Consider the following 56,975-nt stretch of genomic DNA (forward strand, 5'->3'; position numbering starts at 1 on the left):
CGGCAGCGCAGGCGGCCATCTCAATCCTGACGGACTTGGGGCCGCCTGTCTCTTGTATTAGCAAAACCAATGAGTGAAATAATCAGCACTATGGCGTGGTATTATCCAGCACTTGCTTTCGCAGTAATATTCATTCTTGTTTTCAGGAAACCTATAGCCGAGCTTATTTCTGGTATTAAGTCTATTGGTAAATCTGGAATAAAAATAACACCTAATCCGGACGCACAACGCGAAGAAAAAGAACGGCGCCAAGAAGCCGTACGAGAATTGGTGGCCGTTATTGGGGAATCCCCAGTTTTATCTGACATTGAGAACGCAATAAAATCTGATTTGGAGGGCAAAGGGCTTGCCATCAAAGGGGACTTAGAGGACACAGTCGAAGTTTTAATCAAATATCTCGCAGCATCAAAAGCTCTGACAGAGTTTGAGCGGATACATGCTGTTATTTTGGGTAGTCAGATACGCCTCCTTAAAGATTTAAACGAAATTAGGGGGCAAGGCAGAACAGAGGAGTACCTCCAAAAGTACTGGGAAGGTGTAAAGGCGGCATTTCCAGAGGTACTCGGCGCGTGGGATTTGAAAAAGTACCTGGGGCTTTTAGTGGATTCGGGTTTAATTATTATGCAGGACAAAATTTATCACATCACCCCTCTTGGAATTGAATTTCTTACATGGATGTCTAGATATGGAAGATCTGAAAATAAAGCATTATAAAATCTCTGGCAAAGCGGCGAGGCTACCTATGCTTGCGTTTTCCTTGCCTTGTTTAATTCTGAAAAATGCTTCACTAGACCTTCCTCGAAAAGTGTTTGCAAGTCAGCAATATCCAATCTACTTCCACCAACTGTCTTGTCATCTATCTCAACAACCACAAGACTAGGGCCACCCAAATTAAATAAACTCACTTGATGTACAAACTCGCTACGCAGTTTGTAAAGAAACTGTGCCATCTCTTTAATTGACCCCATAGGTCTACTTTTTTTATGTCCCTCTCTGCGCTTCTTAATTTTTATTGTGCCGAGTAATTTCTTTTGGCTGCCTTCCGGCAGACGCTCAAAGAAAGCAACACAGCGGCGAATTGATCCATAAACCCTCTTGTACTCATTGTAGAGTTCTAACAGTGTTTTTTTATCGCAAATCGGGAATAATTTTGACTCTTGATTCTTTTCACACAACCACTGGTAGAAGTCTTGGTTTTTCTCATCTGACAAAGATTCGATAAGCGCAAACAATGATACAAGCTTGAGAGAGTTGTTTATGGAAACTTCAATCCGATTGTAATTTTTGACTTTCACATGCCAATCTCCTTGCTTGACAAGGAACAGGTAAAAAGCCGCTGCATCCAAGAAATCATCCTGGATAGAGGAATCGAGAGAGTCATAGAATTTTTCAAACTCATCTCGATCGTTACAAAAACGGTCCTCTAATGCAGTGAACGCATAACGCTTAAATAGTTTTTCTTTTTCAGGGTGCATAGGTAAATGGGGAGTGCTTTGGAAGGTTGCTACTTGTCATTTCTATCTATCGTTGTCTGATTAATGAGTTGACTAGTCCCTGTTAAGTTTGATGGTTTCTATACTCGGCATTGCCCCATCTGGAGATGAAACATAGCCGGTTTGGCCTGCTTCAAATATTGCTCTCGTTGTCTGGACTAAAATAGTTTCTCGAACTTGGTAATCTTTTGACGATTCAACAAATGCCTGAAACGTAGCGAGACTGTTTTCTCTGTGCTTGTTCAGCGTGTAAAGATGCATATTTGCATTGTAGTTTTTCACCACTTGATAAAAAACCACAGAGGCGAAAGACAGAAACAATATTTTTGAAAGAAAAATTTGCCATGAGATTTCAGAGGCAATCTCACTTTGTCTCTCATCAACTAATCCATCAAAAATCCACCATATAATAAAGCCAATTATGCCCACCGAAACAATTGAAACAATTAACCATGTGCGGGCAGTTCGCCTGTTTTTTTGTGCTTGATCGCCAAAAACTCCTGCAAATCTGCTTACTCCAGCAACTGCGGCGGCTTCCTGTACTATGTTTAGAGTTTCATTAACTTCCTCTTTTTGCCTTCGGACTTCATCAATTACCTTTTGGCCTTGTTGCTCCAATTCTTTCATTTTTTCAGGCGACACTTCCCGTTCCAATGCTGCAAACTTCAAGCAAGGAAACAAAAGAGAATAAAATTCCGCATAACTACTGCGAATATTCCCCGCAAATATATCCCGCGTTCTACCTGGATTGCCGACTTTTGCCGGATTAAACTTTTGTATATTGCGAACATTATTTTGAAAAGCATCAAAAAAATTCTCAATATGATTATCCGGATAGAAGGGCAGTTGTTCAAAAATTTCAGGATTGTCTTTCAGTATTTTTATACTTTCTAAAATAGTGACAATGTGTTTCTGAACATCAGAAAAAGGGAAATCCGTACCCTTTCTCTCCAAACTATCAACTTCAATCTCTCCCAGTTGATTCAGGATTTCTTTAATTTTTTCTACATTCATTGTTCATTTTCCCTCATGTAGAGATTCCCGGCCACACTGACTCCGTTTCACTGTAACCGGTAAATTGCGCCTGTGAACGATAGCCATTTTACCACTAACCGCCATAAAACAACTTCCAGACACACCGCCCATGACAGACAAGCAATGAATTAGTAAAATAACCCATCCATGGATTCCAACGCCAACCAATTTATCCAGTTCGCGCTTGAGCGCGAGGCGCTGAAGTTCGGCTCGTTTGAGTTGAAATCGGGCAGAGTCAGCCCCTACTTTTTCAATGCCGGTGTCTTCAATGACAGCGAGGCGCTGTGGCAACTGGGGCGCTTCTACGCACAGGCGATTGTGCAGGCAGACATCAAGTTTGATGTTCTGTTTGGCCCTGCCTACAAAGGCATTCCGCTGGTGTGCACGACCGCGATTTGCCTGTTGCGCGAATTCAATATCAACAAGCCTTTTTCTTTCAACCGAAAGGAAGTGAAAAGTCACGGCGAGGGCGGCTGGTTTGTCGGCGCGCCATTGGAAGGCCGGGTTTTGATTGTGGATGATGTCATCAGTTCAGGCGCCACCGCGCGCGAAGTCATTCCGCTTATCAGGGAGATTAGCGCGCAGCCGGTTGGCCTTGTTATCTCTTTTGACCGACAGGAAAAGGGCGAAGGGGAAGCTTCGTCGGTGGACGAGATGGGGAAGGAGTTCGGGGTGCCGGTGATTAGTGTTGCCAATGTTACGCAACTGGCTGAGACGGTGGCAGGGGATGCAAGGTATTCGGGGTTTATTGAAGGGTTGCGGGAGTATCAGGGGCAGTATGGAGCTGTTGCTGGTACAAAATAACATCAATGCAATCAAAGCAACACCATAATTGAGGAACTTAACCATGACTGCGGAAGAACCCAAAAAGTTTGACCTTTCTTCAATGGACATAGCCGATGCAAAACGCAAGCGGCTTAAACAATTTGTGCCGGAAGCCTTTACTGAGATAAAAGATGATGAAGGAAAAATCATTGAGGCTTTGGATTTCGAGCGGCTGAAAAGTGTGCTCGGGGAATTTTCCGATGTTTCCGAGCAGCCAAAGGAACGCTTTGGTATGACATGGCCTGACAAAAATAAGTGCCAGAATATTATTTCGTCCCCATCTATAGCAACGCTCAAACCAGACCGGAGTGAATCTGTGAACTTTGATGAAACTGACAATCTTTTCATTGAAGGAGACAATCTTGAAGTCTTGAAACTGTTGCAAAAAAGTTACAACGGACAGGTCAAGATGATTTATATCGACCCCCCATATAATACTGGGAACGATTTCATTTACCCTGATGATTACTCTGAGAGTTTGGAAACGTATCTTCGATACACTGGCCAAATTGATGAAGAGGGGCGTAAATTCTCCACTAACAAGACTGACTCAGGTCGCTCTCATACCAAATGGTTAAACATGATGTACCCAAGGCTTTATACGGCCCAGAATCTTCTTTGTGAAGATGGCATCATTTTTGTTTCCATTGACGACAACGAGGTACACAACCTGCGGATGCTGATGAATGAGATTTTTGGGGAGGAGAATTTTGTTGGCCAGTTTGTTTGGCAAACGAAACGGCCTGCAAGAGGGGTGCCACCTACGACAATGCTAATGTCAAACCATGAATATATGATTTGTTACTCTAGAAATATAGAAAGGGTCAAATTCAGGGGAGAAGACAGAAAAGAGGAAGATTTTGCCAACCCTGACAATGATCCTCGTGGCTTGTGGCGTTCAGAAAGCATGAGATCAACTGGTGCAAAAAGAAATCAATTTACAATCACCGATCCAAAGACCAAAAGGCAGTTTTCTGGTTATTGGGCGTTTTCCCAAAAGCGAGTGGAACAGATGATTGAGGATAATCTGGTCATTTTCCCCACGAAAAATGATGGTGTCCCTCGGCAAAAGAAATTCATTGACTCTTATAAAAATCCCAGGAAAGCCATTGTTACATCGCTTGGTTGGTTTTCTACGGAAAAGGCAACAAGGCAATTCATGGCCATGTTTGATAATGATAAAGTCTTTGACTTTCCTAAGCCGTTGGACGTTATAAAATTTATCGTCAGACAAACTGTAATGGAAGACGACATTGTCCTCGACTACTTCGCCGGCTCCTGCACTACAGCTCACGCTGTGCTTGACCTGAATAAAGACGGGATTAACCGTAAATTCATTTGCGTGCAGATGCCGGAACAGTGCGATGAGAAAAGCGAGGCGCGCAAAGCCGGCTACCAAACCATCGCCGACATTGGCAAGGAGCGTCTTCGCCGTGTTATCAGTAAAATAATAGAATCTAACGAGAGAAAGAACCAGAACACGATTGGCTTCAAGGTATTCAAATTAGACCAATCAAACTTCAAAGTGTGGGATAACACACCAGAGGACAGCGAGGAAGCAGTTAAAGAGCAGCTCAGGCTCCATGTTGACCATATCAATCCAGATGCCACTCAAGAGGATATCCTCTACGAGTTGCTTCTTAAGGCCGGGTTTCCACTGACAACAAATATTGAAAAGAAAGAAATGGCCGGGAAAACAGTTTTTTCAATAGAAGATGGCGTTTTGCTAATCTGTCTCGAAGAGGCGCTCACATCCGAAGTTATTCGGGCAATGGCCGAGGCTAATCCAATGCAGGTAATCTGCCTAGACACGAGCTTTGCGGGTAATGACCAACTCAAAACCAATGCTGTGCAAACATTCAAGTCCCGCACTACCGGTGATGAAACTCACCAACAAATCGTCTTTCGTACAGTTTAATCAAGGAGTCTGGACAGAATGAAACTTCGATTCGACGCCGACCTGGAACACCAGCGCGAGGCTATCGCGGCGATAGCAGGAGTCTTTGAGGGACAAGAAACCCCACAAAGCACCTACTCACAGGTCAGCCAAAGCCTGGGCAATGCGCTGTTTGCCGGCGTCGAGCACAGCGAATTGGGAGTCGCCAATGCTTTGAACATTGACGATAGCCGGATTCTGCAGAATGTACAGAGGATTCAAGAACAAAACGACATTGCAAGATCCTCTGCCTTGGTTGACGGCCACGACAGTGATTACAAGTTTCCGAATTTCACTGTGGAAATGGAAACCGGAACCGGGAAAACCTATGTTTATCTGCGGTCAATATTCGATCTTAACCGGCGATATGGATTCAAAAAGTTTATCGTGGTTGTGCCCAGCGTGGCAATTCGGGAAGGCGTGCTCAAAAGTCTTGAGATTACAAGGGAGCATTTCTCCGCGATATATAACAAAGTGCCCTATGACTACTTCGTTTATGATTCAAAAAAATTGGGCAAGGTTCGTCAATTTGCCACAGACAACATCATTAAGATTATGGTTATCAACATTGATGCAATTCGCGGGGACAAAAACACCCGCATCTTTGGCCAGGAACGTGAAGAGCTGGCAGGCCACAAGCCATCAGAGTATGTTTCGGCAACGCGCCCAATCCTGATAATTGATGAGCCACAAAGCGTTGACAACACTCCAATATCGCAAAAGGCAATCGAGACATTGAATCCGCTTTTTGCTTTTCGTTACTCTGCGACGCACAAGAATTTTTACAATCTGCTCTATAAACTCGACCCGGTGAGAGCCTACGATATGCGCTTGGTCAAACGAATAGAAATCAACTCTGTGCAAAGCGAAGAAAACTTTAACATGCCATATATCAGGCTTGACGCAGTTGATTATGATGAGGGGACAAAAACGCCTCATGCCAAGGTGACAATCCATGTAGATGGCCCCAACGGCTCCAAGAGCAAAAAGACCAAGATTAAGTACCGCGAGAATCTTTCGTCAAAATCAAATCGCTCTGATTACGCCGAAGGATTTATCGTCAAAAGTATTTCGGCAAAGCCGGGGCTTGAGCATATTGAATTTTCCAACAGCACAATAATCAAACTTGGTGAAGAACTTGGCGGCATGAGCGAAGAAGTTATCAAGGCGCAAATCCGGGATACTATTGAGCTTCATCTGGAGCGGGAGGAACTCTTCAAGAAAGAAGGTATCAAGGTGCTAAGCTTGTTCTTTATCGACAAAGTCTCCAATTACCGCACTTACGATAGCGGCATCCCTCAGAAAGGACGTTTCGCCGAATGGTTTGAGGAAATCTACACAGAATTGTCCAATGACCAATCTGCCGAAAAAGTGCATAACGGCTACTTTTCCCAAGACTCTAAAGGCCGTTCAAGAGACACCAGCGGGACCACGAAAACTGACGAGGACACCTATAACCTGATTATGAGAGATAAAGAACGCTTATTGGATGTGAGAGAACCATTGCGCTTCATATTCAGTCACTCGGCACTCAAGGAAGGCTGGGACAATCCGAATGTCTTTCAGATTTGCACACTCCGGAACATCGGAAAAGACACAGAACGCCGCCAAACGATTGGCCGCGGGCTTCGCCTGCCTGTAAATCAGGAAGGTGAACGCATCTTTGATGACAACATCAATCGCCTGACAGTTATTGCAAATGAAAGTTTTGAGGATTATGCCAAGGCTCTGCAAGCAGACATTGAGCATGATACAGGCATCCAGTTTGGCTACATAAAACCGGAAGCCTTCTCCAAGCTGATTTCTCCCGTCACTAATGAAGCCATTGGGCAGGAAAGGTCCAAGGACATTTGGGAAGAACTGGAAAAGCAGGGTTACATCAATGCAGAGGGAAAAATCCAGGACAAATTTGCGCCGGATTCACCGGAGTTTGTCCTGGATGTCGCAGATGAGTTCAAGACGATACGGCCAGCTGTCATTGACGAGATGAAGCACTATGTTTTCGAGAGCCGCATTGAAAACGCTCGCAAAAAAAAGCGAGTGAAGTATCGCAAGGAGGTCAAGACAAACCCCGACTTCATAGAGCTTTGGAAGCGCATCAGCAAAAAGACTTATTACTCGGTCAAATACAAGACGGATGAACTGATTAATGAGGCGGTCGAGGAAATCCGGGGCATGGCCGAGATTGAGGCAGTGCAAATCACACGGAAGATAACCGAAGCAAATATCACACGAGCAGGAGTCAAAGAAGAAAAAGTGCTGGATGAAACCACACGGGATGCCGACGCAAAAAAACAAATCCCCGATATTATGGCTTTCCTTCAGCGTGAGACTGAATTGACGCGGGGCACACTTCATAAAATCCTGCTGCACTCCGACCGGCTGAAAGACTTCTTGCGCAACCCGCAAGCTTTCATGACAGAAGTAGCCAAACGACTGAACGGGGTTCTTCACGGTATCGTCATTGATGGCATCAAGTACGAAAAAATCGGCGACCAGGCTTTTGAAATGCGACTCTTCGAGGAAGAAGATGAAAAGCATTTGGGAACTTACCTGGACCGGCTTTACAAGGTGCAAAATCAAGATCGGACAACGCATGACTACATTGTTTATGAGTCCAAAGTGGAAAAGGAATTCGCCGAGAAACTTGACAGCATGGATAGCATTCGCTTTTTCGTGAAGTTGCCGTCATGGTTCGTAGTGCCCACGCCTGTCGGAAACTACAATCCCGACTGGGCTATCGTTGCCAAAAAAGATGCCAAGGTGTATCTAGTTCGGGAGACCAAGGGCACTTTAGAGGAAGAGAAGCGCCGGCTGATAGAGAATCAGAAAATTAAATGCGGTGCACGCCACTTTGAAGCCATAGATGTTGACTTCGCGGTCTGCACAAACGTACGGGAAGCCTTTAAGAATGTGTTATAATGCATAATGCAACCTCAACCAGAAACACCGCACTGCCACCCCGAGATACCAAACTGGAGGAAAAAATGAAATTGGTTAATGTCCAAGTTGAGCACTTCCGGAACATTCTGGACTCAACCGAGGTTAAAATCCAGGATGATGTCACATGCTTAGTTGGCAAAAACGAGTCTGGCAAAACTGCGTTTTTAGAGGCGCTTCGACGCCTAAATGCTGGCCAACACACTTTGGGCTTCAACGCAAGCCAGCACTACCCCGCTTGGCTTGAAAAGAGGCACCGGAAGGAAGGGCGGAATATAGAGAATGCCAAGGCTGTCACAGCATCGTTTTCTCTCCAAGAAACTGACCAAAAAGCACTTGCTTCGCGGTTAGGTGAGGGCGTTTTCAAGTCAGCCGAAGTTCAAGTTAGCCGCACCTACGCGGGAACGTGGCTTTATGCGTATAAGGCAGATGAAAATCTGGCAGTTTCAAATCTGATTAGAGAAGTTGATTTGCCACAGGGCATTGCAGACAACATGAACAACTGTGAATCATTTGATCTGTTGAAAGAAGAAATTGAGAAACTAAAGGGTAACGGCGATGAACAGACGAATGTCGCTTGCGAAAAACTCAATCAAGAAATTGGCAATTATTTTGGGAGCGTTGACAACTTTGGGAAATTAGTTAGAGGAGAGATATACAAACTCCTCCCAAAATTCTTTTACTTCGCTGAGTACAGTAAGTTACCGGGTATTGTGAAAATCCGAGAGCTGCTTGAAACCGATGACTCAGAAATTAATGACGGTCAACGGACAGCAAAAGCACTGCTAATGCAGGCTGGTGCCGAAGATGATTACCTCTTGGCCTCTGACTATGAAACGCGTAAGCGAGAACTGGAGAATGTGGCTAACGCCATTACCCATGAGGTTATGGAATACTGGACCACGAACTCAAATCTTCAGGTTGAAATCGACATTTCAGCAACCACTGTGGATAGCGGGGAAGGCCGGAAGGCCGTATTAGACAAGTTGCATATTCGGATGCGAGACAACCAGCACATGCTGTCTCTCCCCTTTCAAGAACGTTCATCGGGCTTCCAATGGTTCTTTTCCTTTTTGGCGGCATTCTCGGAATACGAATATAGCAAAAAACCAGTCATCATTTTGCTGGATGAACCAGGTGTCGGGTTACATGCTCGCGCACAAGCTGATTTTCTGCGATTTATTGATGAACGTTTGGCTAAAAATTGTCAAGTCATCTATACGACACACTCTCCATTTATGATTCAACCAGGCAAGTTAGAGCGAGCGCGTGTAGTCGAAGACCGGGGGCCTGACACAGGCTCCGTAATTTCTGATAACGTTTTCACCACCGATTCAGACTCACTTTTCCCTCTGCAAGGTGCATTGGGCTACGATTTGGCTCAGCACCTGTTTATTGGGCCTGACAATCTTGTGGTTGAAGGCCCATCGGACTACATCTATTTGTCAGTGCTGTCAGCACATCTCATAGAAAATGGCAAAGAGGGCTTGGATGAGCGATGGACTATTACTCCTGTCGGTGGTGCTGACCTCGTCCCTACCTTTGTGGCGCTGCTCGGACGGAAAAATCTGAATTTCTCGGTTTTCGTTGATTCGCGCAAAGAGGGTCATCAAAAACTTCAGTCACTTGCCGACCAAAAATTTCTGGCAGAAACACGTATCATCACTGTAGGACAAATCCTCGAGCGCCAGTCGGGTGACATTGAGGATTTGTTCTCGCCAGAAGATTATCTGAAAATGTATAACGCAGCGTTTAACAAGTCATATCAAGCTTCAGACCTTACCGGCAATGATCCTTTTGTAAAACGGATTGCCCGCAAGGAAAACATAGGGCGATTTGACCATGGAAGACCAGCCGAGATACTGATGCGAAAACGTGATGAAATACTGCCATCTCTTTCAGAAGAGACCCTCCAGAACTTTGAAAAGTTGTTCTCATGCATCAATTCAACACTCCCAAATAGAGGATGAAATCTATAGTGATTCTGACATTCCAGTTACTCTGAAAATCAGTGTGCCGCCGGTAGAAACTGAAATAGATTGCCTTGTCTATGCACTGTATGGCCTGACTTCCGAAGAAATTCCGGCAGCAGAGGGGTTGCAATCGTAGATAATTTTGACAATATACCCCTGAGTACCCCCACCCACCACCTCACATGGAGCATGAGGCCATGAACAATCTGAGACTCAGAGTTGAGTTAAATAAAGGAGGCGTCGGCATTCCTTTGGATCAGCTTGGGAACATCGTCAAGAAGACTCAGCAATTCTTGACCGCAGCCGGTGAAGACATCGGATTCGAGGGCGACCCCGGCGACTGGGTTGCACACAACTTCGAGGACGGTTCTGTCGTGTTTGACTGCTCCCGATTAGATGAACAGACTCAAGATATTATGGATTACGGCTACCAGGTTCTCAGAAACGTTATGGAGAATGACCTTTCTGACCCAGAGCTGAATTTGCGGATTAGTGACGCCACCCGTATTCGTTACGCAAGAATCTCGGAAGCGATTGCCCCGAATGAAACTGTCTCGCTTGGTCTTTATCGAGGCGAAAAAGATGTGCCCTCCAAGCAGTTTGAGTTAACCAAAGAGTCGGCCACCAAAATAATGGAAATGGTGCCGCAAATTGCCAATTACTATGGAGAGATTCAAGGAATTGTTCATGCTTTCTACAAAGAAAGCAAACGCCCCAAGCTGGCTGTCCGGGAGAAATCCACCAATGTCTTAGTCGATTGCTTCTTTAAGCCAGACCTGTATCAGGACGTGATTAAAATGTTGCGCGAACCAAGCGCAGTAATCTTTGTTGAAGGCGAGGTCGCTGAGGATAGAGAAAGTGGCCTGATTAAATCCATTGAAGTTTCTAAATTTCACATTGCGCCGGATTTCGATGAAGCGCTGTTTGAACAATTCATTGGTAGCCAACCAGATTACACCGGCAAGTTGACGACAGAGGAGTTTATAGAAATGGTGCGCAGCGATGACTGACTTGAATAAAGTCTATATAGACGCCTGCCTGTTTATCAACCTGGCTAAACACGAATTAGTGATGGCATCTAAAGATGTAAATGAACGCAACGCCTGGCTCACAAAACGGTTCATCAAAGCAGCCAAAGACAAAAATATTCAAGTTCTCACATCGTCGCTCTCAATCGCCGAATGCACCCACATCAAAGGCAAAGGTAGTCCATCAGATGACGCCAGGCAATTTTTTGATGGTTTGCTCGCTTCCGGCAGAAGTGGGGTTGACCTGGTACAACCGACACTTACCATCATAAGGAAAGCCCGTGATCTTCGCTGGATTCACGGCATCCCCCTGAAAGGCGCCCTTGATGCAATTCATGTTGCATCAGCATTAGACAGGGAATGTGGTGAGCTTCTTACCACAGACAAGAAAATTCTCAACAAGAACAGCAAGCTTCATAAGTTGGGGCTTAAAATATGCGAACCAGAAGAAACAACCCTGTTGCCGGACAAGTACCGGCAAGAGGATTTAGATTTTTGATGCTAAACGCACCCGGCTTCTTTCATTATTCGTTCTACCTTTTCCACTTCGCGGGCCATGCCAATCTTTGCAAAGAGATTGCACGACTTCCTCCACAACTCACAAGCTTCCGCTGTATTACCTTCGGCTAGAGATACATCCCCGAGATTTTTGTAACACGTTGCCACACCTCTCTTAAGGCCCAACTCTCTGTCAATCTCCAACGATTTATGAAACATCTCCCTTGCCTTAGTCAGATTGCCCTGAACGCGGAACATAACGCCCAAGTTGCCGTAAACGTTGGCCATAATCTGCTTGTCCTCTAATTCTTTACTAATCTTCAGTGCCTCGCGATACATTTCTTCTGCTTGTACAAAGTTATACTGCTGCAAAAATATATTTCCAAGGCTACCGTAGTTGGCCGATATACCCTCCTTGTTTCCCAGCTCTTCATGAAGTAACAAGGATTTATGATACATCTCTTCTGCCCGGTCTAAATTGTCCCACTCTTGGAACAAATTTCCAAGACTGCTGTAGCAATTTGCCACACCTCTCTTGTGACCCAACTTTGTATAAGTCTTCAACGATTTACTATGCATTTTCTTCGCCTGTTTCAAATCACCCCGGATTTTAAACACAGTCCCGAGATTGCCGTAGTCATTTGCCATACCCTCCTCGCGGCCCAACTTTTTGTTAAACGCCAATGATTTGCGATGCATTTTCTTCGCCTCACCCAAATCACCCCGGATTTGGAACACAATCCCGAGATTGCCGTAACTATTTGCCATGCCCCCCTTGTGCCCCAGCTCTTCATTAAGTGCCAATGATTTACGATACATTTTCTCTGCCCCACTCAAATCGCCCCGAATTTGCAACACACTCGCGAGATTTCCGTAGTTATCTGCCATGCCCTTCTTGTTCCCCAATTTCCTGTGGATTACCAACGCTTCTTGGAGCATCTCCTCTGCCTGATTTAAACCACCATAAGCAAGAAACACAGTCCCGAGATTACCCAAAGCAATAGATTGAAGTTCACTATCATTATTGTTAATGCCCAATTGAAGCAATTTCTGGTAAGCAGATTCAGATTGTTTCATCTCACCAACGCGATACAGCAAATGGCCCAAGCGGTTCCAGGCTTCCGCGTTATCAGGATCAAGGCTGATAGCATCCTTATAAGCACCTATTGCCTTTTGTGTGTCATGATAGAAAGCGATGGCGCCTATGTGACAGGCAGCGCGGGCAGCTTCGCGCAAGGCTGCCTCCCCTTGCGCCCGACACTCATCAAGAATGTCCTGGAATAATGCTTCAGCGGCTTCGGCACGGCCTTCTGCCAATTCCGCCAGCGCTTTGTCAAAAAGCGCAGGATTGTCAGCCGTGCGAGAGCGTTGATGCAAATCGGTAATGGCTTCAGCAAGTGCCTTCTGCCGCTCAGCGTTTTCAACCTCGACTCCAGCGATTTTCTTTCGCAGCTCAGCAATTTCAGACTCTGCCCTACCAAGCTGGGCCTCTGTCCTGCCAAGCTGACGCGATGCTTGGACATATTTTTCAACGAGCTCATTTACATCAAGGGAAATATTTTGTTTGCGATGAAATGCTTGGTCCAAAAACGAAAGTACTGGACTCAAACGCGGAAATTTTTGGTGCAAAAACGGGGATACTCGGTCCCATAACGCACCAAGCACTTTGCCTAATAAAGTTTTAGCTATCCATTCATGCATATCACAAACCCCAACGGCCACCTACCGTATCATAGTCCCCACCCCCTCATCCGTAAGCAACTCCAGCAGCAACGCATGTTCCACCCTCCCATCAATAATATGCGCCGAACGCACCCCGTTCTTCACACTGTCAAAAGCACAAGTCACCTTCGGCAGCATGCCCCCATGTATCACGCCCTGCTTCACCAGTTTGGCGACTTGGCTCCAGGTGGTTTCTGAAACCAGCGTGCCGTCGGTGTCCAGCAGGCCGACGGTGTTTGTCAGCAGGATAAACTTCTCCGCCTTCAGGTAGGTGGCGATGCCGGTCGCGGCCAGGTCGGCGTTGATGTTGTAGGCCAGCCCGTCCTTGCCGGCGCCGACGGGCGCCACCACCGGCACGGCGGACTGGCGGTGCGCGAAGTTCGCCAGGCGGTAACTCACCGCCGCCACCTCGCCCACCTGGCCCAGGTCTTCGCCGCCGGCGTGCGCCAGTTTGCGCGCCACAATCACATCGTCGCCGTCGCTGCCGCTGAAGCCCTTGGCGTCGCCGCCGTGCGAGACGATGGATTCCACAATGCCGCGGTTCACCTCGGCCAGCGTCTCGGCCACCACGCGCATCGCCGCGGCGTCGGTCACGCGCATGCCGTCCACAAAGCGCGTCTCAACGCCGGCGCGCTCCAGGTTTTGCGAGATGCGCGGGCCGCCGCCGTGCACAATCACCGGGTTCATGCCCACCGCTTTCAGCAGCGTCACATCGCGCGCAAAGCCGTGGCGCAGTTTGTCGTCGGTCATCGCGCTGCCGCCGTATTTGATAACGATGATGCTGTCGCGAAAGCGCTGAATGTAGGGCAGCGCCTCGCTCAGTATCCGCACCCTTTGTCCCGGTTGCTTCATCCGCCCGCGCCCGCTAAAACGGAATGTCCAGCGCCGGTTCCACCCGCAGCAACTCGGCGCGAAACAGTTGCTGCAATTCGTGCAGCCGCTGTTCGCTCTCGGCCTCAAAGCGCGCCACCAGGCACGGCGTTGTGTTGGAAGCCCGCACCAGCCCCCAGCCGTCGTCAAACTCCACGCGCACGCCGTCGGTCAGGTCCACGCGCCCGCCGGCGCCGGCGCCGGCAAGGCGCGGCGTGCTGCGCGCAAAACGCCGCATGAAGTCGTGCTGGCGCCCCTCGCGCTCAAAATGAATGTTGATCTCCGGCGTGCCGAACGCCTGCGGCAGGTCGCCGAATATCTCGCTGCACCGGCGCCCGTCGGCGGCGACAATCTCCATCATGCGCGCGGCGGCGTAGAGGCCGTCGTCAAAGCCGTACCAGCGGTCGCGGAAGAAGATGTGGCCGCTCATCTCGCCGGCCAGCAGCGCGTTTTTCTCCCGCAGCATGGACTTGATGAACGAATGCCCGGTGCGGCTCATATACGCCCTGCCGCCGCACTGCTCCACAATCTGCGGCAGGTGGCGCGACGACTTCACATCGTAAATCACCGCGGCGCCGGGGTTGCGGCGCAGCAGGTCGCGCGCATACACCATCATCTGCCGGTCGGGCCAGATAATCTCGCCGCGCTCGTCCACCACGCCCAGGCGGTCGCCGTCGCCGTCAAAGGCAAAGCCGATGTCCAGCCCGTCGTCGCGCACCCGGCGCTGCAACGCGGCCAGGTTGGCGGCCACGCTGGGGTTCGGGTGGTGGTTCGGAAAGCGCCCGTCCACATCGCAATACAAACAGGTGAGTTCGCAGTCCATGCGTGAAAACAGCGCCTTTGCCGCAGGCCCGGCGGCGCCGTTGCCGCTGTCCACCGCAATGCGAAGGCGCCGCGCCGGGCGCACATCGTCGGCCATGCGCGCGACATAATGTGAAAGCACTTCGCAGCGCTGCGCGCCGCCTTCGCCGCCTTCAAAGCGCCCGCCCTCAATGGCGGCGCGGACTTGCTGAATGTCGTCGCCCGCCAGCGTGTGGCCGCCGATCATCATCTTTACGCCGTTGTATTCGGGCGGGTTGTGGCTGCCGGTAACCATCAGGCCGGAGCCTTCGCACAGTTCGTGCGCGGCGAAATACAGCAGCGGCGTCGGCGCCTGGCCAATCTCGACCACATCGGCGCCCGACGCGCGCAGGCCGGTGCACAGCGCGGCGGCCAGGTGTTCGCTCGACAGCCGCCCGTCATAGCCGACGGCGACGGCGGGCAGGCCGGGGTAGAGCGTCGCCACGGCGCGGCCAATGGCGCGCATCGTGCTGTCGCCCAGTTGCTTGCCGACAATGCCGCGCACATCGTAGGCGCGGAAGATGTCGCCGCTGCAATGCATGTTCATGGCGGCGCGCGTCAGCGCCTGCCCGAATGCCCGAAGCCGCCGTTGCCGCGCGCGCTTTGTTCAAAGTCGCCCACCACCTCAAAGGCGATGCGCGCCGTCGGCACAAACACCATCTGCGCGATGCGCTCGCCCGGCTCGATGCGGTAGGTGCGCGCGCCGCGGTTCCAGCACGACACCATCAACTGCCCCTGGTAGTCGGAATCAATCAGGCCGACGAGGTTGCCGAGCACCACGCCGTGCTTGTGCCCCAGCCCCGAACGCGGCAGGATAACGGCGGCGTATTGCGGGTCGGCGATGTGGATGGCGATGCCGGTGGGAATCAATTCCACGGCGCCGGCGGCGAGCGTCATCTGCGCGTCTATGCAGGCGCGAAGGTCCACGCCGGCGGCGCCTTCCGTCGCGTATTCCGGCAGCGGAAAGTCGCGCCCGACACGCGGGTCCAGAATCTTAACCTGTACGGCCTTGTTCACGCGCCTGCGCGTTGTGCCGGCGTTGGCATTGTTCGGCCACGCATTCCATCAGTTGCGCCGCCAGTTCGGTTTTGGAACAGGGGCCGAAATGCCGGGCGCCGCCGCCGCGCCAGTACACATCCACTTCGTTTTGGTCGCTGTCAAAGCCGTAGGGCGCGCCGTCGCCGACGCGGTTGGCGACGATGATGTCGAGTTTCTTTTGCAGCAGTTTGGCCTTGGCGTTGGCCTCAAGCGCGTGGGTCTCGGCGGCAAAACCGACCAGAAACAGCCCCGGATGGCGCCGGCTTGCGGTTTCCAGGATGTCTTCGGTGGCGGCCAGCGCCAGCGTTTCCGGTGCGGCGGCTTTCTTTATCTTGCGCGGCTGCGTCTGCGCCGGGCGAAAGTCGCTGACGGCGGCGCAGGCGATGAACAGGTCGGCGTCTTGCAGTTCGCGCCGCACCGCGGCGGCCATGTCATGCGCCGACACCACATCCACGCGCGCCACCGCGGCGGGCGTCGGCAGCGACACCGGGCCGGCGACGAGCACCACATCGGCGCCCATGTCGCGCGCCGCCTGCGCCATCGCAAAGCCCATGCGCCCGGAACTGTGGTTGGTCAGACAGCGCACCGGGTCAATCGCCTCGCGCGTCGGCCCGGCGGTGATGACGGCCTTGCGCCCGCGCAGCGCGCGTTCGCCGAGCAGCACCTGCACATGCCGCGTAATCTCGTGCGGCTCGATCATGCGGCCTTCGCCGAGGTCGCCGCAGGCCTGGTCGCCGCTGGCAGGCCCCCACACCAGCACGCCGCGTTCGCGCAGCGCGGCGGTGTTGGCGCGGGTGGCGGCGTGTTCCCACATCTGCCGGTTCATCGCCGGCGCAACCGCCACCGGCCCGCGTGCCGCCAGGCAGACCATGGACAGCAAATCGTCGGCAATGCCGTGCGCGAGTTTCGCCAGCGCGTTGGCGCTGGCCGGCGCAATCAACACCAGGTCGGCCCATTGCGCGAGGTCAATGTGCTTCATGCCGCCGCCGTCGGCGTCGCTGAAGGCGTCGCTTTCCACCGGCCTGCCGGCAAGGCTTTGCAGCGTCAGTTCGGTGATGAAGGCGCGCGCGGATGCGGTCATCACAACGCGCACATCGCAGTTCGCGCGGCGCAATTCGCGTATCAGCGTGGCGCTTTTATAGGCGGCAATGCTGCCGGTAACGCCGAGCAGGATGTTACGGCGTTGCGGGGGTTGTTGGGGGGTGGTCATACGGGCAGCGACAGTGTTGCAGGCCGGGTTTGTTGGCGGCGGTTCGGGCGCGGCGGGGTTTGCCGTGAGGCGGATATGCGGGCGGACCAAGCCTGCTGGCGGCGGTTCAGGCGCGACGGGTTTTGTGGCGGGGTAGCCATAGTGAACAGTTTATCCAGTCAGGGGCCTGGTTTCAAATCAGAAAGGCAGTTTCAGTTTGTCGCGGACTTTGTCGAGCAGTTCCTGTGCCTTCTCGCCGGTCTCTTCCAGTTTCTTGATTTTCTCCCTGGCCCGCTCCAGTTCCTTGTCCACTTTCTCCTTGGCCCTGTCCACCCTCTCCCTGGCTCTGCCGAGTTCCTTCTCTATTTTGTCTTTGGCGCGTTCAGTGAGTTCTTGTATCTTGCGGACAAAGTCGGGCACGGGGATGTCGTAATCCAGATTGTCGAGAGGCCCGGTGATGCGGACGGGAATGCGCCGGTCGCCGCCTTTCAGTTGCAGATGCAGCGTGTAGTCGGCGGTCATGCGCGCAAAGTCCAGTTGGCCCTCGCCGGTGGCGTTGAACAGCGGCAGTTTGGCGGACAGGTCGGCGTTGCGCCCGACGCCGTTTTCCAGCGCCAGCGTCGCGCGCACCGACTCAATCACCAGCGCATCGCCGCTGACGGCGGGCGCGCGGTTTTGCAGGAATGCGGCGACGGTCTCGGCGGTCTTCAGAAACGCGCTGCCGCCGGCGCCGACAAACCGCCCGTCTTGCAGCGCCAGCGTGATGTCGCCGCTCAGCGAACGCCGCACATCGCCGTCGCCGCCGATGGCTGTAGAAAACCGGTCGGTGTTCAGCGTAACGCCGCGCAGATGAACGCCGTCGGTAACGCCTTTCATGTTGCCGTCCACATCAAACTCGGCGGCCAGGTCTTCCAGTTGCACGCGCGTCTCAAAGTCGGAAGACACATCGGTCTCAAAGCGGCGCACTTGCAAACGCCACGCATCGCCGTTGCGTTCGTCCTTCCACGCAACCGACACATCCTCCAGTTCAACCCGCCCAAGCGCCCCTAATAGCAGCGCGCCGCTGCTGCCATCGTTGCCGCTGCCGCTGCCATTGCCACCGGTGCGATTGCTGCCGCTGTCGCCAGTGCCGTCGGCACCATTGCTGCCGCCGCCGGCACGCGCGGGCGTCTCCCCGGCTCTGTTCCTGCCACTCGCAGACATCTCCCGGCCACTGCCGGTGGCACGCGACCGCCCCACAAGGTCTTCCCAGTTGCCAACACCGCTGCGGTTTTGCACCAGTTTCAGATGTGCGCCCTTCAGCGCCACACCCGCCACCTGCACTTCGCCCGACAACAGCGGCAGCAGCCGGACAATCACCCGCGCCTCGTCCACTTTCAGAAAAGGCCGCTTGCCAAACCCGCGCGCATCGGGCATCTCAACGCCGCCAATCGCAAACCCGATGTCCGGCCAAAGCGACAACTCCATGTCGCCGCCAATCCGGAACGCGCGCCCGGTCTGGCCGGCGACATAATCCGAAACCTCGGCCTTGTAATCATTCGCATCAAACACCGACACAAACACCGCCCCCGCGCCCACCACGAGCACCCCCAACACCAGCACCGCCACCAGCAGTTTTTTCAGCAATTTGGCCATCAGACGAGATTTCCCGCCGTTAGTTTAGACCAAAACCCATGCCCGCCCTGACTTGACTATTGGCGGCCTGTATGTCAATAATTGCCATTAAACCAGATGGTCACCCGTGTTATATGGGCGATTGCGACAAAATATGTCATAATTCCACCTGAAATGAGGCAAGAACCATGCTAATAGAATTCAAGGTCGCCAACTACCGGTCTGTCAAGGACGAGCAGACCCTGAGCCTGGTGGCGTCCAAAAACAGGGAGTTGGCTGATTCCGGTACCCTTGAAAGCGGTATTCCCAATGTCAAGTTATTGCCCTCATCGGCAATTTATGGCCCCAATGCATCGGGTAAAACCAATTTGCTTCTCGCTCTTTTGAGGATGAAACGGATTGTGACGGAGTCCTCTCTTGAGAAAGGGCGCGGGGATGATCTTCCGATAGAGCCGTTCAAACTGGATGCCAAATCACTCGCCAAACCCTCAACATTTGAAGTTTTCTTTGTATCAGGCGGCATCCGCTACCAGTATGGTTTTTCAGCGACGGAAGTATATATCGCAGATGAATGGCTCTTTGCCTTCCCTGAAAAACGCGCCCAGCGCTGGTTCAGCCGCACCCGGGAGAAAGGTGAATACCAATGGGAGTTCGGGCCTTCACTGAAAGGCGAAAAGAAACTCTGGCAAAAATCAACCCGTGACAATGCCCTGTTTCTTTCCACGGCGGTACAACTCAACAGCAAACAGTTGCAGCCCGTTTATGACTGGTTTAGAGACACTTTGCGTCTTGCCGGCATTGGCGAATGGTCGCCGGCTTTCAGCACTTCCCTTTGCGAAACAGGTGACAAAAACAGGATACTCGACTTCCTGAAAAAAGCGGACTTGGGAATTGACGATATACATGTAAAAGAGGCTTCCCGGGATTTGGGGCCGTCGCCTTATGGTGGTATGGCCAGCATCCTGAAAAAAACGTTGCCTTATGGTGGTATGCCCCACACATTGAAAAACGAAGTTGCCGAGATAATGGAGAGAAAGAGATATCGCAGGATAGGTGAAGTCATTATAGAAAAAGAGTACGAGATAAAAACCGTTCACAAGGATTCGAGCGGTCAGGGCATTGAGTTTGACATTGGATACGAGGAGTCCGATGGAACGCGGAAAATCTTCGCACTCGCAGGCCCGTTTCTTGAAAGCCTAAAAAAAGGCTATGTGGTCTGTATTGATGAATTGCACGACAACCTGCACCCCGATTTGGTGAAATTTCTTGTGGGTTTGTTCAACAATAAAGAGACAAACACCGGCCATGCCCAACTGATTTTCACAACCCATGAAACCTCTATGCTGAATCAGAAGGTCCTGCGCCGTGACCAAATCTGGTTTTGTGAAAAGGACAGGGGGCAAGCGACGGTGCTGTACCCCTTGACTGATTTCAGTCCGCGCAAAGGTGTTACCAATCTGGAAGCAGCCTATCTGTCCGGTCGTTACGGAGCAGTGCCCTATATCGCGGAATCACCGCAAATATAGCGGATGGGCAGAAAGGCCAAAAATACATCCCCGGCCCGCAGGGACGGCAACAAGGCCCTCTATCCGAGAGTCCTTGTTGTCTGTGAGGGCGAAAAAACTGAACGCTATTACTTTGCCGGACTCAGAAATCATCTCAGATTAAGAAGCGCCAACATCGAGATTGTCGGGGAAGGAGCCACTCCGACAAGGATTGTCAAGCGTGCGGAAAAACTTCATCAAGAAGAGCTGGATATTGGCAACCCTTTTGACGAGATTTTCTGCGTGTTTGACAAGGAAGAACATGCCGACTACGACAAAGCCGTACGCATTTTGGAGAAGAAAAGTTCGGCACGGAAGAGCAACACTCTCTGGTGGGCAGCCGTTGCCTCGGTTCCCGCCTTTGAATACTGGCTATTGCTGCATTACAGATACACGACAAGGCCGTACCAAAAAACCGGAAACAAAAGTGCGGGAGAGATGGTTACTCTGGATTTGAAAAAGCATTTCAAGGATTACAAAAAAAACGACAAGAACATTTTTGAGAAATTCAAGGGCAGACTGGAACAGGCAAAGAAAAATGCGGATAAGTCCCTCACCGCTGCTGAAAACACCGGCACAGACAACCCATCCACAAGAGTGCATGAACTTGTGGAATGCTTGCAGAATATAAAAGATAAAAGGCCTCTGACCTGAATCCAACCGCCGCCAGAAGCCGTTTGCCCTTCGCGGTATCCGGTGCCGGCTGTTGGGCGGGATGGATATTTCTGCGGCGTTAGCCGGAATCCGTTTGTTCTTCGCGGCGCCAGGCACCGGAGCGGCCTCCGGTTTTTTCGAGGAGGCGGATGTTGGTGATGGTCATGGCGCGGTCGGCGGATTTGCACATGTCGTAGATGGTCAGCAGCGCGATTTGCACGGCGGTTAGGGCTTCCATTTCAACGCCGGTCCGGGCGCGGGTTTCGGCGCGGGCGCGGCAGGTGATGGAGGGCGGTTCGGTGGTGTGCTCGAAGTCAACGGTGACGGCGGACAGCGGCAGCGGGTGGCACAGCGGCACCAGGTCGGCGGTTTTCTTGGCGGCCATGATGGCGGCGAGGCGCGCGGCGCCCAGCACATCGCCCTTGCGGTAGCCGCCGGCGACGATGCCGTCCAGCGTCTCCTGCGACAGCAGGATGCGGCCCTCGGCGACGGCGGTGCGGTGCGTGGTGTCTTTGCCGCCGACATCCACCATCCGCGCCTCGCCGCGCCGGTTGAAATGTGTAAAGTCGGCCATCAGCGGGCATAATAACAGCATGGCGATTATCGTGAAATATTTTGCGTCATTGCGCGAGAACATTGGCCGCGACGGGGATTCGGTGGAGGCCGCCGGCATCGGCAGCGTCGGCGATTTGCGCGCGGCGCTGGCGCAGCGCGGCGATGTGGACGGCGACGCGCTTGAGCGCGCGCGGTGCGCGGTCAATTATGAATACGCGGATGACGGGCAGGCGCTGAAAGACGGTGATGAAGTTGCCTTCTTTCCGCCGGTTACAGGCGGCTGAACGCGCGCCGCAATCAGGGCCGCAGCGCCAGGAACATGGCGCGTTTGCCGCGCAGCATGTTCAGCAGGATGGGGCGGCCTTTTTCCACCAGGTCGCGGATTTGTTCGATGTTCTTTACGCGGCGGCGGTTGACCGACAAGATCAAATCGCCTGAACGCAAGCCGTTGCGCCGCGCCGGGCTGCCCTGCGCGACTTCCTTGATCAGCACGCCGGCGCGCGCGGTTTCGGTTTCTTCCTGCACCACCAGTTTTGCGCCGCCGAGACGCCGGTCTATGCGCCCGCCTTCGGTCGCCACCAGTTTGCGCGCGACGATGACGGCGGTCAGCGTTTTCTCGCGCCCGTCGCGCAGGATGTCAAGTTTCACCTTGGAGCCGACGCGCAGCAGGCCGATGTAATTCCGCATGTTGGCGCTGCTGTCTATCGGCTCGTCGTCCACCGACAGCACGACATCACCCGGCATCAGCCCGGCTTCGTCGGCGGGTGATTCCGGCTCGACCTCGACAATGACGGCGCCTTTCCTGCTGTCCAGGCCGAACGCCTGCGCGAGGTCCGCCGTCAGCGGCTGAACGACAACGCCGAGGCGCCCGCGCCGCACTTCGCCGTGCTTGATCAACTGCCCGGTGACATTCATCGCCATGTTGACCGGTATCGCAAAACCGATGCCGATGTTGGCGTTGGGGCCGATGATGGCGGTGTTGATGCCGACCAGTTCGCCTTTCATGTTGATCAGCGCGCCGCCGGAATTGCCCGGGTTGATGGAGGCGTCGGTCTGGATGAAGTCTTCATACGACTCGATGCCCAGCCCGCTGCGCCCCAGCGCGCTGATGATGCCGAGCGTAACGGTCTGGCCGAGGCGGAACGGGTTGCCGATGGCGACGGCGAAATCGCCGACTTGCAGGTTCTCGGAATCGCCCAGCGGAATCTCGACCAGGTCGTCGGCCTCGATGCGGATGACGGCGACATCGGTTTCAGGGTCGGTGCCGACCACCTCGGCCTCAAACCGCCTGCCGTCGCCGAGCGTTACATACACATCGTCGGCGCCGTCAATCACATGGTTGTTGGTAATCACATAGCCTTCGTCGGCGTCAATAATCACGCCGGAGCCGATGCCGCTGCGCCGCTGCTCGCGCGTGTCGCCGTCGCGCCCGCCCGGCGCGCCATCAAAGAAACGCCGGAAAAACGGGTCGTTCTGAAACGGAAAACCGCGCCGCCGCACCAGCACCGTTTTCTCGGTGGAGATGTTGACGACCGCCGGAATCACCTTCTTCAGCACCGGCGCCAGCGTCGGTATGCCGTTGACGCGCGGGAAGCCGTCGGCGCCCGGCGCCGCAACCGGCAGCAAAAACACGATGGCCGGCAACAGACCGGCGGCGATGGCTTTCAGGCGGTTCATCGGAAACATTGTACCCGCAACGCAGGCAGGCCGCTTTTCTGGCGCGGCGTTTCGTCTTTCAGGCGGTTCATCGGAAACATTGTACCCGCAGATATTGTGAACAGAAAAAAATCGCCGCGCCCGGCAACCCGCCATCCGGCGGGCGCGGGCGCGGCGTTGCCCGTTGCGGTGTGTCAGGACTTTGTGTCAGGACACATCCACCGCGATTTTCTTCGGCTGGACTTCCTCTTTCTTGGCGACGACGATGCTAAGCACACCGTCCTCGCTTTTGGCCGAGATGCTTTCGGCGTCCGCCGTTCCGGGCAGCGTGAAGCGCCGCTGGTAGGCGCCGCCGGCGCGCTCGATGTGGATGTACTTGCCTTCCCTGTCATCGCGGTGCTCCGCGGAATGGCCGGCGTTGACGACGAGTTCGCCGTCATCAACATGCACATCAATATCGCCCGGCTTCACGCCCGGCAGATCAAGCAGAAACGTCCACGACTGGTCGTCTTCATGCACATCCACCGGCGGCGTAATCCACTGTGTTTTGTCTTCCGAACCGGCCAGGGTGGCCCCAAACAGCCGCCTCATGCCGTCGAAAAACGGGTCGTAGTGTGTCAGATACATGGTGTTTTACCTCCTTGTCATTCCGGCCAGCCCGAAGGCGCCGGTCATCGCTTTGGAAGACGCGCTGTCGCAAACCTTGAACATCTTGTCCTCCGTTGTTACCTCATATTTAGGGGCGGCGCGCAGGATTTCAAGGGGCGGGGTGCGCCTCGAAATAGCCGGTGGCGGGGTTTTTGTCGACCTTGCCGGCCTCGAACACGACGCCGTTCATCGCCACATAAACGCCCGGCGCCAGCAGTTGCACGGCGGCCAGCGCGAAGCCGGTGTTGAACACGGCGTCGCTGTCGCGAAAACGCGCGGGCGACGCGGCGCCCGTCAGCACAACGGTCTTGCCGGCGATGCCGCGCAGCGCGGCGGCGGTGTCGGCCATCGTGTCGGTGCCGTGGGTGATGACGAAATGGCGGTGGCTGTCGTCGTTCTCGATGCGGCGGCGCAGCAGTTGGCGGTCGGCGTCGTCCATGTCAAGGCTGTCCTTGCTGACAACGGCCTCCACCGCGTAATCGAAGGAAACGCGCGCCATCTCCAGCATCGCGCCGGCCTGCGGCTCGCCGATGCGGTAGTCGCTGAGCGCGTCGTAATAAATTTTGTCGAAAGTGCCGCCGGTGGCGAGTATGATGATTTTCATCGGTCGGGGAATATGGTCATGGCGCCTGAACAACAAGCTTTGCGGCCACGCCCGGTAGCGGGCGTGGCCGCTGACACCGAGCATATCGATGCTCTGCGACCACGCCCGGTGGCGGGCGTGGTCGCTAACACTGAGCATACCGATGCTCTGCGGGCACGCCCGGTAGCGGGCGTGCCCGCTAACACTGAGCATACCACTACCGCTGATGATGGCAAGGTATTACTGCGGGAGCGTCTCATCGCGGGTGTGGATCGTTGTGTGAAGTGTGGCTTGTGCCTGCCGCATTGTCCGACTTATCTGGCGACGCGCAACGAGGCTGATTCGCCGCGCGGGCGGCTGTCGTTGATGGCGGCGCTGGCGCAAAACCAACTGCGCGCCGACGCGGTGCTGACAACGCATCTGGACCAGTGCCTGCACTGCCTGCGCTGCCAGCGCGCGTGCCCTGCCGAGGTTGCCTACGCCGGTTTGATTGACGGCGCGAAAGAGTTGCTGCGCGCGGAAAAGGCGCTGCCGGCGCCGCCGTGGTGGTTGCGGTGGCTGCTTGACCATGCGTTGTTGCGCCGCACTGTCGCGGTGCTTGTCAACCTGTGGCAGCGCAGCGGCGGCGCGAAACTGCCCGTGTTGCCTGAATACACCGCAATGTTGCCGCAGGCGGCAGGGCGTGCGCGCCAACTTGACGGCGGCAGGCTGCCGCAAACGCCGACACACGAGCACACACGCCAGGATGATGGGCATGGCTTTGCCAGCGGCGAACTGCCACAAGCGCCGGCGCGCAAGCGCACGCCGCAGGCCGATGTGCAAGACGGCGGGCGCGGCGAGGTGCTGCTGTTCACCGGTTGTGTTGCCGAGATAACCGACCAGGTAACACTCAATGATGCACAACAACTGCTGCAAGCGGCGGGCTTTGCTGTGCGTCTGCCGGAGGGACGAACCTGCTGCGGCGCACTCGACCAGCACGCGGGCGACCCGCGCCGCGCACAACGCTTCAGGGAACAAAACCTGAAAGCGTTTGAAGGAACGACGCCGATTGTCTCATGCGCCAGCGGCTGCGGCGCACAATGGCGCGGCTACGGCGGCGATGCATCACGGCGGCATTTCGACATTCTTGATTTTCTGTGCGGAGACGGGCAGCAAGCGCCGCAAGATGAACTTCCGGCGCAAGGCCCGCTTTCGTCATCAGACTCTCTGCACAAGGCCGGGCAAAACGCACCGCAAGGTGAACTTCCGGCGCAAGGCCCGCTTTCGTCGCCGGACTCTCTGCACGAGAACGGGCAAGACGCCCTGCAAGGGCTTGCCTTTGCGCCGTTGGCGGCGGCGCAGACGGTGGCGTTGCACATGCCGTGCACGCAGATTGGCGCGTCCGGGCGGGTTTCGGCGGCGAAGGCGCTGCTGGCGCGGATTCCGGGGCTGGATCTGGCGGATTTGCCCGACCGCACGGGCTGCTGCGGCGCCGCGGGGCTGCATCTGCTGCGGCAATCCGGCATGGGCGGGCGGCTGATTGCGGATAAAATAGGGGCATTGGAGGCAATGAATGTGAAAACACTTCTGACAACCAATGTCGGCTGCGCGATGCACTTCCGCCGCGCCCTGCACGCAAAGGGCCTGGCGGTTTCGGTGATGCACCCGGTCTCGCTGCTGCGCCGGCAACTGGCGCGTGCGGCGAACACGGAGAACAACCAATGAACGGCCTGCTCGACCGCCTGATTGAGGGCCTGGACGAAACGCTGCGCACGCTGACCGGCACCGCTGTTGCGAGTGAGCGGGCCAATCCCGCCGACGGTGTTGAGGAAGTCGCGCTGAGCGACGAGGAACGAAAACTCTCGGTGCGGCTGATGCGCGTCAACCACGCCGGCGAGATTGCGGCGCAGGGGCTGTATCACGGGCAGGCGTTTTTTGCGCTCGGCGACGACATGCGCGAGCGGATGCTGAAAAACGCGCACGAGGAAGCCGACCACCTGTACTGGTGCCGCCGCCGCATTGAACAGTTGGGCGGGCGCACCAGTCTGCTGGCGCCGTTCTGGTATGCCGGTTCGTTCGCCATCGGCATGGGCGCCGGGCTGTTTGGCGACAAGTGGAATCTCGGCTTTGTCAAGGAAACCGAGGAGCAGGTTGTGGAGCACCTGGAGTCGCACCTTGAACGCGCGCCGGGCAACGACAAGCCGACGCTGGCGATTATCGAACAGATCAAGCGCGACGAAGCCGAACACGCGCGCGACGCCGAACGCGCCGGCGCCGACGACCTGCCGGAATGCGCGCGCCGGGCCATGCGCCTCAGCGCCAAGGTGATGACAACCGGCGCCTGGTGGGTGTGATAAGGTACAGTGCGCGGTTGCGCCGGTGTAGCTCAGTTGGTAGAGCAACTGTTTCGTAAATAGTAGGTCGGAGGTTCGAATCCTCTCGCCGGCACCATCTTTTCCGGCACCGCCGATGCGCCCGTAGCTCAGCTGGATAGAGCGCTGCCCTCCGGAGGCAGAAGTCGTGGGTTCGAATCCTACCGGGCGCGCACCTTTTCAATGCACACCGCGCCGTCAGTGGCGGACGTGAACGCCGCCCGGCGCGGCGCCGGCAGCCGCGCTATCAACGCGCGCGCACAAACTCCGCCAGTTTTACCCGCAACGCCGCCAGCACCAGCCAGTAGATTGCGGCGCCGAGTGCGACCAGGCCGGTCAGCGTCAGCGCGCGGCGAATCACCGTCCAGTCGGCCCAGCCTGCGAGCGGCGGAATCAGCACGAACAGCACGGCGCCCATCACCAGCGTTGCGGCGACAACTTTTGCCAACAGGCGGCGGGTGCGGCGGCGGATGCGGTACACCTCGTCGCGCTTCAGGGCGCGGTAAAGCAGCGCCGCGTTGAGGTAGGCGGCGGCGCTGGTGGCGATGGCGAGCGCGGTGTGCGACGCCGGCGTTTCGGAATACTCCCACGCGACGACGAACACCACATTCAGCACCATGTTGGTCACCATTGCGGCGACGGCGATGCGCATCGGGCGTCCGGGCTGCTGGCGCGCGTAGAAACCGCCGGCCAGTATCTTGACCAGCATGAACGCCGGCAGCCCGGCGGCGTAGGCGATGAGGCTGAAGCGCGCCATCTGCGTGTCATGCAGCGTGAACTCGCGGTATTGAATGAGCGAGACCAGGATGGGGCCGGCCAGCAGCATCAGCCCGGCGAGGCACGGCAGCGCCAGCAGCAGCACGCCGCGCACGCCCCAGTCGAGGGTTTCGCGGAAGCGGTCGGGGTCGGCGGCGGCGTGGTGTTTTGACAGGCCGGGCAGCAGCACCGTGCCGATGGCGATGCCGAACAGCGCCAGCGGCAACTCAACGAAGCGGTCGGACAGATACAGCCAACTGATGCTGCCGGTTACCAGGAACGACGCGATCAGCGTGTCAAACAGCAGGTTGATTTGCATGACGCCGGAGCTCAGCACCGCCGGCGTCATCAGCCGCGCGATGCGGCGCACGCCGGGGTGGCGGAAGCCGAGGCGCGGACGCACGACGATGCCGATGCGCTTGAGCCACGCCAGTTGAAACGCCAGTTGAACAACGCCGCCGAACAGCACGCCCCAGGCCAGCGCCGTGATGGGCTGTTCCATCAGCGGCGCGAGCCACAGCGCCGCCGCAATCATGGACAGGTTCAGCAGCACCGGCGTGAACGCGGGCGCGCCGAAACGCCCGTAACTGTTGAGAATGCCCGACGCCAGCGCCGTCAGCGAGATGAACAGCAAATACGGGAAGGTGATGCGCAACAGTTGCGACGCCATATTGAAGCGGTCGTTCTCGCCGACGAAGCCGGGCGCGAAAATAAAAATCAGCACCGGCGCCAGCAGCACGCCGACGGCGGTGACGCCGAGCAGCAACGCGGCAAGCGTGCCGGCGACGCGGTCGGCGAGTTGGTGCGCTTCGCCTGCGCCGCGCCGCGTTCTGTATTCCTGAAAGACCGGCACAAACGCCTGCGACAGCGCGCCTTCGCCGAACAGGCGGCGCAGAAAGTTGGGCAGGCGGAAGGCGACGAGAAAGGCGTCGGTGGCGCCGCCGGCGCCGAAGGCGATGAAGATGGCGGCGTCGCGCACATAACCGAGAATGCGCGACAGAAAGGTGATGGCGCTGAAAACGGCGCTGGATTTGAAGAGGGTGGGGGCGGTCATGGCGGGTATTTAACCAGATTGCGGGGGAATGTTCTGCACCCGCGCCGGTACTGTACGATAACCTTATCCACAGGTTGATTGCAATGAACGGCATACTGATTTCCGCGCTTCCGCTGATTGTGCTGATGGCCGCCCTGCTGCTGAAAAGAGGCGCGGTGGCAAGCCCCATTGCCGGCGGCGCGGCGGTGCTGGCGGTTGTTTTCCATGATGCGCGGTTCGCGCTTGACACCGGCGCGCTGCTTTCCGCCGACCTGCCCGTCGTTCTCATCCTGACGCTTTCGGTGGCGCTGGTTGTGGTGCCGGGGCAGATGTTGAACGCCCTGTTGCAGGCATCCGGCGTTATCGCCGCCATCGGCGCGCGCATCGAGACCATTCCGCTGTCGCGCATGAAAATGGCCTCAATGATTGTGCTCGGCGTCGCCCCGGCGCTTGAGTCCATGACCGGGTTCGGGGTGTCGCTGTTTTTCACCGTGCCGGTTCTGGTGCAACTCTTCAGCATGAACAAGGCGCTGCTGCTGTCGCTGCTGAGCATGAACATCATGCCGTGGGGCACGCTTGCGCTCGCCACCCAGGTTGGCGCGCAACTGTCCGGCACGCCGTTTTCGCAGTTGGCCTTCACAACCAGCCTGACCAGTTTTGCGGTGTTTCCGGTTATCGGGCTGCTGATTTTCGCCGTCTGCCGCGAACCCGGCGACCAGTGGCGCGTGCTGGCCTGGCCGCTGCTTGCCGGACTGCTGCTGTCGTGCTGCCTGGTGTTCTACAACACGCACGCCGCCGCGGAACTGGCCGGCGTGTATGCCGGGCTGACCACCGCCGCGCTGATGCTGCTGGCCGAGTTTCTGCGCCGCGGGCCGGGCTTGTTGTCGGCTTTTCTGTCGGCCCGTCCCGCGCTGCTGCGTTTGTTCGCGCCTTATCTGACGCTTATCGCGCTCATCGGCCTGTCGCGGATTGCGCCGGTGCATGATGCGCTGCAAAACCTGCCCGGTTTTCAGAGCGGCAATGTGAAACTGTTTGTGTTCGCCAGTCCGGGGGTGTTTATTTTCCTCACCATCGTGCTGATGTGCGCGTGCTCCGGAACCTGGCGCAACCACTCCGGCGCGCTGCGCGACGGAATCCGGCGCGCGGTGTATCCGGTGACCGCCACCATGCTGTTTCTGGTGTTCGCGCAACTCCACCGCGCCAGCGGCATCTTTGAAGACCTGGCCTCGCGGATGGTCGCGCTGAGCGTGCAGGAGATGACCTTCATCGCGCCGCTGCTCGGCATGTTAAGCGGCTATGCGACCGGTTCCAACATCGGCGGCAACGCGCTTTTCATGGCGCTGCAAAGCGACACGGGACGGCATTTTGAACACGCGATTGCGTTTGCTGCGTTGCAAAACAGCAGCGCGGGCCATGCGGTGTTTTTGTCGTTGCCGGTTGTTTTGCTGGCGTTGTCGATTGCTGCTGGCAGTGGGCGGGGTGATGGGCGGGGCGGCAGCGGGGATGATGTGCGGGCGCGTCAAGCGTGGCTGATTCGGCGTGCACTGTTGTGTGCGCCGTTGATTTATGCGGCGCTGGTTGTGGGGTTTTGGGGGGTGGTTGGGTGATTGCGGGATTGGTGGCAGGTGATGGGGGGATTGATTTCGGCGGAGTGCTGCGGCGCGGGTTATTTGTTTATGGGTACCTTTGCCGCTTGAAACCGCCGATTGCGGCGGCAATGGACGCGAGTGTTTTCGGCGGGCCATACAGGCCGCTGTCATGAATGTCGCGCAGGGCGTCCAGGTCAAGTTCCGCGAGATTCCTGAACACGGAGCGTGTAACCTGCTGCCTTGATTTCACGCGGGATACATCCATGCCCTGACTTTCCAGAAAAGCGCGAACATGGGTGACATTGGGCATGAATTTTTTTGCCTCGTAGCGTTCGGCCATGTCTATGAGGATGGCGCGCTTTTTTTGGTCGTCCAAGTCAAGGGATTTGGCGACGGCGATTGCATCGCGCCGGGTTCGCGGTTTCAGCTTGTTAGATTTGTTTGTTTTCATGGCCTGATTATACTGACGGAATTACCGGAAATACTTACTTTCCGACGAACGGTAAAAAGGTTGCAGGTTCAGGCTTGGGGGGCGGCAGAGCAGATAGGACATCTCTACTCTGGGCTTACAGGGGCGAAAATCTGGTATCGAGGCTCTTAAGCAAGTGGCGTATAATGTTGCATATTGTGCGAAACCAATCTACCACCAATGGATAATGAATAAATTAAGTAAAATCTACAGAAGTAAGGAACCAGCACTTCTTTGTGCAGAGAAGCGGTTAAAATCCATTCTTAAATCGGTCGTTAATGAGATCGAAGATAAGCGCCTGGTACGCGCTACAGTAACTGAAGTGCGAAGAAAGCGTTCTAAAAGCATTCAACAAAAGGCCAAGAAGGAAGGATGGGATACAAGTGAGGCATTGTCACTTTGTAAGGACCTCGTCGGAGGACGAGTGGTCTGCAATAATATTGAGGATGTTCGTCGATTTGCAGAATTGCTTAAAGGAAAACTCTGTGACGACTATGGTGTGAAAGATTATATGGATAAGCCCCATGAGAATGGTTATAGGGCACTCCATATCAATTGGTGGATGGATGTCGGGGAGTCTCTTTCCCCAGATATTGTTTCTTGCGAGGTGCAAATCCGTACTCGCCTGCAGGATGCATGGGCAGAACTCTCGCACGATGATACCTACAAGCAGGCACATCTTCTTCCTGATGGCCTTCGTGCCCGAACCAAAGACCTCGCTGAGATTCTGGCAGCCGCCGATAGGATTGCCAGTGATATTCGGTTGGATGTAACGAAGAAAGTCGCCCCTCCCAAAGACTGTCCCGACATGAGCCAAGTTTCGGATGAGGGTTTGGCATATTGTTTCAAGGAGGTATTTGGCAAATCGCCGTACGACTATGCCATCAGGATGGCTCACAATTTATGCGGTCGGCTACAGATTACCACGCTCAAAGATTTCCTGGATGTTCTTAATCAGGAAAAATTTCGAGGTGAAATTAATACAGCTTACCGGTCTATCATCAATGCCAGCATTGAAAACGAAATGATTTTTCTTGCGGCGCTGCACGCGGCCGCAAAAGATGAAGCGGCGGCTATCCGTTGGGTGCGTAAAAAAGCACACCAAGAGCGACGCGAAATAGAGCAGATTGCCATACACGAGGCGTTAAGCAGTCTGCCAGCCACATGTGAAGAATTCATTACAAGTTTGGAAAGTCCGCATGGTGAAGCGGAAGCTAATATCGAAGAGTGGGCTGAAACCTTTGGGGCAATGAAAGAGTGCTTCTGCGGCAATCAAATTGTTCAACCAGATACGTTCGCGGAGGCCGCGATGAATCACTATAGAATTTCTGAAGAAGACGAAGTTGATGTCCGTGAGCGAATTGAATCTGCCGTACATGGGTCTGGTGTCGATATTGGTAATTGGGATGAGGATGGGACGCTGTGCGCATTTCACCGCAATTGGAGGCATGAATAATAAGTTCGGTAGCCAGCGCAAAATCAGGTATTATTCGGCATCAAGCCAACTGCTACACTTGTAAGTTGAATCCGCGAAAACTATTGAGGACCAATAACATGAACAAATTATTTTTCAGAGTGACTTTTACTGCTTTGCTTGTTGTGGCAGCGCTATATGGGACGGCACCTTCGGCAAAAGCCCAGTCTGGCCCTGGGCCGAAGTTTCCCTCGCCTGAAGGGCTGGAGCTTGAGCTTCCTTCAAAAGCCCGGTCCGGTTTCGGTGCGGTTGCTGATTTAACGCCGTTCCCGTTCCCGGAGCTTCTTACGCCAAAAGCCCAGTCCGGTTCCGGGCTGAAGTCCGGCTCCGGGCTGGAGATTGATAATCCTAGGAAGGTGGAAGTTGCAGTTCTGATTGAATCCTTGGACGATGACGCTAAGGAAGCGGGGCTAAGCGAGAGTTTAATTCTGGCAAAAGTGAATCTTCGCCTTCGGCAGAATGGGTTGACTCCAGTCAATAGAGAGAAAGAGAGAGAACAAGAGGGCTTTTTACATGTCAATATAGCGGTAGTGAACAATGCCTGGTATATGAGTGTGTTTTTCTATCGTATAGTATTTTATTATTCAAATAATCAACTTATTACAAAGTTGGCGCCCACTTGGGTTAAAGAGTCAATGAGAACTTTTGGGAGAGATGCAAATTTTATCTTGAATAAATTGGAAAATCATATTGATGTATTCATTGACGCTTATCTTAACGCAAATAATCTTTAGCGCCCCATGAATTGACTTTAGAGATAATCAGCGGCAGCTCCAAGCAAGAGAAGTGAAAATGGGATACCTGACTACTGCCAAAACTCCACGGCATCGGCCCCAAACCCTAGAAAAAATCGTGTTTTCGGCGGGTCGTACAGGCTGCTGTCCTGAAGGTCGCGCAGAGCGTCTATTTTTATCCTTTGCGAAATCGCACTCATAAGTTGAATTCACGTTGCCCTATTTCGAGATATATCTAATGCCCAGCAGAGAGCAGATTGATTGTTCAATGCTTGCCCTGCTATGATGTGTATTCATATAGTGTTGCGTCCTAATGGACAGCACTCCTTTCAAGAAAGGATCATCATGTTTTTTTAATAAGCTACCAAGCTCTCCTTTCACGCTTTCAGTAAGTTCTTTTGCACTATCCAACCGACTGAAATATCCTATAAGTTCATATGCAGGAGTTGAATGTTGCTGCACAACTTGATTGATAGTATCTCTAATTTCCGGCTGATTTATTGCACCAACAATTTTTTCAATCTGAGCCATTGTCCACTGAAAAGAAATAAATCGAATAAACCTCCTGATTTTCCGCTCATCATAATCAGGGTGCTTTTCATGGATGTAATGTGCAAAATAATTTATTTCCTCTTCACTACTTAAAATAAGATTGACAAGGCGCAAGCCACTATCCATGATGGTCTTGATGATTTCCTCTACTTTCTCTTTCTCCAAGCTGCCATATTTATTTCTCAGGACTTGTTCCAGAATTTCAGTGTTTTTCAGGATTCTATAAAAATCATTGGCCAGATATGCACCATCAGTGTCTTCCATTTCGTTTCCTGGTTCAACTTGCTGATTATGGATATCCCGAATTTCCCGCCTTTCCCTTTCTTTCGCCCTTTCAGCTTCCACACTATCGGTGGAAAGTATATTTTTCTCTATATTATCAAGGATAGTGCCAAATCTTTTCGTTTCCTTACGATCCAATATGGCTGGCTCAAGGATGTCCAGTGAACACATGGTCCTAGCCAATATATCATCTATTATTTTATCATCGCTTGTATGATGAATAGTAAAAAGAAGTGTCAGATAGTTTGAGGGCACATAGCTTTTTTCTCCCATCTCTTCAAGTATTTCTTGATATTTTTTCCTATCTTTTGAAAAGAACCTCCCCAAGAAAAAATAATGCATATATTCTTTCTCAAAAAGACCTTCTTGTGTAATGATACCGTACTCATCATGCTTTAGTCTGTTAATAATTGAATTTGGAATAAGAAATTTGCCAGTATATTTTGCAACAAACTCGTTGAAGTCGAATGTATCTGCAGAATACTTTTTCTTATGATCATAAATTTCAAATGCCAAATGTTCGGCAAAATTAAAGCATGCGTTTATATCTTTATCACTGCTGGAGATTCCCGCTTTAATCAAATTGGAGACAATCAGTACATAGTAGCAATGCCCATGCGAAGTTATAGATACACCTCTAGGCATATAGCCTTCGTAGGTTTGCAGAACGGTCAGCAGATAAAACGGATACATAGGCAGGATTTTGTTGGCGTCGATTGATTTAAGACGATTTTCTATTTGATCTATGAGACCATCCGTGACAGGCTCGTCCAAGTCAGATAATTCTAATCTCTTCCTGATTAGCTGCTCTTGTTGTCGGTAAGTTAACGGTTCTATTTCTGCTTCAAGATAATCAGTCAGGCGCCCTTCATCTCTGAAATAAGAGTAGAAAATATCAGAAGACAAAGTGATAATTATCCTGTCGAAAAAATCATTGGCGAATACAACGAATTCAATTAAGTTAGGTGCTGATGACAAATTATCCAATATAAGAGTCTTATCATCCTGCTTTTCCCACAGGGAATAATCTCCATTAAACTGATGGCGGTATTCGTTGCGAAAAATTTCTTTGCTGGGTTTCCCAGAAACCCCTTTTAAATCTATATGCAGAACAGGGTGGGATTTCTTGACTAAGGACAGAAACAAGTATCGCCCAAGAGCTGTTTTGCCACTCATTGTTTCCCCATGAATGAGGACACGCTTCTTCTTTAGAAGCTCCGTTTCATTGATAATTTCCTCTATCAGTTCTTGCCCCTCTTTCGCCTGTGGTATGTAGCATGTTAAGGGCAGAAAGAAGAAAATATCTTGCAGCTTAATGTGGTGTTGTGACAGGAAATCTGTCTTTTCCATTTCCCTCAGAAATTCTCGTTTAGGGGAAAAATTTCTTTTCAGCTTATTGATGATGGTTTTGATGCCTTCATACACTTCATTCCATGGCTCACTATCATCGGCAAATGCGGCAACCGCTCTTCCATCCGTAGGCAGCGCCTTAACATCGTCATCATCAAGCAGGTCTTTCCATGCACACTCCGACAAAATAATTGGAACTCGAAACAACAACTCGCCTTGGTTAAAAAGCCTCTTTGCATAATCCCATTCTTTCATACATTCATCAGAGGCAATGAAATCTTGACTAAGGAGAAACACAATAATGTCTGCATTGTCCATCTCCTTTTTTATTTTTGGAGAAATTTGTTCCCCCGGCAAAATACTGTGATCAGACCAGTGCTTGAGCAATCTGCTTCTCTCAAGCAGGGCAAGCGATTTTTCCATAGCTTCCTTGTATCTTTGATCTTTGTGAGAGTAGCTGAAAAACAGGCGTACAGGGAAAGTTGGATTTTTCTCGGTCATGATTTTTCCTCCTCGTTCATGATTCTTCGTCAATTGATTGCTACCAAGCCCTGGCATCGCAGTGGTAACTCACTTGCTTTTGTTCTAAAACCTGTTTCTTCAGATTCAGACAATTAGCCGGATCTTGAATAGCCGTAATTTTCGGGCCTTGCTCAAGGTTGCTGACAACCGATAACACATAGCGCATTTTATGCTCTTGTGCTTGTTCGTGTTCTTTTTTTGTGAGCCGTATGCTGCCGACAGACTTTGCCACCCCTTTTACCTCTGACAGGTAAAAATGCTCGCCTGTCTGGATTTGAAAGTCGTATCCATCACCAAAAAACCTCGCATCTTTTAATATTCCGTTTTTGAACAAGTCCACGGATTGATAGCGGTGAATAAAAAACAACTCCGCCTCCAGACCTGTTTGCTGAAGCTTCTTAAAGATACTGCGCGTTATTGGGGTGATGCCTTTCCTGGCATCATATTCGGGAAATTGATTGGCAAGATGCGCTTTCAAAAGATTGACATAGGAATGCACATCCAGCTCACCAAAAAGTGAGTCAATGTATATTTTGCGATGCATGTAGTCGCTTTTTCTTTGCCACCAACCTTTTCGTTTGTTCTCAAAAAAAGGATCGAACATGTCTTGCCTGTTTTTCACAGTGTCGCTGGTGTCGGCAACGCCGATTTGAACACAATGGTTGTATAACTCTGACTTGGATGAAAACCCAAAGGCTTTAACAAAGGTTGAATCAAACTTTGCCAAGCCGTAGCCGATGAGGTTCAGAATTTTATAATTGGGATGTTTGTTAGATGACATGGTGAATTTTGGGCGGAGCGACATTACGCGCAACTTGCCCGAAAGCAACGATACCAGATTTTCGCCCTGATGAAAGCAGGATATTCATTATCGGGGGCAAGCCCCTCACCGCAAAACCGCCCGCGCATTCGTCGCCTGTATCGGACGATTATTCGGATGGTGCATCACCCGCGCAAACCGTTCAATCTGTTCGGCGGACGCCGGCACCGGATTCTTCATCACCAGCCAGCGCACGCCCTCGGTGCACGGCGGCGTTGTCAGCGAGCCGTTAAAGCGGTAGTGGTCGCGGTTGGCGGGCAGAATGTCGGCGGCGGCGACGGGCGAGGGCAGGGCGTGTTTGTCGCCGGCGTGCTGCGGCATGTTTGCCCACGCCTCGGCCAGCCCCTTGTTGGCCTCGCCGTGCGTGAACATCACCGCGATAACCGCCAGGTGGCCGTCCTTGTCGGCGTGCACAAGGTGCGCCTCCATCGGAAACGACTGGCCGTTGATGTGGTTTTCACTCGGCGCGTGAAAGTGAAACTGCTTGAGGGCGAATGCGCGCCCGTCAACGCTGATGCTGCTGTCCGCCGCGTATTGCACCTGAACGGTGTGGCCGTTGTTCAGGATTTCATTGCCGCCGGGGCGGTAATCAAAGCGGATGGGTTGCAGGTCCGCCTCGGTAAAGCCGGTCAGGTTGATGGGCGCCTGGTTTTTGCCGGCGCAGGCGCGGTATTGCGGCGACAGTTCGGCCCAGTGTTGCGGGCCGGTGTCGCCGGAGTAACCCCAGCGCGGCGCGTCGCCGGTGCAGGCGAACCCGAACAGAACCGCCAACGCCGCGGCAAGCAGTGTTTTTTTCATCGTGTTTCCCTCAGCATGGTTTTCAATTGATTGTAGAAAATTTCGGCGCAGCGGTTGATGTCTTTCAGGTTCTCCAGCGCTTCGCGGTTGAACAGGCCGAGGCCGTCCCCGCCCAGGCTTTGCTCCAGCGCCCGCCGGTATTCGGGAACCTCGCCCCACGCCGACACGGTGTGGTCTTTTATCTCGATATGAAACTGGATGCCGTAGGCGTGCTCGCGGTATTTGAATATCTGGCATTCGGTGGTGTCGGTGGAGCCGAGCATCGTCACATCCTTGTTGTGCCGCAGATTGGCGACTTCCCATGAATGCCATTGCAGCGCCTTGAAGGTTTGCGGAAACCCGGAAAAGATTTTGTCGCGCCTGCCGGCGCCGTTGATGCGAATATCAAAGATGCCGACTTCCGGCGACGCAGATTTCACCACCTCGCCGCCGACGACTTCCCCCAGCAACTGGCAACCGAGGCAAAAGCCCATGAACGGCTTTTCAAGCGCGACGACAAACTCGCGGATGGCTTTTTTCTCGTCAACCAGCCACGGGAATTCCCGTTCCATGCAGGTGTCCATCGGCCCGCCCATCGAGAACATCGCATCAAACTGCTCCAAGTGCGCCGGAATTTTCTCGCCCAGGTCAAGGCGCACGGTGGTCAGGCCAAAATGGTCTTGCTGCATCAGGTCGTGCAGGTAGCCAAGGTCTTCAACATCAATGTGCTGAAGCACCAGTATTTGCGGCGGTAAGGCGGACATGTGGGTATTCGGGCTGGTCAGGCGGCGTTGTTCATGGTCGGCATCAGGCGATTGCGTTTGTGCCGGGCCTCCGAAAGGCGGTGGCCGTTCATTATGCCTGTTTCTGCATTCCAGCGGCGGCGGGCTTGCGTATTCAACTAAGCAAAGTTAACTTTGCTTAGTGAAAAATTGGCCAAATACAGGCGGCAAATCAACCGCTTACAGCGTGCACAAAACGGTAGAATGGCCGCCCAAACCGCCCTTTTCGCCAGGCACCGCCCGCTCCTACCGGCACCATTCCCTCGGGTCCAGCGGTTTTCCGCGGTGGCGGATTTCGAAGTAGAGGCCGTTGTTGCGCTGGGCGACGGGGTCGTTCATCACGGCCAGTTGTTCGCCGGCGGTCACGGCGTCGCCGACGCTCTTGTAAAGCGCCTTGTTGTTGCCGTAAAGCGACATGTAGCCCCTGCCGTGATCCACAATCACCATCAGGCCGTAGCCGCGTATCCAGTCGCTGAAGACAACCCGGCCCCGGTGGATGCTGCGCACCGGGGTGTCGGGCGTGGCGTCGAGGAACACGCCGCGGTAAATGCGCCCGTGTTTGCGAACGGCGGCGCGGCTCGCCACCGGCCATGGCAGGCGGCCTTTCAGCGACGGGAATTGCGTTGCCGCCGTTGCCGGCATCGGCACTTTGTCCAGACGCTCCAGCAGGCCGCGCAGGCGCGCCGCGTCTTGTTCCAGCATCGCAAGGCCGCCGCGCTGCTGTTTGATTTGCGCTTCCAGCGCGCGCCCGGCCTGGTCGCGTTCGCGCTTCTCGCGGGTCAGCGCGTCAAGGCGCTGCCGGCGTTCGTTCTCCTGCTTCGCCAGCGCCGCCCTTTTGTCGAGCAGCGCGGTGTGCACCGACGCCAGTTCCGACAACTCGCCGCGTATCTGCCCAAGACGCTGCTTGCGCGCGCCGCGGAAGTAGTCCGAATACACATTGCGCCGTTCCAGTCCGCTCCAGTCGTCGAAACTCAACTGGTAGCGCAGTTCACCCAGGTCGCCGTCGCGGTGCAGCGCGCGCAACTCCGCGCCCAGCAGCGACAGCACGCCGCGCGCCTGCGACGACAGGGCGGCGGCGCGTTTCTCCAGTTTCTCCACGCCGGCCTGCGCCTCGCGGAGCCGGCGCGCCGAGGTTCGCAACTGCCGGCTCAGGTCGCTGATCTGGCGTTCACTCGCGGCAATGCGGTTGTGCAAACGGTCAAGTTGCGCCTGCGACGACGACAACTTCTCCTGCCCCTGCCGAATCTCACGCTGAATTTCAAGCAAACGCGCGGTGTTGTCGTCCGCCGCAGTAACCGACCCCGCAACAAACAACCCGGCGAACGCCACGATGAACGCCACGGCAAAGCGCATAACAAATGGCATAGAAAACCGCCCGGCAAAGCGCACGGCAGGCGCCGCGACAAGCGGCCCCCGAAGGCGCGACACGGCGCGCAATGCAAGGTGCGACACTCGCGCGTGGCGCGGCACTCGGCGGGGAAGACACGCGGGAACTGGCATCGGCATCGCAAACCATTATAATAGGCGCCCTCAACCCGGCCCGACATGCAGGACGACTACACCATGTTCATCGCCGACAACATTTTCCTGTTCGGCATTCTGACGGCGCTTGCCGTGATGATTGTCTCGACGGAGATGAAGCGGCTGCTGAAGAAATACCGCGACATCACGCCGGCGGAAGCGGTGCAACTGATTAACCGCGAAGGCGCGGTGATGCTGGATGTGCGCGAGTCGTCGGAACTGGAAACCGGGCGCGTGCGCAACGCCAAATTCCTGTCCGCCAGCGTGCTGCCGAAACGCATGGACGAACTCGACGACATCCGCGACAAGCCCATCATCACCTTCTGCGCGCACGGGCTGAAGGCGCGCAACATCTGCCAGTTGCTGAGCAAGCGCGGCTTCCCCAACATCTACTTCCTGAAAGGCGGCATCGCCGCGTGGGAGCAGGCCAACCTGCCGCTGACGAAGAAATGAGCAGCCGCGTACAGATTTTCTCCACCCGAAACTGCCCTTTCTGCAAGGCGGCAAAGCGGCTGCTCGATGTCAAGCAGGTTGCATACAACGAGGTGATGGTGGACACCGACGCCGAGCAGCGCGAGGAAATGGTGCGGCGCACCAAACGCACATCGGTGCCGCAGATTTTCATCGGTGATTTTCATGTCGGCGGCTACCAGGAAATGGCCGAACTCGACGCCGATGGTAAACTGGACGAACTGCTGAAAGGCGCGGGCGGCCCGTAGCACGGCCCGCGCACGAGTCCATCACAACGAGTCCATCACAACGAGTTCATCACAACAGGTCCACCACAACAGGGCGGCGCAAACCATGGAAAAGAAAAAAACATCCGCAAAACAACAGGGGCACCTTGAGATCAAGCGCGTCTATCTGAAAGACGCCTCGTTCGAGTCGCTGCACGCGCCCGATTCGCTGGAGGCGGAATGGCACCCGCACATTGACATCAACCTGCAAAGTTCCAGCCAGAAACTGCGCGAGACGCTCTACGAGGTTGTGCTGCACATCACCATCGCCGCGCGCCAGGACGAGAAGCGCATTTTCCTGGTCGAGATCGAGCAGGGCGGCACCTTTGTCATCAGCGGCTTTTCCGACAAGAAACTGGAATCGGTGCTGCAAGCCTACTGCCCCAACATCCTGTTTCCGTTTGTGCGCGAAACCATCGCCAACCTCGTTTCAAAGGGCGGCTTTCCGCAACTGCTGCTGGGGCCGGTCAACTTCGAGGCGGTGTACCGCCAGAAACAACAGGCGCTGCAAGTCGAACCGCAGGAAATCGGCAAACCGCACTGAACCGCAGCGGGCCGCGGCGCGCCGACAACGATGACGCAAGTAACCGTGATTGGCGCGGGCGCCTGGGGCACGGCGCTTGCGCTGCACCTGGCCAGGCGCGGCCACGCGGTCGGCCTGTGGGGGCGCGACGGCGAACTGATGGAACGCATCGCCGCCACCCGCCGCAACGACACCTACCTGCCCGGCGTTGAACTGCCGCCGGCGATGATGACTCACCGCGACTTTGACGAAGCCGTCGCCGCCGGCGAACAACTGCTGCTGGCGGTGCCGACGGCGGCGCTGCGCGCCGTCTGCGAGCGGCTGAAAGACGCCGTCGGCAAAAAGCATTCGGGGCTGGTGTGCGCCATCAAGGGCATTGAAGTGCAAAGCGGCTGCCTTGTGCACGAGGTGGTCGAGCAGGCCTTCGGCGGCGGCCTGCCGCTGTGCGTGCTGGCGGGGCCGTCGTTTGCCGAAGAGGTCGCCGCCGGCAAACCGACCGCCGTCACCGTCGCCTCGCGCGGCGGGCAGGCGGCGCGCGACGGCGCCGCGCCGTTTCACGGCGGCCACCTTCGCGCCTACACAACCGACGATGTGGTCGGCGTTGAAATCGGCGGCGCGCTGAAAAATGTCATCGCCATCGCCGTCGGCATGTCGGATGGCCTGGGCTTCGGCGAAAACGCGAAGGCCGCGCTGATTACACGCGGCCTCGGCGAAATCCTGCGCCTTGCGCTGGCGTTGGGCGCGCGCGCCGAAACCGTCACCGGCCTGGCCGGTCTGGGCGACATCGTGCTGTCCTGCGGCAGCGACCTGTCCCGCAACCGCCGCTTCGGCCTGCTGCTGGCGCAGGGGCTGGGCCGCGACGAGGCGCTCGGCAAAACCGGCGGCGTCGTCGAAGGCCTGCCGACAACCGGCATCGCACTGCAACTGGCGCGCCGCCATGGCGTTGAAATGCCGATTTGCGAACAGGTCGAGCGCGTCTTGCAGGGCGAGACGACAATGCAGAACGCGGTGGATGAGTTGCTGAGAAGACCGGCGAAAACCGAAACGGGGAACGCCGCTTAAGACGAAGCGTCTTGTTCGCGGCGCGCTTTCTCTTCAAGCGCCTCGCGCGTGCGTTCTTTCAGCAACATGCGGCGGGCGCGTCGCATCCACGATCTCAGCGACTTTCCGAGCAGACGCCGTTCGCGGCGCAGGGATGCGAGTTCCAGCGGAAAGGTGTCGGGGCGCCGCGTCCGGATGCCGCCCTTGCCGTTCAGCAGCCCGTTTTTCAGGCCGCTTTTCAATTCGTTGATGGCGCGTTTCATGGCGCGCCGCCCGCCGCGCGGCGCGAGCGGTAACGGTAAAAATGCGCGCCGATGACATCTTCGGCCTGCTTGTAGCGTTCCTTTGCCTCCGCCGATGTCAGGTCGTGTATGCGTACATAAAACACGCACGGATAGGGCCGCACCTTGCGGTCGTTGGCGAACTCGTGAATCGGCTTCGTCACCCGCAGAAACTCGCGGTCGGAAATGCGCTTGCTGAACGGGAAGTCGGCCAGCGGCAGGCCGGCTTTCTCGTCGTGGTACTGCGTCGGCGGCGCGATGTCCTCCACCTGCATGCTCTTGTCGTAGATGTTCACATCAAACAAATACACCTGGCTGTATTGGCCCTGCTCGTCGGTCTCGTGCCAGCACGACGGGTCAATGCCCTTCTTCGCCGCCAGTTGCTCGATGGTCTCGGCCTGCTGCCTGCTTTGCTCCCGCAATTCCTTTCTGCTTTCAATCAGCAGGGCGATGGACTTGCGGTCGAGTTTCAGGTTCTCCGCCTGCAACATCAGCCGCAGCCGGTTCAGGCGCCCGGCCTCGCGCGACGCCACCTGCATTTCCTGCGCGTCGCTGCTGCCCGACAGCGCGGCGCCGTACAGCGCCGTCAGCAACAGCAGCAGCAGAAACAGCAGCAGGATGAACAGTTCCGCCACCGTCAGCCCCAGCACCAGGCCGCGGCGGTACGAGCGCCCGCTTTGCAGCGCGGCGTTGAGCCGGTTATTGTCTGTATCCGACACTGTCTATCTCCTTGCGGATGGCCTGCGCCGCGTCAAGGAGAGACTGGTGCACTTCCTGCACCATGACCCGCGAAGCGTCCAGGTGGCCCTGCATGCTCTGGCGAAAATCTTCCGACACCCGCACATGCCCCTGCACCTGCGATTCGCTGGTCTTCAGCGTCTCGGACAGTTGCCGCGAGGCCATCGCCATGTCTTCGCCGATGCCGGCAATGCGCTCGCCGAGGGTGGCGGTTTTGGCGGCGACCGTGTCAATGGACTGCGACAGCCTGCTGACATCCACATCCTGTATCATCTGGATGAATTCGTCCATGCGGTTGATCATCCGGGTTTCGGTCTCGACCACTTCCTGCACCGGCGACAGCGATTTTTTCAGCGTCTGCGCGAGTTCGCGGAATTCCTTGACGACGATGTCCGGGCTGCTTTCCAGCACCTTCAGCCGCTCGGAGAAGGCATCAAGCCGCTGCAGAAAAGTCGCCAGCGATTGGGTGGAGGCTTGCAGTTGCTGTTCCAGGCGGGTTCTCAGCGTGTCGCCGATTTCGTTGATCTTGCCTTCCAGTTGGCCGAAGGTTTCGTCGAGTTTCGCGGTGATGCCGCCGGGGCCGTCCACCAGCGTTCCCAGTTGGCTGGAAATCTGGTCCATCGCCGCCTGCGTGCGGGTGACCGTTTCCGTCACCCGCGCCTCCTGTTTCTCGAACGACGACTGGAGGCGGTCGGTGGTTTGTTCCAGCCTGGCCGCCGCGTCGTTGATGTGGTCGCCGGCCAGGCGGCTGTTCTCCTGCAGCATCTCGTTGACTTCCGAGAACAACTGGCGCACCACCAGCAGGAACGCGCTGATGTCTTTCGACCACTGGTACAACTCGGTGCGGAAATGCCCCATCGCCTTGCCGAGTTCGCGCCGCGCCTGGGTCTCGATGATGGTCAGGTCGGGCTGGAACGACTGGATGACAACGCGGTAGAGTATGCCGAAGACGGTCGAGGACAGCGCGACGCCGAAACTGGTGACGACATCAAACACCTGCGCGCCGCCGGCGACGGCGAAGTCGTGCGTGTAGAGTGAATAGCCGAGGATGATCAGCGTGAACAGCAGGCCGAGATAATACAGGTTGTCGCCGGCGCGCTCGTTGCCGCGGTCATTGACCAGCGTGTGGATGAACAGCGCGGTCAGCACGGCAACCGCCCACGCCGCAGACGCCCAGGCGTATTCGGCGAAATAGTATTTGAGAATGAAGATGCCTGCGGCGGCGGCCACAAAAGCCGCGATAAAAACCGCTCTGTCTGAATTTTTCATAGTCGGGAACCCGTTGTTGTGGAGTGGTGGCATATTATCAAAATTTGCGGGGAGCGGGGAAGGGAGTTGGCAGAGGCGGCAGGGGCAGGCCGGGGGCGCGGGCGGGCGGCGGCGGCGCAGGTGGTATCATGGCGGGGCCGATGGCTTCCGGAAACGATTCCCGACTGGCCGTTGATTTTTGCGGCCTGCGCTTCAGCACCCCGCTGGTTCTGCTGTCGGGCTGCGTCGGCTTTGGCGATGAATACACGCGCGTTGAGGGTTTCTCGCACGCCGATGTCGGCGCCGTCTGCCTGAAAGGGACGACGCTTGCGCCGCGAACCGGCAACGAACCGCACCGGCTGGCCGAGACGCCGGACGGCATGCTCAACGCCATCGGCCTGCAAAACCCGGGGGTGGATGCGCTGCTGGACGACATCCTGCCGGCGCTGGATTTCAGCGAGACGCGGTTTATCGCGAATGTTTCCGGTTCAAGCGTCGAGGAATACCGCGAGATTGCGCGCCGCCTTGACGACTCGCCGGTTGACGCGATTGAAATCAACATCTCGTGCCCGAATGTGCGCGAGGGCGGCGTTGAATTCGGCAACCATCCCGAACCTTCGGCGCGGGTTGTCGCGGCGTGCCGCGCGGTGACGGACAAGGTGCTGATTACCAAGTTGTCGCCCAACCAGGCCGACATCGCCGACAACGCGCGCCGCTGCCTTGAAGCCGGCAGCGACGCCTTCGCCGTCATCAACACCGTCGCCGGCATGGCGATAGACGCCGGCACACGCAGGCCGGTGCTCGGCAACAACCGCGGCGGCCTGTCCGGCCCGGCCATCAAGCCCGTCGCGCTGCTGAAAGTGTGGGAGGTGCACCAGGTGTGCAAGGCGCACGCGGCGCCCATCATCGGCCAGGGCGGCGTCACCTGCGGCCTCGACGCCATCGAATTCCTGATTGCCGGCGCCAGCGCCGTCGGCATCGGCACCGGCCTGTTCTACGACCCCCTGCTGTGCCCGAAAATCAACCGCGAAATTGCGGATTATCTGGACGAACACGGCATTGAGAATGTGGCGGCACTGAGCGGGTCACTGGAGTTGAATGAGTGAGGGGGGTGGGGGGAGCGGGTGGCGAGCGAAGGCGTCGGGGGGTGCGCGCGGGCTGCCGGGGTGCCGGGGTTGAACGGGTGATGACGGCGCGGGAAGGGGCGGCCATGCCTGTTGTTCAAGCCATGATTTGCCGTTCGTCGGAAAGCGGGCATTTGCGGCCACGCAGGCAATATAATCAGCCTTATGGGAAGCAGCAGGCCCACAAACATGGTGAACGATGATGCACAAAACGGCCACTTGCCGGGAGTCGGCAAGTTGAACGCCAAGCGCGAACGCGGGCAGTTTTATACGGTGGCGAACCCGTTTGAGCACGGGGCTTTCCGGAAGTGGGCGAAGGAGTCCGGCCTGCCCGACGCCTGTGTGCTGGAACCGTTTGCCGGCGAGAACAGTCTGATAAAGCACTTGTCCGACATCGGGTTGTGCAATGATTATCAATCGTTCGACATCACCCCGAACGCGCCGGAAGTGCGCGAGAGGGACACGCTGAAAAGTTTCCCGACGGGCTACGATGTCTGTGTTACCAACCCCCCGTGGCTTGCCCGCAACAGCGCCACGGCGCGGGGGCTGGAGTATCCATTCACGGTGCATGACGACATCTACAAATTCTCGCTGGAGAAATGTCTTGACCATTGCGGATACATCGCCGCGTTGATACCGGAGTCTTTCATCCGGGCGCGGTTGTTTCAGGACCGGTTGCAGGCGTTTGTGTCGCTGACGGCGCAACTGTTCTCGGAGACCACCCATCCGGTGGGGCTGGCCCTGTTTGTGCCGTATGCGTGCGACGATGTCGTCGTCTATTCGGGAGCGCGCAAAATCGGCACGCTGGCGCGGATTGAGGCCTGCCGGCCACAACCGACCTACAAGCGCAACATCGTGTTCAACGCCCCGGACGGAAACCTGGGGCTGATTGCGCTGGACAACACCAAAGGCCCTTCCATCCGGTTTTGCGATGTGGATGAACTGGCCGGTTACGAGGTGAAAAACCACGGCAGGCACATCACCAAACTGCATGTCTCCGGCCAGTTGATGATAGACAAATACAACACTTTCATCGGCGAATTCCGCGAGAAAACGGGCGATGTGCTGCTGACCTGCTACCGGGGGTTGCGCAAGGACGGAAAATATCGCAGACGGCTGGACTGGCAGTTGGCGAGGGGGATTATTGAAACGGAGGCGGGGATGTGGAGAGGCCAGGCAGGTCGCTGAATTAGAAGACACTGAACACGGGCGTCAAATTCTTCAAGATATAAAAAGCCCCCAGGACCCGCGAAGGGCCGAGGGGGTGTTAATCGGGTTGCGTTGCGCGCGAAGCAGTTGTCTGCGGCAGGGTTCCAGTCTGTCTGCATCCGCCTGTTTTGTCAAGCGGGTTCGACCGTGAACAGAAACATCAATCCGCCCCCAACTCCCGCATTTTTTTGGTGATGGTGTTGCGGTCCCAGTCGATTCCGCGCCAGGATTCGGGGCATAAATCTTTTGTGTTGAAATCCTTGTATTTAGGGCCGAACCAGATGTCCGGGTAATACACTTTCTTGCCATCACTGCCATCAAGATACGCGCCCCACCAGCTGAAAGTGCTGTTTGCGATGACATGATGGCGGCACAGGGCCATTGCCAGCATTTGTTCCCAATCTGCCAGTTGGCCGTTGATTTTCTCGAAAGTCATGTTGGGAAACAATTCCCTCAATGCGGGAATCTTGCGGGACATGATGTCTCTGTCTTTGTCTTCGCAAAAACACAGCACATTCCATGAATCTTTTTCGGTGTCTTTGGCCAGTTGAGACAATGCGCGCTGATAATACTCAATCGGCATGACCGGATGATAATCTTTCAGCGGTTCATAGTCGCCTATCCGGAAATGAAGACTTGCGGTGTTGTCATAGTCGTACGATGTCTTCCGGAGTATTTCATTTTCAAGCGATTCCAGTTCAAGCAAACGAAAAATACCGGATTTGTATCGGTCAAAATACCTGTACGACTGGAAATACCCGACCATTTTTACATCGCCCCGCGCCGCAAAGCGGGGAATCGGAACATAGTGGTAGTGAGCCTCACGAAAAACCCTTTGTCTTGCAGGCGAAACATTCACAAGCCGTTTCAGCAGTTTGTGAACCTTCCAGCGCGCTGTTCTGATCATCGTCGGCTGTTCCAGCACCGGTTTCAATGACCGGAAAATACTGTTCCAGTACGCCGTTTTGCGGGGGCCTCTTATTTCTGTCTCAAGAAAATAGGGGCATTCCTGATGCAATGCATATCCAAGAAGGGCAAATATCTGGAACAACTGGTTGCCCAAGCCCCCCATCATCTGGATTGTGACTCTGCCGGGCTTTTGATGCATCAAGTTTGTTTTCTCCAATCGGCGGGCGGTTGTGCCGCCTGTTGGATGGGCGGGTGCAGCCGTGAAGCGCTGCGACCGGGGAACACACCCCTCAATCCACCCCCAACTCCTGCATTTTTTTGGTGATGGTGTTGCGGCCCCAGCCGAGGAGGGTGGCGGCTTCGCGTCTTTTGCCGGCGGTTTTTCTGAGGGCGGCTTTCAGCAGGGTGCGTTCAAACATCGGGCGCAGTTCGTCGAGCACGGCGGCGGCGCCGGGTTGGGACAGGCGTTCGTCGGCCCATGTCGCCAGTTCCCTTGTCCATTCCGCCTCGTTGTCCGGGTTGCGCGCGGCGGCGGTCAGTTCCTTTGGCAGGTCCTGCATCTGCACGGCCTTGCCGACGGTCATGACGGTCAGCCAGGTGCAGACATTGCGGACCTGGCGCACATTGCCCTTCCACGGCAGGCCCTGCAGGTAGGCCATCACCTCCGGTGTCACGGTCTTCTCTTCGGCGCCGAGTTGTCCGGCGGCGTCGGCCATGAAATGCGTTACCAGGCTGGGAATGTCGTCGCGCCTTTCGCTCAGCGGCGGCATTTCAATGCGAATCACATTCAGCCGGTGCCACAGGTCTTCGCGGAAAAGTCCGTCGGCAACCCACTGTTCCAGGTTGCGGTGCGTCGCGCAGATAATCCGCACATCCACCTTGATGGAGGTGCGCCCGCCGATGCGGTAGAAACTGCCGTCTTCCAGCACGCGCAGCAACTTGCTTTGCAGCGTGACGGGCATGTCGCCGATCTCGTCGAGAAACAGGATGCCGGTGTCGGCCTGCTCAAAGCGCCCCGGGTGGCGCGCCTGCGCGCCGGTGAACGCGCCCTTCTCGTAGCCGAACAATTCGGACTCCAGCAGGTCGTGCGGAATTGCCGAACTGTTGATGGCGACAAACGGCTTGTCGGAGCGCGAACTGTGCTGGTGCAGTGCGCGCGCAATCAACTCCTTGCCGGTGCCGGACTCGCCGGTAATCAGCACGGTGATGTCGGAGCGCGCGGCGCGCCCGACGATCTTGAAGACTTCCTGCATCGCCGGCGTCGCGCCGATGATTTCCGATGTCGGGGGAGGCGCGCCGTCGCCGTCGCTGTCGCGTCCGCGCGCGCAGGCGCGGCGCGCAACCTCGATGACTTCATCAAGATCAAGCGGTTTCGGCAGGTATTCAAACGCGCCGCCCTTGTACGAATCAATCGCGTTTTCCAGGTCCGAATGTGCGGTCATGATGACGACGGGCAGTTCCGGGTCGCGGCTTCGCACCTCGCGCAGAAACTCGAAGCCGTCCATGTTTGGCATGCGGATGTCGGCGATGACCGCGTCCGGGCTTGCATCGCCGTGCGCGCCGAGCGCGTCGAGCGCGCCTTGCGCCGAGTCGAAGCCGGTGGGGTTCATGCCGGCTTTCAGAAACGCCTGTTCCAGCACCCAGCGCAGCGACTGGTCGTCGTCCACTATCCAGATGTCGGCGCCGCCCATGCTCAACTCCGTGTTCAACCCGTGCTCAGCCCGTGGCGGGCGCCGCCGCCTGCCCCTCAATCGGCCCATCCATCGGCCCGTCAATAGGCAGGATCACACTGAACTCAGTCCGCCCAGGCTGCGAGTCCCACTCAATCAAGCCGCCGTGCCGGCTGACGGCGGACTGTGCAATCGGCAAGCCCAGGCCGCTGCCATGTTCGCGGTCGGACACCAGCGGGTAGAACATGCGTTCGGCGATGTCGTCGTTGATGCCGGCGCCGTCGTCGGCGATGGCGGCGCGCGCCACCAGCGGGTGCCTCCTGGAGTTGATCACAAACTGCCTTTCAACGCGGCTCTTGATGGTGATGCAGCCGCTGTCGCCGACGGCTTGCAGCGCGTTGCGGGCGATGTTCATGAACGCCTGCACCAGCAGGTTCTTGTCGGCGTGCAGCAGCGGAATGCTGGGGTCGTAGTCGCGTTCAAGGCGCACCGACGGCGGCGCCTCGGCCTGCAACAGCAGATAAACCCGCTCCAGCGCCTCGTGCAAATTCACCTGCCCAAGATGCGGCGGCTTGTTCGGCCCCAGCAGGCCGTCCACCAGGTCGCGCAGGCGGTCCACCTCGCTGATGATGACGCGGGTGTATTCGCGCAGGTCGTCGTCGGGGAGTTCGCGGTCAAGCAGTTGCGCCGCGCCGCGGATGCCGCTCAGCGGGTTCTTGACCTCATGGGCAATCTCGCGCCACATCGCGCGCAGCGCCTGCTGGCGGTTAAGCCAGTCTTCCTCGCGGCGGATTTGCAGTTGGCGGTCGAGACGCACCATCTCCATCACCACGCCGCGCGATTCATCAAGCGGCGTGACAGTGCAGTCCACGACCGTCTCGCAGCCCGGCTCCAGGTGCAGTTTCAGCGCGTGTTCGGTGCAGGCGACGCCGCTGCCCAGCGCCTCTTCCGAACGCCGCGTCAGCGCCGCGCCGTTGTCGCCGAACAATTCGTCCACCGAACAGCCGAGACAGCGGCGCGCGCTGTTGCCGAGCAGGTCCTCGGCGGCGGGGTTCAGAAACAGCAGTTTCAGGCGCCGGTCAAACATCAGCACCGACGCCGACAGCTGCTTCAACAGGTCTGCTTCGTTCATCGCAACACCGGCGCCGGCAACCGCCCCGGCAAATCCGCCTCGTTCACCGCCGCGCCCCGGCCTGCCGCCCGGCGCGGCGGCGCTCAGCAACTGTAATACATGTCGTATTCAACAGGATGCGTCGTCTGGCGGAAACGCAGCACTTCCTCCTGCTTCAGGCCGATGTAGCCGTCAATGGCATCGTCGGTGAAGACGCCGCCGGCTTTCAGGAAGTCGCGGTCGGCGTTGAGTTCGTTCAGCGCCTCGCCGAGCGTCGAGCAGACCGTCGGGATGGCCGCCTCTTCTTCCGGCGTCAGGTCGTACATGTCCTCGCCGTGCGGCTCGCCCGGGTGGATGCGGTTGGTGATGCCGTCAATGCCGGCCATCAGCATCGCCGCAAAGGTCAGGTACGGGTTGCCGGCGGAGTCGGGGAAACGCACCTCGATGCGGCGCCCCTCGGCGTGGGCGACAAGCGGAATCCGCACCGCCGCCGAGCGGTTGCGCTCGGAATAGGCCAGCAGCGACGGCGCCTCAAAGCCCGGCAGCAGGCGCTTGTAACTGTTGGTCGCGCCGTTGGTGATGGCGTTCAGCGCGCGCGCGTGCTTCAGAATGCCGCCGATGTAGAACAGCGCGGTTTCCGACAGGCCGGCGTAGCCGTCGCCGGTGAACAGGTTGCGCCCGTCCTTGAACAGCGACTGGTGCACATGCATGCCGCTGCCGTTGTCGCCGACAATCGGCTTGGGCATGAAGGTGGCCGTCTTGCCGTAGTTGTGGGCCACATTCAGCACCACATACTTGAAGATCTGGTTCATGTCGGCGCGGCGCACCAGCGATTCGTATTTGGTGCCGATTTCGCACTGCCCGGCGGTGGCGACCTCGTGGTGGTGCACCTCGGTGGTGATGCCCAGTTCCTCCAGCACGGTGCAGATGGCCGAGCGGATGTCTTGCAGCGAATCCACCGGCGGCACCGGGAAGTAACCGCCCTTCATGCCCGGGCGGTGGCCGGTGTTGCCCTCTTCGGAGCGCTTGCCGGAATTCCACGCCGCCTCGGCGGAGTCCACCATGTAGGAGATGGCGCCGGAACTGTCGTGCCAAAGCACCTCGTCAAAGATGAAGAACTCGGGTTCGGGGCCGAAGTAGGCGGTGTCGGCGATGCCGGTGTCGGCCAGGTAGCGCTCGGCGAGTTTGGCGATGGCGCGCGGGTCTCTGTTGTACGGCTCCATCGTCGTCGGCTCGGCGACATCGCAGCGCAGCACCAGCGTCGGGTCGTTGAAGAACGGGTCCAGCACCGCGGTTTCGGTGTCGGGCACCAGCACCATGTCGGATTCCTGGATGCCTTTCCAGCCGGCGATGGACGAACCGTCAAACATCTTGCCGTCTTTCAGGAAGCCCTCGTTGACGATGGGGGCGGGGACGGACACATGCTGCTCTTTGCCGCGCGTGTCGGTGAAGCGGAGATCAACGAAGCGAACATCGTTCTCCTTCATCATTTTCAAAACATTTTCTGAAGACATTGTATTCCTTGAATTTGGGTGGTGTTATTGGGACAGGGTTGTGGTTTTGTGTATCAGCGTGTCGGGGGATGGGAACGGAATTCCTCCCGCTACTGGATATAAGCGAAAATCATGCCACACGGCTTGTGGCCGCTGCGCGGGCGGATAGCGGTATTTTTTGCACTTCTGTCGTGCATGTTTCCCCCAAAGCGCACAATGATAGTGCATTTAGGGGAAAGGTCAATCAGCGCCCCGTCAGCAGCGTCTCAATGCCGTGCTCTTTCAGCGTGCGGCGTGCGGCATCGGCGGGCGCCAGACGCGAATACGGGCCGAGCCAGACGCGGTACCAATCGGCGCCATCCACGCGGAACAACTGCACCTCGGCCTTGTAGCCCATGTCGGTCAGTTTCTGTTTCTGCCGTTCGGCGCGCGCCGGGGTTCTGAACGCGCCGGCCTGCAGGATGTATTTGCCCAACTGCGGCTTGCTGGACGGTTCGGCGCCGTCCGGCGCCGGTTGTTCCGGGATGATCAGTTTGAAGTCGGGCAGCAGCGTGAAAAAGTCGTATTCAAGTGCGTCGTTGGCGGTGTCGGCGGCGGGCTGCGCTTCGGCGGGCGCGTCGGCGGGCGCGTCCGCTGAAACGAGCATCTGCTGAAAGTGCAGATGAACGCCGAAGGCGGCGGAAAGCCCCAGCCCCAGCGCCAGCCCGAAAATCAGCCCGGCGATGAAGCGCAAACGCCCGGCGGGGCCAGGCGTGGCCGCGGCGCCTGCGGGGCGCGCCGCTCTTTTGTAGTCGTTGTAGTCGCGGCGCGAGGTCACATCTTCTCCGGCGCCGACACGCCCAGCATCCCAAGCCCGTTTTGCAGCAACTGCCGCACCGCCGCCGCCAGCGCGAGGCGCGCGGCGCGCAGTTGGCCGTCGGCGACGAGAAACTGGTGGCGGTTGTAATAGACATGAAAGCGGCCCGCCAGTTCCTTCAGGTAGTTCATCATTGAATACGGCTCCATTTCGGCGGCGGCGGCGCGCACGACGCCGGGGTAGCGCGCGAGGAATTTCAGCAGGTCGCTTTCCTCGTCTTCCGTCAGCAGTTCCGGCGACAGCGCGCCGGGCGCGGCTTGCGGCGCCGGCGGCGCGAAGCCGCGCGCGCGCGCCTGCGCGAACAAACTGCAAACGCGGGCGTGCGCGTACTGGATGTAATAGACCGGGTTGTCGCTTGAGCGTGAGCGCGCCAGTTGAATGTCAATATCCACATGGCGGTTGTATTTTCGCATCACATAGAACAGGCGCGCGGCGTCGGCGCCGATTTCCTTGCGCAGCGCCGCCAGCGGCACAAATTCGCCGCCGCGCGTGGACATGCCGGCCTTGTCGTCGCCGCGGTACAGGTTGACGAACTGCACCAGCACGGTGCGCAGTTTGCCGGCGTCGAGCGACAGCGCCTTCAGCGCGGCCTCGATGCGCGCGACATAGCCGTGGTGGTCGGCGCCCCAGACATTGACAATCAGGTCGTAGCCGCGTTCGTATTTGTTCAGGTGGTAGGCGACATCGGCGGCGAAGTAGGTCGCGTGGCCGTTGGCGCGCACGAGCACGCGGTCTTTGTCGTCGCCGAACGAGGTGGAGCGAAACCATTGCGCGCCTTCGCTGTCGTAGAGGTGGCCGGCGTCTTTCAGGCGGGCGATGGCGGCGGCGATTTCACCGTTGTCGGCCAGCGATTTTTCCTGGAACCAGCGGTCGTAGTCCACGCCGAAATGGTGCAGTTCATCCTTGATGCTGTCGAGGATGGTGTGGATTGCGGTGTGCAGCACGATGGCGTAGTCGGCGGCGCCGAGTTCGGTTTTGGCGGCTTCAATCAGCGCGTCGAGGCGTTCTTCCGGATCTTGCGGCAGGGCGGCGGGGTTGATGAGGACGGTGCCTTTCCGCAGGCGCGCGCCCTCGGCGCGGTGCAGCACGGCGGCGACATCCCAGATGTAGTCGCCCTGGTAGGCTTTGGCGGGGTACTCAACGTCTTCCTCGCCGCACAGTTCAAGGTAGCGCAGCCACACCGACAGCGCCAGAATATCGGCCTGGCGGCCCTGGTCGTTGACATAGTATTCGCGCTCCACCGTGTAACCGGCGGCTTCGAGCAGGTTGGCCAGCGTTGCGCCGTAGGCCGCGCCGCGCCCGTGGCCGATGTGCAGCGGCCCGGTCGGGTTGGCCGACACAAACTCAACCAGCGCGCGCCCGCGGCTGCCGGCGGCGGCGCGCCCGTAGTCCTGCGCCTGCGCCAGAATCTCGCCGACGACGGCGGCCACCGCCGCCTCTTTCAGATGGAAATTGATGAAGCCGGGGCCTGCGATCTCGACCTTTTCAAGCGCCGGCGGCGACGGCAGCGCCTCGACAATCCGCTGCGCCAGTTGCCGCGGCGCACACCCGGCGTCGGCGGCCAGCGCCAGCGCGATGTTGCTGGCGTAATCGCCGTGTTCGGGGGTTTTGGTGCGCGTCACCTGCGGCGGCGCCTGCGCTGCCGCCGTTTCGGAAATCACGCCGGACGCACAAAGCGCCTTGAGGCTGTGGCTGAGCCATTGTTTGATTTCGTCCTGCATGATGGTGCCGGCGGCGGCGCGGCGGTAATGATACTACGATAGGGGTAGAGGATTAGGACGGGGGAGTTTTGGCTTTGTCGGAACGGGAAAAACGGGCGCGGATGGTGCGGCACAGTCGGGCGAACCATTTCTTGATGGAGAAAAGGCGGCGCAGCAATGGAATGATGTTTCCGATGCTGATGCGCCAGGGTATGCACGAGCGAAGGTTCTCAATAATCACGCTCAGCGAGAAACGCGGGCGACCGTTTTTTGTGCGCACTTTCATATGCACCCGGCCACGCACATTTTTCATCAGGTTTTTGAGGCGAGCGGAGACGGTCTTGCCGTCTTCGGGATGGCTTTCGGACGGCTCGCTTTGGGGTTGGTCTGCCGGTGAGCGGGTTTCTGTTGCCCGGTCTTGCGGTGATTGATCTTTTGGTGGCCAGCCTTTTGCTGGTTGGTCTTGCGGCGGACGGGTTTCTTGCGCCTGCTGGCTTGCTTGCGCCCGGTCTTTTGCCGCTTTCCTTTTTTCCTTCCAGCCCGCCAGTTTCCCGCGCAAAATCCGGAACAACCGCAGTCCGCCGGCAACAACGATGGCAATCAGAATCAGGCCGGCGATTGTCCACAAGATTTCTTCATCGGCCATAACGATATACGGCGCCAAGATATACCATGCCGCGGCAAGACCGAGGAAAATAGCCAGGCCATTCTTCACCTTGTGAAAAAGGCGCACCGCCCGCTCGGCAACAAGCGCCCAGAACCAGGCCACCAGCCCGGCAAGATGAACAGCAAGATAGACCAACGCCAGATATGTCCAGCCGCTTGACCACCCGAGCAACGGAGGCTTCCAGCCGCTGAGGGGCAACAAGACAACAGCAGGCACAAACAGCGAGACAAAAGTAACAATCGCCAACCGCGGCTTCTTCCAGAAACCGGTGCCCGCGTAGTAAGCCGTGCCAACCAGAAGAGCGACAAGCGTTGCGGCAAGAATAATCATGATAATTTCATCGAGGAAAAACAGTTTAGTACGTCCCTTCGTTCAGCCGCCAGTAGGCATTGGTGTTTGCAAGAGCCTCGTTCTTTTTCGCAAAATTAAAAGGAACCTTGCCTTTATCATCTTTAGCCTTTGGATTGGCGCCACGATCGAGTAACAGCTCAACTATTTCTGGGGTCTTACTAGCAAGCGCCGCCACGTGCAAGGGAGTCTCCCCACCTTTACCCCTTGCTTTCAAGTCAGCACCGCGATCAAGCAACAACTCAACTACTGCCGGGGTTTCACTATTCCCCGCAGCCATGTGCAAGATGGTCTGCCCATATTCGTCCCTTGCTTTCAGGTCAGCGCCGCGGTCGAGTAACAACTCAACTACTGCCGGAGTTTCACTATCTCTCGCCGCCATATGCAAGGGAGTCCAACCATCCTTGCTTCTTGCTTTCAGGTCAGCACCGCGATTGAGCAACAAATCAACTACTGCTGGGGCTTTACTGCCAGCCGCCGCCAAGTGCAGAGGAGTCAGCCCACCTTTATTCCTTGCTTTCAAATCAGTGCCGCGATCAAGCAACAACTCAACTACTGCCGGAGTTTCACTATCTCTCGCCGCCATATGCAAGGGAGTCCAACCATCCTTGCTTCTTGCTTTCAGGTCAGCACCGCGATTGAGCAACAACTCAACTACTGTCGGGGTTTCACTATTCCCCGCGGCCATGTGCAAGGGAGTCCAACCATCCTTGCTTCTTGCTTTCGGGTCAGCGCCGCGATCGAGCAACAACTCAACTACTGCCGGAGTTTCACTACCTGCCGCCGCCATGTGCAAGGGAGTCCAACCATCTTCGATTCTTGCTTTCAGATTGGCACCGCGGTCGAGCAACAACTCAACTACTGCCGGGTTTTTACTATTCACTGTCGCAAAGTGCAAGGGAGTCAAACCTATAATTTTTCCTCTTGCTTTCAGGCTGACGCCTTGAGCAAGTTCATGCTTGACATCGTTCACGGTGGCTGTCTCCCAAAAAGAGGCAGAACAAAGGTTGCCGCAATCTTGGCCGATGGTAATGTCTGCAAGCAACAATGTTGTCGCCAGTGCTGTACTCGCCATCACACTCGCCACCACAGTTTTCTTGATAGTGTTCATTATGAAACCGTATCGTTACCTCTTGTTGTTGTTTTTGTCTTTCGCCAATGATGCCCTGCAAACCTGCATGAATCAGATTTTATTGACAAAACATTGCCGATTGTACGCCAAAGCCGATAGACTCAGTTAAGCACAACTCCATCCGTTGGAATAAAAGGCAAGTTGCGGCAACACCTGATTCCCACCTCATCCGAACCCCTCACGACATCTGCGAGGGCAAATCATAATGCTGTCCCAGGAAGTAATTGCGCCTGTCTTGCCGTCTGCCGATGTGTCGCAGGGCCGCCACGCGGTCGGCAATAGGGGGATGAAGCACCAAGAGTGCTCTTAAGTAGCCTAAAGCAAGCACTGCTGTAAACATTGATTTCACTGGACATATTCAGGTCTTGACATCTCCTATCCTCCTATGCTATACTAAACTAATCTAACTAACCTTACATAGGAGTAAAGATAATGGTTTGTAATACCCTCGAAAACTGCTGGGAACGCCAGAATATCATTCTGCCACACGGTTGCCCGTTGCAATTTATACACTGGGGAGTCCCAGTGGCTTATG

52 protein-coding genes and 2 tRNA genes (1 of these 54 running past the window's edge) are annotated in these 56,975 nt (G+C 56.1%); 24 read left to right on the forward strand and 30 right to left on the reverse strand.

Annotation, left to right across the window (positions count from 1 at the left end; all coding sequences use genetic code 11):
- The first annotated feature begins 69 nt into the window (after positions 1-69).
- Positions 70-714 carry a hypothetical protein gene (locus OXU50_08225; GenBank protein MDD9869854.1) on the forward strand — a complete coding sequence of 215 codons (645 nt, stop codon included), beginning with the start codon at positions 70-72 and terminating at the stop codon, positions 712-714.
- A gap of 26 nt (positions 715-740) precedes the next feature.
- Here the strand turns inward: OXU50_08225 and OXU50_08230 are convergent, their stop codons facing one another.
- Together OXU50_08230 and OXU50_08235 are read right to left on the reverse strand one after the other, a co-directional pair.
- Positions 741-1,475, reverse strand: a complete 735-nt coding sequence (locus OXU50_08230) for a hypothetical protein (protein MDD9869855.1) — start codon at positions 1,473-1,475, stop codon at positions 741-743.
- Between the two features lie 72 nt (positions 1,476-1,547).
- Complete coding sequence (locus tag OXU50_08235; protein MDD9869856.1) at positions 1,548-2,507, reverse strand: hypothetical protein; 960 nt, start codon at positions 2,505-2,507, stop codon at positions 1,548-1,550.
- A gap of 168 nt (positions 2,508-2,675) precedes the next feature.
- On the opposite strand from OXU50_08235, the gene pyrE reads away from it, so the two are divergent.
- The 6 genes from pyrE to OXU50_08265 all read left to right on the forward strand — a co-directional run bounded on the left by pyrE (position 2,676) and on the right by OXU50_08265 (position 11,729).
- Positions 2,676-3,332, forward strand: coding sequence for an orotate phosphoribosyltransferase (gene pyrE / locus OXU50_08240; protein ID MDD9869857.1), 657 nt, complete (start codon positions 2,676-2,678; stop codon positions 3,330-3,332).
- A gap of 43 nt (positions 3,333-3,375) precedes the next feature.
- On the forward strand, positions 3,376-5,271 hold the full coding sequence (locus OXU50_08245) for a site-specific DNA-methyltransferase (protein MDD9869858.1): 1,896 nt from the start codon (positions 3,376-3,378) through the stop codon (positions 5,269-5,271).
- An 18-nt stretch (positions 5,272-5,289) separates the two neighbouring features.
- A complete protein-coding gene (locus OXU50_08250) occupies positions 5,290-8,211 on the forward strand; it encodes a DEAD/DEAH box helicase family protein (protein MDD9869859.1) in 2,922 nt (973 codons plus the stop codon).
- A 65-nt stretch (positions 8,212-8,276) separates the two neighbouring features.
- Positions 8,277-10,199: an AAA family ATPase gene (locus tag OXU50_08255; protein ID MDD9869860.1), complete on the forward strand. Its 1,923-nt coding sequence runs from the start codon at positions 8,277-8,279 to the stop codon at positions 10,197-10,199.
- Between the two features lie 200 nt (positions 10,200-10,399).
- Positions 10,400-11,212 (forward strand): hypothetical protein, encoded by an 813-nt coding sequence (locus OXU50_08260; protein MDD9869861.1) that lies wholly within the window; start codon positions 10,400-10,402, stop codon positions 11,210-11,212.
- Complete coding sequence (locus tag OXU50_08265; protein ID MDD9869862.1) at positions 11,205-11,729, forward strand: PIN domain-containing protein; 525 nt, start codon at positions 11,205-11,207, stop codon at positions 11,727-11,729. The genes OXU50_08260 and OXU50_08265 overlap by 8 nt, the downstream gene beginning before the upstream one ends.
- A gap of 2 nt (positions 11,730-11,731) precedes the next feature.
- Here the strand turns inward: OXU50_08265 and OXU50_08270 are convergent, their stop codons facing one another.
- The 6 genes from OXU50_08270 to OXU50_08295 form a co-directional block, all read right to left on the reverse strand.
- On the reverse strand, positions 11,732-13,450 hold the full coding sequence (locus OXU50_08270) for a tetratricopeptide repeat protein (GenBank protein ID MDD9869863.1): 1,719 nt from the start codon (positions 13,448-13,450) through the stop codon (positions 11,732-11,734).
- On the reverse strand, positions 13,451-14,281 hold the full coding sequence (gene argB, locus OXU50_08275) for an acetylglutamate kinase (protein MDD9869864.1): 831 nt from the start codon (positions 14,279-14,281) through the stop codon (positions 13,451-13,453).
- A 34-nt stretch (positions 14,282-14,315) separates the two neighbouring features.
- On the reverse strand, positions 14,316-15,707 hold the full coding sequence (locus OXU50_08280; protein ID MDD9869865.1) for a phosphomannomutase/phosphoglucomutase: 1,392 nt from the start codon (positions 15,705-15,707) through the stop codon (positions 14,316-14,318).
- Between the two features lie 11 nt (positions 15,708-15,718).
- A complete protein-coding gene (gene dut, locus OXU50_08285; GenBank protein MDD9869866.1) occupies positions 15,719-16,177 on the reverse strand; it encodes a dUTP diphosphatase in 459 nt (152 codons plus the stop codon).
- Complete coding sequence (coaBC, locus tag OXU50_08290; GenBank protein MDD9869867.1) at positions 16,155-17,408, reverse strand: bifunctional phosphopantothenoylcysteine decarboxylase/phosphopantothenate--cysteine ligase CoaBC; 1,254 nt, start codon at positions 17,406-17,408, stop codon at positions 16,155-16,157. The genes dut and coaBC overlap by 23 nt, the downstream gene beginning before the upstream one ends.
- A 177-nt stretch (positions 17,409-17,585) precedes the next feature.
- Positions 17,586-19,022 (reverse strand): AsmA family protein, encoded by a 1,437-nt coding sequence (locus OXU50_08295; GenBank protein ID MDD9869868.1) that lies wholly within the window; start codon positions 19,020-19,022, stop codon positions 17,586-17,588.
- A 167-nt stretch (positions 19,023-19,189) separates the two neighbouring features.
- Between OXU50_08295 and OXU50_08300 the strand changes: the two genes are divergently transcribed.
- Complete coding sequence (locus tag OXU50_08300; GenBank protein MDD9869869.1) at positions 19,190-20,527, forward strand: ATP-binding protein; 1,338 nt, start codon at positions 19,190-19,192, stop codon at positions 20,525-20,527.
- 3 nt (positions 20,528-20,530) lie between these two features.
- Complete coding sequence (locus OXU50_08305; protein ID MDD9869870.1) at positions 20,531-21,199, forward strand: RloB family protein; 669 nt, start codon at positions 20,531-20,533, stop codon at positions 21,197-21,199.
- 79 nt (positions 21,200-21,278) lie between these two features.
- On the opposite strand, the gene moaC is transcribed toward OXU50_08305, so the two are convergent.
- A complete protein-coding gene (gene moaC, locus OXU50_08310; GenBank protein ID MDD9869871.1) occupies positions 21,279-21,773 on the reverse strand; it encodes a cyclic pyranopterin monophosphate synthase MoaC in 495 nt (164 codons plus the stop codon).
- A gap of 19 nt (positions 21,774-21,792) precedes the next feature.
- On the opposite strand from moaC, the gene moaD reads away from it, so the two are divergent.
- Positions 21,793-22,038, forward strand: a complete 246-nt coding sequence (gene moaD / locus OXU50_08315; GenBank protein ID MDD9869872.1) for a molybdopterin converting factor subunit 1 — start codon at positions 21,793-21,795, stop codon at positions 22,036-22,038.
- Between the two features lie 13 nt (positions 22,039-22,051).
- Here the strand turns inward: moaD and OXU50_08320 are convergent, their stop codons facing one another.
- The 3 genes from OXU50_08320 to OXU50_08330 form a co-directional block, all read right to left on the reverse strand.
- A complete protein-coding gene (locus tag OXU50_08320; protein MDD9869873.1) occupies positions 22,052-23,440 on the reverse strand; it encodes a DegQ family serine endoprotease in 1,389 nt (462 codons plus the stop codon).
- A 177-nt stretch (positions 23,441-23,617) separates the two neighbouring features.
- A complete protein-coding gene (locus OXU50_08325) occupies positions 23,618-24,037 on the reverse strand; it encodes an Hsp20/alpha crystallin family protein (GenBank protein MDD9869874.1) in 420 nt (139 codons plus the stop codon).
- Between the two features lie 130 nt (positions 24,038-24,167).
- Positions 24,168-24,662 (reverse strand): asparaginase domain-containing protein, encoded by a 495-nt coding sequence (locus OXU50_08330; GenBank protein ID MDD9869875.1) that lies wholly within the window; start codon positions 24,660-24,662, stop codon positions 24,168-24,170.
- Between the two features lie 258 nt (positions 24,663-24,920).
- On the opposite strand from OXU50_08330, the gene OXU50_08335 reads away from it, so the two are divergent.
- From OXU50_08335 to OXU50_08350, 4 genes are all read left to right on the forward strand, one after another.
- Positions 24,921-26,345 (forward strand): (Fe-S)-binding protein, encoded by a 1,425-nt coding sequence (locus tag OXU50_08335; protein MDD9869876.1) that lies wholly within the window; start codon positions 24,921-24,923, stop codon positions 26,343-26,345.
- Positions 26,342-26,974, forward strand: coding sequence for a 2-polyprenyl-3-methyl-6-methoxy-1,4-benzoquinone monooxygenase (gene coq7 / locus OXU50_08340; protein ID MDD9869877.1), 633 nt, complete (start codon positions 26,342-26,344; stop codon positions 26,972-26,974). Before OXU50_08335 ends, coq7 begins: the two co-directional genes overlap by 4 nt.
- Before the next feature lie 21 nt (positions 26,975-26,995).
- Positions 26,996-27,071 (forward strand) — tRNA-Thr (locus OXU50_08345).
- A gap of 20 nt (positions 27,072-27,091) precedes the next feature.
- A tRNA-Arg gene (locus OXU50_08350) sits at positions 27,092-27,165 on the forward strand.
- 74 nt (positions 27,166-27,239) lie between these two features.
- Here OXU50_08350 and murJ read toward each other — a convergent pair.
- A complete protein-coding gene (gene murJ, locus OXU50_08355) occupies positions 27,240-28,802 on the reverse strand; it encodes a murein biosynthesis integral membrane protein MurJ (GenBank protein ID MDD9869878.1) in 1,563 nt (520 codons plus the stop codon).
- Between the two features lie 83 nt (positions 28,803-28,885).
- Between murJ and OXU50_08360 the strand changes: the two genes are divergently transcribed.
- Entirely contained in the window at positions 28,886-30,388 is a 1,503-nt protein-coding gene (locus OXU50_08360; GenBank protein MDD9869879.1) for an L-lactate permease, read from the forward strand.
- 67 nt (positions 30,389-30,455) lie between these two features.
- Here the strand turns inward: OXU50_08360 and OXU50_08365 are convergent, their stop codons facing one another.
- A complete protein-coding gene (locus OXU50_08365) occupies positions 30,456-30,746 on the reverse strand; it encodes a hypothetical protein (protein ID MDD9869880.1) in 291 nt (96 codons plus the stop codon).
- A gap of 280 nt (positions 30,747-31,026) precedes the next feature.
- Between OXU50_08365 and OXU50_08370 the strand changes: the two genes are divergently transcribed.
- Positions 31,027-32,295, forward strand: a complete 1,269-nt coding sequence (locus OXU50_08370; GenBank protein MDD9869881.1) for a hypothetical protein — start codon at positions 31,027-31,029, stop codon at positions 32,293-32,295.
- A 98-nt stretch (positions 32,296-32,393) separates the two neighbouring features.
- Positions 32,394-33,047 carry a hypothetical protein gene (locus OXU50_08375; protein ID MDD9869882.1) on the forward strand — a complete coding sequence of 218 codons (654 nt, stop codon included), beginning with the start codon at positions 32,394-32,396 and terminating at the stop codon, positions 33,045-33,047.
- Positions 33,048-33,266: 219 nt separating this feature from the next.
- Here the strand turns inward: OXU50_08375 and OXU50_08380 are convergent, their stop codons facing one another.
- The 5 genes from OXU50_08380 to OXU50_08400 all read right to left on the reverse strand — a co-directional run bounded on the left by OXU50_08380 (position 33,267) and on the right by OXU50_08400 (position 39,497).
- Positions 33,267-35,732, reverse strand: coding sequence for a toll/interleukin-1 receptor domain-containing protein (locus OXU50_08380; protein MDD9869883.1), 2,466 nt, complete (start codon positions 35,730-35,732; stop codon positions 33,267-33,269).
- 40 nt (positions 35,733-35,772) lie between these two features.
- A complete protein-coding gene (locus OXU50_08385; GenBank protein ID MDD9869884.1) occupies positions 35,773-36,534 on the reverse strand; it encodes a DUF3883 domain-containing protein in 762 nt (253 codons plus the stop codon).
- A gap of 105 nt (positions 36,535-36,639) precedes the next feature.
- Complete coding sequence (locus OXU50_08390) at positions 36,640-37,371, reverse strand: carbonic anhydrase family protein (protein ID MDD9869885.1); 732 nt, start codon at positions 37,369-37,371, stop codon at positions 36,640-36,642.
- Entirely contained in the window at positions 37,368-38,114 is a 747-nt protein-coding gene (locus OXU50_08395; protein ID MDD9869886.1) for a type 1 glutamine amidotransferase, read from the reverse strand. The genes OXU50_08390 and OXU50_08395 overlap by 4 nt, the downstream gene beginning before the upstream one ends.
- Positions 38,115-38,378: 264 nt before the next feature.
- Positions 38,379-39,497 carry a peptidoglycan DD-metalloendopeptidase family protein gene (locus OXU50_08400; protein MDD9869887.1) on the reverse strand — a complete coding sequence of 373 codons (1,119 nt, stop codon included), beginning with the start codon at positions 39,495-39,497 and terminating at the stop codon, positions 38,379-38,381.
- A gap of 180 nt (positions 39,498-39,677) precedes the next feature.
- Here OXU50_08400 and OXU50_08405 point away from each other — a divergent pair, with 180 nt between their 5' ends.
- The 4 genes from OXU50_08405 (at position 39,678) to OXU50_08420 (ending at position 41,975) form a co-directional block, all read left to right on the forward strand.
- Positions 39,678-40,106 carry a rhodanese-like domain-containing protein gene (locus OXU50_08405; protein ID MDD9869888.1) on the forward strand — a complete coding sequence of 143 codons (429 nt, stop codon included), beginning with the start codon at positions 39,678-39,680 and terminating at the stop codon, positions 40,104-40,106.
- Positions 40,103-40,372, forward strand: a complete 270-nt coding sequence (gene grxC, locus OXU50_08410; GenBank protein ID MDD9869889.1) for a glutaredoxin 3 — start codon at positions 40,103-40,105, stop codon at positions 40,370-40,372. The genes OXU50_08405 and grxC overlap by 4 nt, the downstream gene beginning before the upstream one ends.
- An 85-nt stretch (positions 40,373-40,457) precedes the next feature.
- The gene (gene secB / locus OXU50_08415; protein MDD9869890.1) at positions 40,458-40,934 is read left to right on the forward strand and encodes a protein-export chaperone SecB; all 477 of its coding nucleotides are present in this window, start codon (positions 40,458-40,460) and stop codon (positions 40,932-40,934) included.
- A 30-nt stretch (positions 40,935-40,964) separates the two neighbouring features.
- On the forward strand, positions 40,965-41,975 hold the full coding sequence (locus OXU50_08420; protein ID MDD9869891.1) for an NAD(P)-dependent glycerol-3-phosphate dehydrogenase: 1,011 nt from the start codon (positions 40,965-40,967) through the stop codon (positions 41,973-41,975).
- Here OXU50_08420 and OXU50_08425 read toward each other — a convergent pair.
- The 3 genes from OXU50_08425 to OXU50_08435 are packed head-to-tail and all read right to left on the reverse strand — an operon-like array spanning position 41,972 to position 44,242.
- Entirely contained in the window at positions 41,972-42,217 is a 246-nt protein-coding gene (locus OXU50_08425) for a hypothetical protein (GenBank protein MDD9869892.1), read from the reverse strand. The genes OXU50_08420 and OXU50_08425 overlap by 4 nt on opposite strands.
- Complete coding sequence (locus OXU50_08430; GenBank protein MDD9869893.1) at positions 42,214-42,954, reverse strand: hypothetical protein; 741 nt, start codon at positions 42,952-42,954, stop codon at positions 42,214-42,216. The genes OXU50_08425 and OXU50_08430 overlap by 4 nt, the downstream gene beginning before the upstream one ends.
- Positions 42,935-44,242: a hypothetical protein gene (locus tag OXU50_08435; GenBank protein MDD9869894.1), complete on the reverse strand. Its 1,308-nt coding sequence runs from the start codon at positions 44,240-44,242 to the stop codon at positions 42,935-42,937. Before OXU50_08435 ends, OXU50_08430 begins: the two co-directional genes overlap by 20 nt.
- A 140-nt stretch (positions 44,243-44,382) precedes the next feature.
- On the opposite strand from OXU50_08435, the gene OXU50_08440 reads away from it, so the two are divergent.
- Both OXU50_08440 and OXU50_08445 read left to right on the forward strand, forming a co-directional pair.
- A complete protein-coding gene (locus OXU50_08440; GenBank protein MDD9869895.1) occupies positions 44,383-45,327 on the forward strand; it encodes a dihydroorotate dehydrogenase in 945 nt (314 codons plus the stop codon).
- A gap of 207 nt (positions 45,328-45,534) precedes the next feature.
- The gene (locus tag OXU50_08445) at positions 45,535-46,533 is read left to right on the forward strand and encodes a hypothetical protein (GenBank protein ID MDD9869896.1); all 999 of its coding nucleotides are present in this window, start codon (positions 45,535-45,537) and stop codon (positions 46,531-46,533) included.
- Between the two features lie 181 nt (positions 46,534-46,714).
- Here OXU50_08445 and OXU50_08450 read toward each other — a convergent pair whose 3' ends face one another.
- From OXU50_08450 to OXU50_08485, 8 genes are all read right to left on the reverse strand, one after another.
- Entirely contained in the window at positions 46,715-47,680 is a 966-nt protein-coding gene (locus tag OXU50_08450; protein ID MDD9869897.1) for an alpha-1,2-fucosyltransferase, read from the reverse strand.
- 73 nt (positions 47,681-47,753) lie between these two features.
- Positions 47,754-49,154 carry a nitrogen regulation protein NR(I) gene (gene ntrC, locus OXU50_08455; GenBank protein ID MDD9869898.1) on the reverse strand — a complete coding sequence of 467 codons (1,401 nt, stop codon included), beginning with the start codon at positions 49,152-49,154 and terminating at the stop codon, positions 47,754-47,756.
- A gap of 25 nt (positions 49,155-49,179) precedes the next feature.
- Entirely contained in the window at positions 49,180-50,265 is a 1,086-nt protein-coding gene (gene glnL, locus OXU50_08460; GenBank protein ID MDD9869899.1) for a nitrogen regulation protein NR(II), read from the reverse strand.
- A gap of 83 nt (positions 50,266-50,348) precedes the next feature.
- Complete coding sequence (glnA, locus tag OXU50_08465; GenBank protein ID MDD9869900.1) at positions 50,349-51,758, reverse strand: type I glutamate--ammonia ligase; 1,410 nt, start codon at positions 51,756-51,758, stop codon at positions 50,349-50,351.
- Positions 51,759-51,981: 223 nt separating this feature from the next.
- Positions 51,982-52,554, reverse strand: a complete 573-nt coding sequence (locus tag OXU50_08470) for an SPOR domain-containing protein (protein ID MDD9869901.1) — start codon at positions 52,552-52,554, stop codon at positions 51,982-51,984.
- Positions 52,551-54,314 (reverse strand): arginine--tRNA ligase, encoded by a 1,764-nt coding sequence (argS, locus tag OXU50_08475; protein MDD9869902.1) that lies wholly within the window; start codon positions 54,312-54,314, stop codon positions 52,551-52,553. The genes OXU50_08470 and argS overlap by 4 nt, the downstream gene beginning before the upstream one ends.
- Positions 54,315-54,366: 52 nt before the next feature.
- Positions 54,367-55,290 carry a hypothetical protein gene (locus OXU50_08480; GenBank protein MDD9869903.1) on the reverse strand — a complete coding sequence of 308 codons (924 nt, stop codon included), beginning with the start codon at positions 55,288-55,290 and terminating at the stop codon, positions 54,367-54,369.
- Between the two features lie 25 nt (positions 55,291-55,315).
- Positions 55,316-56,419 carry an ankyrin repeat domain-containing protein gene (locus OXU50_08485; protein MDD9869904.1) on the reverse strand — a complete coding sequence of 368 codons (1,104 nt, stop codon included), beginning with the start codon at positions 56,417-56,419 and terminating at the stop codon, positions 55,316-55,318.
- Positions 56,420-56,965: 546 nt separating this feature from the next.
- On the opposite strand from OXU50_08485, the gene OXU50_08490 reads away from it, so the two are divergent.
- Positions 56,966-56,975 carry the 5' end (the start) of a hypothetical protein gene (locus OXU50_08490; GenBank protein ID MDD9869905.1) on the forward strand. It continues 284 nt past the right edge of the window, so only the first 10 of its 294 coding nucleotides appear in the window; the start codon lies at positions 56,966-56,968; its stop codon lies beyond the right edge, outside the window.

Source organism: Gammaproteobacteria bacterium, from assembly GCA_028817225.1.
Taxonomy (GTDB): domain Bacteria; phylum Pseudomonadota; class Gammaproteobacteria; order Poriferisulfidales; family Oxydemutatoraceae; genus Oxydemutator.

What these genes read in the sequence shown, in the direction of transcription:
- OXU50_08225 (MDD9869854.1), top strand. Translation starts at nt 70, where the DNA reads ATGAGTGAAATAATCAGCACTATGGCGTGGTATTATCCAGCACTTGCT.
- OXU50_08230 (MDD9869855.1), bottom strand. Translation starts at nt 1,475, where the DNA reads ATGCACCCTGAAAAAGAAAAACTATTTAAGCGTTATGCGTTCACTGCA.
- OXU50_08235 (MDD9869856.1), bottom strand. Translation starts at nt 2,507, where the DNA reads ATGAATGTAGAAAAAATTAAAGAAATCCTGAATCAACTGGGAGAGATT.
- pyrE (MDD9869857.1), top strand. Translation starts at nt 2,676, where the DNA reads ATGGATTCCAACGCCAACCAATTTATCCAGTTCGCGCTTGAGCGCGAG.
- OXU50_08245 (MDD9869858.1), top strand. Translation starts at nt 3,376, where the DNA reads ATGACTGCGGAAGAACCCAAAAAGTTTGACCTTTCTTCAATGGACATA.
- OXU50_08250 (MDD9869859.1), top strand. Translation starts at nt 5,290, where the DNA reads ATGAAACTTCGATTCGACGCCGACCTGGAACACCAGCGCGAGGCTATC.
- OXU50_08255 (MDD9869860.1), top strand. Translation starts at nt 8,277, where the DNA reads ATGAAATTGGTTAATGTCCAAGTTGAGCACTTCCGGAACATTCTGGAC.
- OXU50_08260 (MDD9869861.1), top strand. Translation starts at nt 10,400, where the DNA reads ATGAACAATCTGAGACTCAGAGTTGAGTTAAATAAAGGAGGCGTCGGC.
- OXU50_08265 (MDD9869862.1), top strand. Translation starts at nt 11,205, where the DNA reads ATGACTGACTTGAATAAAGTCTATATAGACGCCTGCCTGTTTATCAAC.
- OXU50_08280 (MDD9869865.1), bottom strand. Translation starts at nt 15,707, where the DNA reads ATGAACATGCATTGCAGCGGCGACATCTTCCGCGCCTACGATGTGCGC.
- coaBC (MDD9869867.1), bottom strand. Translation starts at nt 17,408, where the DNA reads ATGACCACCCCCCAACAACCCCCGCAACGCCGTAACATCCTGCTCGGC.
- OXU50_08295 (MDD9869868.1), bottom strand. Translation starts at nt 19,022, where the DNA reads ATGGCCAAATTGCTGAAAAAACTGCTGGTGGCGGTGCTGGTGTTGGGG.
- OXU50_08300 (MDD9869869.1), top strand. Translation starts at nt 19,190, where the DNA reads ATGCTAATAGAATTCAAGGTCGCCAACTACCGGTCTGTCAAGGACGAG.
- OXU50_08305 (MDD9869870.1), top strand. Translation starts at nt 20,531, where the DNA reads ATGGGCAGAAAGGCCAAAAATACATCCCCGGCCCGCAGGGACGGCAAC.
- moaC (MDD9869871.1), bottom strand. Translation starts at nt 21,773, where the DNA reads ATGGCCGACTTTACACATTTCAACCGGCGCGGCGAGGCGCGGATGGTG.
- moaD (MDD9869872.1), top strand. Translation starts at nt 21,793, where the DNA reads ATGGCGATTATCGTGAAATATTTTGCGTCATTGCGCGAGAACATTGGC.
- OXU50_08320 (MDD9869873.1), bottom strand. Translation starts at nt 23,440, where the DNA reads ATGTTTCCGATGAACCGCCTGAAAGCCATCGCCGCCGGTCTGTTGCCG.
- OXU50_08325 (MDD9869874.1), bottom strand. Translation starts at nt 24,037, where the DNA reads ATGTATCTGACACACTACGACCCGTTTTTCGACGGCATGAGGCGGCTG.
- OXU50_08330 (MDD9869875.1), bottom strand. Translation starts at nt 24,662, where the DNA reads ATGAAAATCATCATACTCGCCACCGGCGGCACTTTCGACAAAATTTAT.
- coq7 (MDD9869877.1), top strand. Translation starts at nt 26,342, where the DNA reads ATGAACGGCCTGCTCGACCGCCTGATTGAGGGCCTGGACGAAACGCTG.
- murJ (MDD9869878.1), bottom strand. Translation starts at nt 28,802, where the DNA reads ATGACCGCCCCCACCCTCTTCAAATCCAGCGCCGTTTTCAGCGCCATC.
- OXU50_08360 (MDD9869879.1), top strand. Translation starts at nt 28,886, where the DNA reads ATGAACGGCATACTGATTTCCGCGCTTCCGCTGATTGTGCTGATGGCC.
- OXU50_08370 (MDD9869881.1), top strand. Translation starts at nt 31,027, where the DNA reads ATGAATAAATTAAGTAAAATCTACAGAAGTAAGGAACCAGCACTTCTT.
- OXU50_08375 (MDD9869882.1), top strand. Translation starts at nt 32,394, where the DNA reads ATGAACAAATTATTTTTCAGAGTGACTTTTACTGCTTTGCTTGTTGTG.
- OXU50_08380 (MDD9869883.1), bottom strand. Translation starts at nt 35,732, where the DNA reads ATGACCGAGAAAAATCCAACTTTCCCTGTACGCCTGTTTTTCAGCTAC.
- OXU50_08385 (MDD9869884.1), bottom strand. Translation starts at nt 36,534, where the DNA reads ATGTCATCTAACAAACATCCCAATTATAAAATTCTGAACCTCATCGGC.
- OXU50_08390 (MDD9869885.1), bottom strand. Translation starts at nt 37,371, where the DNA reads ATGAAAAAAACACTGCTTGCCGCGGCGTTGGCGGTTCTGTTCGGGTTC.
- OXU50_08395 (MDD9869886.1), bottom strand. Translation starts at nt 38,114, where the DNA reads ATGTCCGCCTTACCGCCGCAAATACTGGTGCTTCAGCACATTGATGTT.
- OXU50_08400 (MDD9869887.1), bottom strand. Translation starts at nt 39,497, where the DNA reads ATGCCATTTGTTATGCGCTTTGCCGTGGCGTTCATCGTGGCGTTCGCC.
- OXU50_08405 (MDD9869888.1), top strand. Translation starts at nt 39,678, where the DNA reads ATGCAGGACGACTACACCATGTTCATCGCCGACAACATTTTCCTGTTC.
- grxC (MDD9869889.1), top strand. Translation starts at nt 40,103, where the DNA reads ATGAGCAGCCGCGTACAGATTTTCTCCACCCGAAACTGCCCTTTCTGC.
- secB (MDD9869890.1), top strand. Translation starts at nt 40,458, where the DNA reads ATGGAAAAGAAAAAAACATCCGCAAAACAACAGGGGCACCTTGAGATC.
- OXU50_08420 (MDD9869891.1), top strand. Translation starts at nt 40,965, where the DNA reads ATGACGCAAGTAACCGTGATTGGCGCGGGCGCCTGGGGCACGGCGCTT.
- OXU50_08425 (MDD9869892.1), bottom strand. Translation starts at nt 42,217, where the DNA reads ATGAAACGCGCCATCAACGAATTGAAAAGCGGCCTGAAAAACGGGCTG.
- OXU50_08435 (MDD9869894.1), bottom strand. Translation starts at nt 44,242, where the DNA reads ATGAAAAATTCAGACAGAGCGGTTTTTATCGCGGCTTTTGTGGCCGCC.
- OXU50_08440 (MDD9869895.1), top strand. Translation starts at nt 44,383, where the DNA reads ATGGCTTCCGGAAACGATTCCCGACTGGCCGTTGATTTTTGCGGCCTG.
- OXU50_08445 (MDD9869896.1), top strand. Translation starts at nt 45,535, where the DNA reads ATGGTGAACGATGATGCACAAAACGGCCACTTGCCGGGAGTCGGCAAG.
- ntrC (MDD9869898.1), bottom strand. Translation starts at nt 49,154, where the DNA reads ATGGGCGGCGCCGACATCTGGATAGTGGACGACGACCAGTCGCTGCGC.
- glnL (MDD9869899.1), bottom strand. Translation starts at nt 50,265, where the DNA reads ATGAACGAAGCAGACCTGTTGAAGCAGCTGTCGGCGTCGGTGCTGATG.
- glnA (MDD9869900.1), bottom strand. Translation starts at nt 51,758, where the DNA reads ATGTCTTCAGAAAATGTTTTGAAAATGATGAAGGAGAACGATGTTCGC.
- argS (MDD9869902.1), bottom strand. Translation starts at nt 54,314, where the DNA reads ATGCAGGACGAAATCAAACAATGGCTCAGCCACAGCCTCAAGGCGCTT.
- OXU50_08480 (MDD9869903.1), bottom strand. Translation starts at nt 55,290, where the DNA reads ATGATTATTCTTGCCGCAACGCTTGTCGCTCTTCTGGTTGGCACGGCT.
- OXU50_08485 (MDD9869904.1), bottom strand. Translation starts at nt 56,419, where the DNA reads ATGAACACTATCAAGAAAACTGTGGTGGCGAGTGTGATGGCGAGTACA.